The organism is Rhodococcus spongiicola (genome assembly GCF_004011835.1).
Taxonomy (GTDB): domain Bacteria; phylum Actinomycetota; class Actinomycetes; order Mycobacteriales; family Mycobacteriaceae; genus Prescottella; species Prescottella spongiicola.
On sequence record NZ_RKLN01000001.1, the window covers coordinates 804,425 to 862,095 of the forward strand.

A 57,671-nucleotide genomic window follows, 5' to 3' on the forward strand; every position below is an offset into this window, starting at 1 on the left:
TACTTCCCTTCCATCACTTTCCTTCACCGGTGTCCACGACAGACATCAGCAGCGCCGGAAGCTCACGCGCCCATCTCGCAACGGCGTCACCATCGACGGTTGCAGTCGAGAACTCTAAGTAGGCATGGACCGGGCCCGGGCCGACCGGCTCGTAGAAGCTGAGCGTCAGCTCCGCGGACGGCAACCCGACCGGCACCGGAACGAAGCCGTCCAGGACGCCGTCGAGCGCGTCGAAACGCGCCTGCTCGTGGTGTATCAGCATCACCTGCGGGAAGCGGCTTCCCGAACCGGCACCATCGATTTGGGCGACGACGTCGGCGAAACCGACATCCGAGTGATCGAGCGCGTCGAGATTGGAGACGCGGATCCGGGCGAGCAATTCCTCGAAGTCGGGCGTTCCGCTGGTGTCGGTCCGCATCACAACGAGGTTGAAGAAGCAGCCGACCATCGGCCCGAGCACGTCCTCGGATCGGCCCGCAACGAGCGAGCCGATCGGAATGTCGCTGCCCGCACCGTCCCTCGTCAGCAGTGTCGCCAACGCCGCTTGTAGCACCATGAACATGCTTGTCCCGGTGCGGCCGGCCAGCCTGTCGATCCTCTCGTGCAGACCGGCGTCGATCTCGATCGGCACCATCTCGCGGCGTGACTCACGCACCCCCGCCTGAGCGGGCAGAGGGATCCGGGACGGCATGCCCGACAGTCTCTTCCGCCAGTAGTCGAGCTGACGGGCGTGTCGGCTCTCCGGATCGGCCGGATCGCCGAGCAACAGGTGTTGCCACCGCACGTAGTCGGGGTACTCCACCGCGAGCGGGTCCCACTTCGGCTCGATTCCACCCGAACGGAATACATACGCGGACAACAGGTCCCCGAGCAGTGGCACTACCGACCACTCATCCACCGCGAGATGGTGCATCGTCAGCAGCAGCACCTGGCGCCCGGCGTCGTCACTGACCACATGCACCCGCAGCGGTGCCTCTCCGGTGAGATCGATCCGCAACTGCGCCAACTCGTATGCCCGACGGTGCAGATCGTCGTCGCCCACCTCGATCACGTCGATTCCCGGCCGCGGACCGTCGTAGGCGAACACCTCCGAACCGTCCGGAGCGAATACGGTTCGCAGCGTCACATGCCGGTCGACGACATCGTCGAGTGCCCGCGCCAACACGTCCGTGTCGATCGTCTCGCGCAGTTGCAGCGCGAGCGCATGGTCGGCGCGCGCGGACGAACCCGCCCCACGATGCCGCAACCAGTGCAGTCGCTGTGCCGGCGCCAACGGAACGGGCGTCGCGGCGCCGGTCGCGACCAGCACAGGCCGAGCGGGTGTGTTGCGGCGGCGGACGACGTCGGCCAGTTCGGCCACCGTCGGGGCGTCGAAGATGTCCCGAATGGTGATCTCGCACCCGAACAGGGCGCGGACCCGTCCGACGAGCTTCATCGACGCCATGGAGTGCCCTCCGAGGTCGAAGAAGCCGTCGTGGACACCGACCGCCGGCAGATGCAGGATCTCCGAGAAGGCCTCGCAGAGTTGCCGTTCGACCTCGTCGCGCGGGGTGCCGTCGCCGGCCAGGGCCGCCCAGTCAGGCGCGGGCAGCGCCTTGCGGTCGAGCTTGCCGTTCGGGGTGAGCGGCAGTGCACCCGGCAACACCACGACCATGGTGGGCACCATGTAGTCCGGAAGCAATCCCGCGGCATGCGCCCGGACCCCAGCGCCATCCAAAGGGCCATCCACGGCGACAACGGAATCCGCGCCGTCGCCGAACTCGGGTGAGACGTACCCGACGAGGCGGGTGATGCCGGCGTCCCGATCCGCGACTACCGCGGCCTGGCTGACCGCCGGATGGCTCGACAGCGCGGCGATGATCTCGCCGAGTTCGATCCGGAATCCGCGGATCTTCACCTGGTCGTCGACGCGGCCGAGGAAGTCGATGTTCCCGTCCGCCCGCCACCGGGCACGGTCGCCGGTGCGGTACATGCGACCGGGACCGAACGGATTCGCGACGAACCGTCCCGCCGTGAGCGCTGGCCTGCCGAGGTAGCCACGAGCCAGACCGCGCCCGGCGATGTACAGCTCACCCGCGATGCCCGGCGGCACCGGCCGCAGCAGGTCGTCGAGCACGTATGCCTGCTCGTTGGGGTCGGGGATGCCGATCGGTACCGCCTGCGTCCAACCCGGCTGCGCCTGCCACAGGGTGTTGTTGACGGTCGCCTCGGTGAGCCCGTAGGCGGCCAACAGATTCAGCCGCTCGGCCCAGCGCCCGATGAGGTCCGGTGGCACCGTCTCGGTACCCACCAGCACCGTGCAACCTTCCGGCACCAGACATCCCGGAGGCAGCGCCGCCATCAGCGACGGCGGCAGGATCGCGTGCGTGACGCCGCGCTCGTGCATGAAATCGGTCAGCTCCGGTCCGGCGACGCGCGCCTCCTCCGGGATGATCACCAACCTCGACCCGGTGCACAGCGCCATCGACAGTTCGAACACGGCGACGTCGAAGCCGACGGACGCGAACTGCATGACCACCGAACCGGTCGTGAGCCTCATCCGGTCCTCGGCCGTGGCAACCAGGCTCATGATGCCCTCGTGGGGCAGCACCGCACCCTTGGGCCGTCCCGTCGAACCGGACGTGTAGATGACGTAGGCCGCGTGGTCGAGGCCCGCCGGCGGAGTTGGCAGGTCGTCGGGTAGCGGACCTCCGAGTTCTCCCCGCACGTCCGGATCGTCGAGAAGCACCCTGGTCACGTCAGTGGCGACTCGCGCCGACTCGGGCGCCGTCGTGAGCAGGATCTCGGCATCCGGGTCATCGAGCATGTACGTGATGCGATCCGCCGGATGCGTGAGATCGAGCGGCAGGTACGCTGCGCCCAATCGCAGCACACCGAGCACCGCGGCGACCATATCGATTGATCGCGGAACGGCAAGCCCCACAACGCTTTCGGCACCAACTCCCCGTGAGGCGAGCACGCCGGCGATGCGCCGCGACCGCTCGTCGAGCTCGGCGAAAGTGGCCTCCCCGTCCCGGTCCGACACCGCCACCGCCTCGGGGGTGCGCCGCACCCAGAGGTCGAAGGCCTCCGGCAGCGTCAGCTCCTCGACCGGGCGGAAGGTGTCGTTGAACTCGTGCACAACGGCACCGCGTTCACCGTCGAGGAACACGTCGACAGCGGATACGCGGGTCGCGGGATTCGACGCGACCGCGCCGAGGACAGCCGTCTGACGGCGGGCGATGCGCGCGGCGGTGTCGTGGTCGAACAGATCGGCGCTGTACTCGAGCCGCAACTGCACCCGGTCCTCGTCGAGGAATTCGGTCCAATTGAACACGAGATCGAACTTGGCGCTGCGTTCCTCGATCGACACCGGCGCGAGCGCCAGGTCCGGCGACGACACAGGCTCGGCGGTTCGGCTGTGATAGCCGACCATCACCTGGAACAGCGGATTCCGTGCCAGCGTGCGCGCCGGATTGACACGCTCGACGACAGACTCGAACGGCACGTCCGCGTGCGAGAACGCCGCCAGGTCGAGCTCGTTGACCCGCGCCAGCAGCTGCGCGAACGTCGGGTCGCCCGAGACGTCGGTGCGGAGCACGACGGTGTTGACGAAGAAGCCGACCAGATCGTCGAGGCCCTGCTCGGCGCGACCGGCGACCGGCGCCCCCAACGGCAGGTCGTCGCCGGCACCGAGCCGGTGCAGCAGGGCGGCCGACGCGGCGTGCAGCACCATGAACATGCTCGCGCCACGGTCACGGGCGAGGGCTCGCAGTGCAACGGTCGTCTCGGCGGCGAGGTCGAGTTCGATTGCGCCACCGGCGAAGCTGGGCCGGGCGGGCCGCGTGCGGTCGGCCGGCAGCGCCAGTTCCTCGGGTGCGCCGTCGAGAACCTCTGCCCAGTAGTCCAGTTGGCGACTGATCAGCGAGTCCGCGTCGGACGGGTCGCCGAGAAGCGCCCGCTGCCACAACGTGTAGTCCGCATACTGCACCGGCAGCGGCGTCCAATCGGGTGCCTCGCCTTGGATGCGGGCCGTGTAGGCGACCATCAGGTCCCGCAGGAACGGCCGGTCCGACCATTCGTCGGTCGCAACGTGATGCAGAACGAGAGCAAGCACGTACTCGTCGTCACCGACCCGGACCACCGTGGCACGCACGGGGATCTCCGAGGCGAGATCGAACGGTCGGGCGACCGCGTCCGCGACCAGGCGACCGGCCCCCTCGGGCTGGGCGTCGAGAACGGTCACCTCGGGGTGGACGCCCTCGAGGATCACCTGAACCGGATCGCCGTCGTGCTCGTCGAACACCGTGCGCAGCACCTCGTGTCGGCCGACGACGTCACCGAGGGCCTGTGTGAACGCCTCCGCGTCGAGGGGACCGCGCAGGCGCAGCACGATGGGGAAGTTGTAGGCGGAGGACGCCGCTGTGTCCTTCTTGGTGCCCTGCTCGGCGCCCTCCCGGCTGCCCTTCTCGATCTGCTGAATCACCCAAAGCCGCTGTTGAGCAGGCGAGAGCGGCAGACGGTCGGGCCGCTGTCCCGCGACCAGGACCGGGCGGGTCGACTCGGATCGGTCCGCGATGCGTTCCGCTAGTTCGGCCACGGTGGGCGCCTCGAACAGGTCCCGCATCGTCAACTCGGCGGACAAGTCGCCGCGCGCCCGGCTCATGAGCCGGGTGGCGAGCAGCGAGTGGCCGCCGAGGTCGAAGAAGCTGTCGTCGATCCCGAGGCCCGCATCCTCGGGAAGCTCGAGAACCTCACCGAACAGTCGGCACAGAGTGTCCTCGACGAGGTTCCGCGGCGCGCGGGACTCGCCGTCGGCGCGTCCGAGGACGGTGTCCGCGGACGGCAGCGCACGCACGTCGAGTTTCCCATTGACGGTCATCGGCAGCGTCTCGACGGCGACGAAGGCGACCGGAACCATGTAGTCCGGCAGCGCCTTGCGCGCGTGGGCGGCCACCTCCTCGGACGCGGTCGCACGGGATGGCACAAGGTAGGCGACCAGGCGCTTGATGCCGCCCGGGCCGGCGTCGGCGATCACCGCGACCTGCCGCACCGAGTCGTGCTCGGCCAGCACCGATTCGACCTCGCCCAGTTCCACACGATGCCCGCGGATCTTCACCTGGTCGTCGGTGCGCCCGAGGAAGTCGATGTTCCCGTCCGGTCCACGCCGGACGAGATCGCCCGTGCGGTACATGCGAGCGCCGCCGCCGACGATCGGGTCGGCGACGAACCGCTCGGCGGTCAGCCCGAACCGGCCGAGGTAGCCGCGCGCGAGCCCGACACCGGAGATGTACAGCTCGCCCGCGACCCCGTCCGGGACGGGGCGGAGCCAGCCGTCGAGGATGTGCGCGACGGTGTTCCAGATGGGTCGGCCCACCGTGGGTGTCACGCTGTCGCCCGTGCCACCGCCGAGCGTGTTGATCGTGTACTCGGTGGGGCCGTACAGGTTGTAACCGCAGGTTCCGTCGGTCTGGCGCAACGCGTCCCACACCTGGTCGGAGACGGCCTCCCCACCGAGCAGGACCAGCGGAGGCCGGTGCTGTCCCGGCCCGTCGTCGAGCAAGCCCTCCTCGATCAGGTGCCGCGCGTAGGTCGGAGTCACGTTGACGACGTCGATCGCATGCCGGTCGCCGTACTCGACGAGCGCGCGTGCGTCGCGACGCAGCGTCTCGTCGCAGATGTGCACCTCGTGTCCTTCGACGAGCCACAGCAGCTCTTCCCAGGACATGTCGAAGGCGAAGGACACGGTGTGGGCGATGCGCAGCGTGCGCCCGCCCCCGGAACGAACGACGGGTTCGAAGATCTCCTCGCGGTGGTTGAACTGCATGTTGGTCAGGCCGCGGTAAGGCGTCACGACGCCCTTGGGTTTGCCGGTGGACCCCGACGTGTAGATCACGTACGCCGGATGGTCCATGCGGCCCGGGGTTCCGGGTGCGAAGCCGCCGAGTTCGGCGTCGGTGAGGACCGAGTCTTCGGTGGCGCGGAGCCTGTCCCACACCTCCTCGTCGTCGATCAACATCACATCGACCGTTGCCGCACTGAGGGTTTCGGCGACCTCAGTGGTGGTGACCATCGTCACCGGTCGTGCGTCCTCGAGCATCCCGACCAGACGCTCGGAGGGGTGATCGAGTTCGAGCGGGAGATATGCGGCACCGGTCCGCAGCACCGCGAACAGCGTGACGACGGTCTCCACCGACCGCGGCAGTGCCAGAGCGACGATCCGCTCCGGGCCGGCACCGTGCGCGAGCAGCATCCGGGCCAGGCGGTTGATCCTCGCGTCGAGGTCCGCGTAGGTGACGATGTCATCGCCGAACACCAGCGCGGTCGCGTCGGGGATCCGTTGCGCGGTTGCGCCGAAAAGGTCCGCGATCGTCGTCTCCGGCACCGGGTGTGCGGTCTCGGTGAGTCGCGCGTCGAGGCGGTCTCGGTCGGGCGGCGCGAGGGTGCCGGTCCGCCCGACCGGCAGGTCCACGTTGTCGGCGAACTGCTCGAGCAACCGCACGAATCCCGCCAGCAGGCGCTCGGTGTCGGACGCCGCCACCTTGTCGGGATGGAACTCGAACTTCACCTTGGTCTCGGCACCCGGGGTGACGACCACGGTCAGCGGGTAGTGCGTGTGGTCGATGCTGTCTCCGCCGCTGATGTCGTGGGCGGCGTGCAACGCCGACACCTGCCGCTCGTCGACGAAGTTCTGCAGCACGTACAGCACGTCGAACAGTTCGCGGTGCTCGCTCGTCCGCTGAATCGTCGCTAGTCCGAGGTAGTCGTACGGCATCAGTTCGAGCCGCTCGGACTGTGTGCGACGCATGAGATCCGCGACGGACTCGTTGGGCCGCAGCGACATCCGCACCGGCACGGTGTTGAGGAACATGCCGACCACGGAGTCGATGCCCGGCACCTCCGGCGGTCGGCCCGCGACTGTCGCACCGAACACGACGTCGCTGCGGCCGGTCGTGCCGGAAAGCACGAGCGCGAGGGCCGCGCTGAGGATCGCGTTGAGCGTCACGCCGGTACGGGCAGCCTGTGCACGCAGCCGCTCGCCGAGTTCCCGGGAGAGCACCGCGTCGCGGCGGTCGGGAAGCGCCGCAGCCTCGCCGGTGCGCCGAGCCAGCAATGTCGGCTCGTCGATCCCGGACAGCGCCCGTGCCCATGCGGCGCTGGCAGCGTCTCCGTCCCGTTCGGCGAGCCAGGACAGGTAGGAGTCGAATCCGTTCTCGGGCGTGAGGAATCCGGTGTCGTCGCCACCCGCCTCGTAGAGTGCGAGGAGTTGGCTGACGACGAGGCCGTTGGACCAGCCGTCCCACAGCAGGAACTGACGGTTGATCACCAGGCGGTCGCGTTCGTCGGACAGTCGCAGGACCATCGCCCGCCACAGCGGCGGTGCCGTCAGATCGAACGGGGTGAGCCGGTCCTCGAGCATCAGCTGCGCGGCGCGGGCCTCGCGGGCCCCGTCGTCCAGGTCACGCAGGTCGACCTCGATGATCGGCACGTCCAGTCCGGCGCTGACGAACTGCACCGGCGCGGTCAGCCCGGCGCCGACGAACCCGGCGCGCAGCGTCGGGTTGCGGCGTTGCAGCGTGCGGATGGCGGCGCCGAGCCGCTCGAGGTCCAGGTGCCGATCGAAGTCCAGCGAGAACTGGGCGGTGTAGATATCGGCGCCGTCGGCGATCGCGGCCTGGAAGTACAGGCCCTCCTGCAGCGGTGACAGCGGCCAGATGGTCTCCACCCCGGCCGGCGCCGCGGCGGTGACAGCGTCGATCTCGGACTGGGTGAGCGCGGCCAGCGGAACGTCAGACGGGGTGAGCAGTCCCGGACCGGTGTGACCGGACGCGAGCGCCGCGAGTTCCCGCAACGCGGCCGCCCAGCCGTCGCTGATCGCCTCGGCGTCCGACGCGGACAGGTCCGGCTCGGACCACCCGAACACTGCGCCGAGTACCGGGCCGTCGGGGGTGTCCTCGCACAGCGCGTTCACCAGTAGCCGGTATGGCCCGCTCATGTCGGCGTCGGGATCGGTTGCCAGCGAGTCGGTTTCGGGAGCGGTTGTCCACGGACCGACAAGGCCGGCGGGCATCCGGCCGAGGTAGTTGAACAGCACCTGCGCCTGGGCGCCGGCCCGCAGCAACCCGGCGGTGCGGCCGTTGACATAGCGCAGCATGCCGAAACCGATGCCACTATCGGGAGCCTCCCGCAGGCTCTCCTTGACGTCCTTGAGGACGTCGATCGGCGAGCCCCCCTCGGAAGTCCCCCCGGAAATCCCCCCGAACGGAACGGGCGCGCCCGCGGGCACGCTTCCCCGCAACCGGACCGGGGTGATGTTGGTGAACCAGCCGACGGTGCGGGACAGGTCGATGCCCGACACGAGTTCCTCACGACCGTGCCGTTCGAGGTCGATCAGCAGGTCGGCCTCGCGGCCCTGCCCGGCGAACCAGCGGTTGACCGCGATGCGCAGCGCGGCTACCAGCACGTCGGTGACGTCGGCGTGCGCGAGGGCGGGCACGGCCGTGAGCACGGCTTCGGTGTCGGCGACCGACAGCCGCACGCTCCGGCGCGATCCGGTCGCGATCGTGGCGTCCCCCTGCACGGACGGCACCAATTCGGCTCCGGGAGCGGTGACCTCGGTCCAGTGCGCCAGCTCGCGCAGACGGGCGGGCTGCTGCGCCTGAGCTGCGATGAGTTCCGCGTACTCCTTCACAGAGGTGCCCACCGGGTCCAGGGCGGCGGGCTCGCCGGACCGCGCCGCCACCCACGACATCGGCAGGTCCTCGAGCAGCACCCGCCACGACACCCCATCGACGACGAGGTGGTGCGCGACCAGCAGCAGCCGCCCGGGTTCGGCGTCGCCCGCGTCGAACCACACGGCCTCGAGCATCGCGCCCGACTCTGGGTCGAGACGGTCGGCCGCAGCGCTCGACTCGGACTCGATCACCGCTCGCAGCTGCGTGTCGTCGTAGCCGGCGACATCGACTCGGTGCAGCGACGGTGCGACCGTGCCCGGCGCGGCGATCTGCAGCGACCACACTCCCGCCGCATGCCGGGTCAACCGCTGGCGGAGCCCGTCGTGATGGTCGAGAACGGACTGCAATGCGGCCGTGAGGTTCTGGGTGGTGGCGCCGACGGGACTGTGCAGCAGCACGGTCTGGTTGAACCGCTCGGTGCCGCCGCTCCACTCCGAGAGCCGGTGGACGACGGGCAACGGTGCCAGGTCTCCGGTGGAGTCGACCGATTCGCGCACAGCGTCCCGCTGCTCGACAGGCGCGTCGTCGCCGATCAGTCGGGCCAGGGCCCGTGCGGTGCGTTGCTCGAAGATCTGCCGCGGGGTGATCGAGATGTTCTCGCGGCGAGCCAGGTTGACGAGCCGGATCGCAAGAATGCTGTCGCCTCCGAGGGCGAAGAAGTCGTCATCCTCCCCGACGGCGTCGAGACCGAGCACCTCGGCGACCAGTCCCGCGAGGGTCGACACACGAGGGGACGCCGACACACGAGGAGACAAGGCCGAATCCATTGTGCGCGTCGGTGTCGCGACGTTCGGTGCCGGGAGGGCGCGCCGGTCCAGCTTGCCACTCGGGCTCAGCGGGAGAGCGTCGACGACCACGAACGCGGCGGGCACCATGAACCCGGGCAATGTCCGCGCGAGGTGACGGCGAACGGATTCGATATCGAGGCCGGGGTCGGCTACGAGGTACCCGACCAGTTGCTGATGGCCGGGGACGTCCTCCCGGATCACCGCGGCGGCCCGGGTGACGTCGGCGTGCGACGCCAACTGCGCCTCGATCTCGCCCAACTCGACGCGGAAGCCCCGCAGCTTGACTTGATCGTCGGCGCGTCCCAGGAACTCGATCGCGCCGTCCCCGTTCCGGCGCACGAGGTCGCCGGTGCGGTACATGCGGTCGCCGGGCGCGCCGAACGGGTCGGCGACGAACCGGTCGGCGGTCACCGCGGCGCGGCCCAAGTAGCCACGCGCCAGCTGTGGGCCGGCCAGGTACAGCTCACCCACTCCCCCGTCGGCGACGGGCAGCAGGTACGGATCCAGGACGTACAGAGCGGTGTTCGAGACCGGTAGACCGATCGGCACCGCGGTCGCCTCGGCCGGCAGGGCCTGCACCGCCGCGGCGCAGCTGACCTCCACCGAGGCCTCGGTGGGTCCGTACAGGTTGTCGAGGACAGCGCCGGGCAGCACGTCGGAGAACCGGCGTGTCACCGCGAGCGGTAGCGCCTCACCGCTCGAGGCGACCACCCGTAGACCACCGCACGCCCGCGCCTTGGGCTCGGCGAGGAACAATTCGAGCATCGACGGCACGAAGTGCGCGCGGGTGATCCGTGTCTCGGCGATCAACTCCGCCAGGTACTGCGGATCACGGTGGCCGTCGGGCCGTGCCAGAACGAGCGTCGCCCCGGCGAGGAGCGGGCCGAAGAACTCCGGAACCGAGACGTCGAAACTCGACGGAGTCTTCTGCAGCACGCGATCGGTGGCGAGGATCGGTCGGAAGGTCTGCATCCACAGCAGCCGGTTCACCACTCCCGAGTGCGGGACCACGACACCCTTGGGCCGTCCGGTGGAGCCGGACGTGTAGATCACGTACGCCGGATGCTGCGGGCTCAGTGCGACCTTGGGTCGCTCGGCCGGGTACGCGTCGAGGTCGACTTCGTCGACGGCGATCGTCTCCCCTGTATCGCGCGGCAGGTCCGCTACGGCACCCGCCGACGTCAGCACGCACACCGGAGCCGAGTCCTCGAGCATGTACCCCAGTCGCTCGGCCGGGTACCCGGTGTCGAGGGGCACGTAGGCGCCTCCGGCCTTGCCGACCGCGAGCAGTGCCACCATCAAGTCGAGGGAGCGCGGCAACGCGACGGCCACCCTCGACTCGGGACGAACCCCACGCCCGATCAGCAGGTGCGCCAGTCGGTTCGCCCGCTCGTGGACCTGCGCGTAGGACAGCGCCCGGCCCTCGAACTCCACTGCGATCGCGTCGGGGGTCCGCTCAGCCTGCGCCTCGAGCAGTGCGGGGACGGTCGTGTTCGGGAACTCGGTTCGCGGGGTGGGCGAGGGCCGGTCGGCCAACTCGACCGAGGCGACCGGGCGGTCGATCTTCTCCGGGAGCAGAGACAGGACGGCCAGCAGTCCGTCGGCCATCTGCGCCGCGGTCGCGTCGCCGACGCGGGCGGTGTCGTACTTGACCTCGAACCGCAACCGGTCACCGGGCACCGCGATCAGCGTCAACGGGTACGGCGGGTGCTCGTCGAACCGGATTCCGGTGATCTGCACGGCGCCCGACGGATCGGCGATCGACGTGTTGCCGATCGGATAGTTCTCGACCACGACGAGCGTCTCGAACAGTTCCTGCAGACCGGTCAGACGACGCAGTTCACCGAGGCCCACGTACTGGTGGTCGAGCAGCCCCGACTGCTCGGACTGCCAGCGCGAGAGGATCTCCGCCGGGGTCTCCTCGGTGGACAGCCGCAGCCGAGCGGGAACGGTGTTGATGAACAGGCCGACCATCGCCTCGATGCCGGGCAGATCGCCGCCACGGCCGGACACCGTCGACCCGAACAGCACGTCGCGACGTCCGGTCAGCCGGGCCAGCAGCATGCCCCACGCACCGTGGATGAGCGTGCTGGTCGTCAGTCCGCGCTCACGGCCGAGCCGCTCGAGCGCCTCCGTCGCAACCGCCGACAACGCAACCTCGACGCTGCGAACCCCGGTCGGACCGGCGGTCGGCGTCCCGGGCAGGGTGGGCGGCTCGTCCGCTCCGGCGAGCGCGACGCGCCACGCGTCGACCGAGGCGTCGCGGTCCCGGGACCCCAGCCACTCGAGGTAGGCCCGGTACAGGGCCGGGGCGGGAAGGGCGGGTGGCGCGCCGGCCGGGCTGTAAAGCGCCATCAACTCGCGCAGCATCACCGGCACCGACCAGCCGTCCGCGACGACGTGGTGGATCGACTGCATCAGCAGGAACCGCGCCCGATCGATCCGCACCAGGGTGTAGCGGACGAGTGGCGGACGTTCGAAGTCGAAGCCGCGCAGCCGATCAGCGGCGAGTAGACGGTCGACCGCGTCCGACCAGTCGGGGTCGCCGGACAGGTCCAGCACCGTCATGGGAACGTCGGCTCGCGCCGAGACCACCTGCACCACCCGGCCGTCGGACAGCGGGCACAGTCCCGCCCGGAGCGCGTCGTGCCGGTCGACGACGGCCTGCAGCGCACGGTGCAGGGCGATCGCGTCGACCTCGCCGGTCAACTCCACGATCTGCTGGACGACGTATGGGTCGGGTTCCGTCTCGGCGGACCCGTCACGCTCGTCGACGCTGCGCTCGTAGACGCTGTGGAAGTAGATGCCGTCCTGCAGCGGGGTGGTCGGCAGGACCTCGGACAACGTCGGTGTCGACTCGGCGAGGTGGTCGACGTCGGCCTGCGCCATCGGCACCAACGGAAAGTCCGACGGGGTGTGGCCACCGTCCACCGCGGACGCGGCGACCTCGTGCAGGACAGCGTCCCACTGGGCGGCGAACTCGTCGACGTCGGCCTGAGACAGCACTCCCCCGGCCCGTGTGAACGTGGTGTGCAGCGTCGGCCCGTCGGGGCCGTCGGTGGCGATCACGTCGACGGTGAGGGCGTGTCCGATCGGCATCGCCGGATCGCTGCCACCGCCGGTCGCGGTGGGCAGCCAGTCGACACCCACGCCGGACGCGACCCGACCGAGGTAGTTGAACAGCACCGGCGGCGTGGTGCCAGCTCTGAGAGCATCACCCGATCCGCTCAGGAATCGCAGTGCGCCGTAGCCGAATCCGCTGTTCGGGACGCGGCGGAGCTGTTCCTTGACGGACCGAAGCGCGAACGGGACATGATCGGTCTCCATCTGCAGGCGGACCGGGTAGACGGTGGTGAACCAGCCGACCGTGCGCGAGACGTCCAGTGCGGTGCCCGGCCGGCGCACGAGGTGTTCCTCGCGGCCGTGGCCCTCGAGCTCGACCAGGACGTCGGTGCGGTCGCCGCCGCGCCAGCGCCGCAGCGCGAGCGCCAGCGCCGCGACGAGGACATCACCGACACCGGTGTGGTAGGCGGCGGGCACGTCGGCGAGCAGCGGGGCGGCGATCTCCGACGTCGTCTGCGCGGTCGTGGTGTCCGCCTCGGCCCACGTGTCGCGAGTGGGATCGACGGCACGCGAACCGATCTCGAGCGAACCGGGGGCCGTCACCGACCACCAGTAATCGAATTCGTCCTCGAACGCCCCGGCACGGGCTCGCTCCTCCAGCAGCTGCGACCAGCGGCGCAGCGACGTCCCAGCCGGCGGTAGCTCCACACCTGACGCGGCGTCGGTCCCACCGGCGAGAGCTGCGGCGGCGCGCGCGAAGTCCTCGACGATGATCCGCCACGACACCCCGTCGACGACGAGGTGGTGGCCCACGAGCAGTAGCTGCCCGGGCGCAATCTGCCCGGACCCATCCGCCGCGCGGTGGAACAGCACTGCCTGCAACATGATTCCGGACTCGGGGTCGAGCAGATCGACAGCGGCCTCACGCTCGTCGGCGACGAGGGCGTCGACGTCATCCAGGCCTTCGGGGAGTTCGGAAACGTGGACTGTCACCGGCACACTCTCGTCGGGTACCACGAGCGTTCCGGTCTGCCGGTCCCAGCGCGCCCGCAGCGCGTCGTGCCGATCGACGACCGCCTGCAGGGCCGCGGTCGCGGTCTCCTCATCGAATCCGGGCGGGGTCTGCACCAGCACCCACTGGTGAAAGGTGCGCACGTCGGCGCCGGCGCCGCACACGCGGGCGACAACCGGCGTCGCCGCCAACGCACCCGCCGCGACGTCGTCGGTGTCGGCCCCGTCGGCGACCCGCACGTGCAGCGCGGCCGCGAGCGCGCCCGCGGTTCGTAGCTGGAACACGTCGCGAGCGCTGACCGAAAGACCTTCACAGCGGGCCTGGCTCACGAGTTGGATCGCGACGATGCTGTCTCCGCCGAGCGCGAAGAAGTCGTCGGTCACGCCCACCTGCTCCAGCCCGAGTACGCCGGCGATCAGCGCGCACAGCGTCGCCTCGAGGTCGGTGCGCGGTGCGACGTGCTCGGCGGCCGCGGCCAGATCGGGTTCGGGCAGTGCCCGGCGGTCCAGCTTCCCGTTCGGGGTCAGCGGAAACGCATCGAGCACCACGAACGCCGACGGCACCATGTACTCGGGCAGCCTGTCCGCCGCCCAAGCCCGAAGGTTGTCGCCGGTGACCTCATCATCGCCGTTCGTAACGACATACGCCGCCAGATAATTCGACCCAGCCGGTGTCTTGCGGACCAGGACGGCACTGTGTCGCACGTCCGGGTTGGAGGCCAGTGCGGCCTCGACGTCCTCGAGCTCGAGGCGCATTCCGCGGATCTTGACCTGATTGTCGGCGCGGCCGAGGAAGTCGAGGCTGCCGTCCGCGGCCCACCGCGCCAGATCGCCCGTGCGGTACAGCACCGAGCCGTCGTCCGCGAACGGGTTCGCGACGAAACGCGAGGCCGTGAGTCCGGGCGCACCGACGTACCCGCGTCCGAGGAGATAGCCGCCCGCGTACAACTCCCCGCCGATCCCCTCGGGGACCGGGCGCAGCTGGGAGTCGAGCACGTAAAGCTGGGTGTTGGGGTTGGGACGGCCGATCGACGTGGCGATACGAGAGGCATCGTCGCGGTAGATCACGTGCGAGACACCGATGGTCGCCTCGGCGGGCCCGTACCCGTGGTAGAGCGTCGTCGACAGCTGGCGCCGGAATCGGTCGAACAGGTCCGGGGTCAGCACCTCCCCGCCGCACCACACGTGCCGTAGCCCGGACAGCATGTTAGTGCCGCGGGCGAGGTCGAGCAGGACGTCCAGCATCGACGACACCAGGTACACGAACGTCACCCGTTCGCGCGCAATGAGATCGAGCAGATACTGCGGATCGCGTTCGCCGCCCGGTTCGGTGACGACCAGGCGCCCACCCGAGACGAGCGGCAGCAGGATCTCGTTGACAGAGATGTCGAACGACAGCGGCGCCTTGAACAGCGACGCATCGTCGGCACCGAAGCCGAGGACCCGGTCGCGTTGCCACACCAGGCGGGCGCAGATGGCCTCGTGGCGGATCATCGCGCCCTTGGGGCGACCGGTCGAGCCGGATGTGAAGATCACGTACGCGAGGCGACGGCCGTCGAGTTCGGGATCCGACAGGTCGGTGGGCAGGTCCTTGTGCGCCCAGTCGTCGAGATCGACCAGGACGGAATCGGTCCCCGCGTCGACGCCGCCCGGGCCGGTGAGCACCAGGCGGGCGCGGGCGTCGGCGCGGACGCCGTCGCGGCGCTCCTGAGGCCACGACGGATCGAGCGGCACGAACGCGCCGCCAGCGCACAGCACCGCGAGCAGGCCGACGACCATCTCGGCCGACCGCGGCAGTCCCACCGCCACGACCTCCTCGGGCGCCAGCCCCCGCTCGCGCAGGTGGTGCGCCAGCTGTGCGACCCGCTCGGAGAGCTCGCGGTAGGTGAGCCGACGGTCGCCCGCCACGAGTGCCTCGGCGTCGGCATCCCGGCGGACGGCGTCGGCGAAGAGCTGCGGAACGGTGTGTGACGGCTGCGGTTCGGCGGTGTCGTTCCAGTCGACGAGCACGCGCTGCCGCTCGTCGTCGGTCATCGGTTCGAGCGCACCCACAGCGACCATGGGATCTTTCAGGAATTGAGACATGAAGTGCATCAGTCGATCCCGGTGCCGCATCAGCTCATCGCGATTTCCGGCGGGTGCGCGCAGGTCGATGCGGATCGGTTCGCCGTCCTCGCCGCCCTGGATCGAGAAGTCGAGGTCTCGAACCGGCCCCGTGACCGAGCTGCGGACGCGCGTCGGGTAGCCGTCGAGCTCGACCGGATGCTCGAACATCATCGAGTTGATGCCCGGCCCGAAGACGCGACGGTCCGGGTCGATCGCCCGCACCTCGCGGTCGAGATCTCCACCGCGGTAGCGGCCGTGCCGCAACGCCGTGACCAACCGTGCGTCGATCGCGCGGGCGAGCTCCCCGACCGTCGCCGCCGGGTCCACGTGGAACGTCACCGGCAGGATCGTCGACGCCATGCCCGGTGTACGGCGCATCGCGCGCCCGACGCGGGCTGCCATCGGCACCGACACCGTCAGGTCCCGCAGGCCGGTGACGCGGTGCAGGTACGCAACGAGCAGCGCCATCGGCAGGCGGGTGCGCCGGATTCCCGCCTCGGCCGCGAATGCGTACAGCGCGTCGGCGATCGCGGCGTCGATGAGTACCGTCGTGGACTCGGGTGGCCCCGACATCCCTGCCGCGTCGGTACCGCCGGCGCACAGCTGCGGCGGCTCGGGCGCCTCGAGAACCTCGGCGAGCCAGTAGTCGCGGTCGGCGGTGAAACGGGCCGAGTTGCGGTACTCGAGATCGGCGTCGACGAACTTGCGCAGCGACCACTGTCCCGCCTTCGACCCGAGGTCCTGATCCCCGAGGTTCGGATCGCCGTAGCGCGCGACCACATCCGCGACGATCAGCGAGATGCCGAGGCCGTCGACGATGCTGTGGTGATAGCGCTGGTACCAGACCACGTGGTCATCGGCGAGTCGGAACACCGCATGGGCGAACAGCGCGTCGCCGCCGGTGACGTCGACGACGGTAGCCATGTCGCGGTCCATCCAGGCCTGCGCCGCGCCCTCGGGGTCGGCGGCGTCACGGACATCGACCACATCGAGCGGCCACGCATCGCTCGGTGCGGGTACCTGGCGCAGCGTCCGATCGTCGTCCACCCGGAACCTGACGTGCAGTGCCTCGGCAGCCGTGACGGTGCGGCGGATCGCCGCGGCGAGCCGGTGCAGATCGATCGAACCGGTGACCTCGCCGACGAGGGAGAGGTTGTAGACGGTGCTCAGCGGGTCGAGCTGCTGCGCAACGAGGATCTCGGACTGTGCGGCAGTGACGGGCAGATCAACCACGGACTGGTCGAGCAAGGGGGCAGCCGAGTGGTGGTCCGCAGACATACAAATCCGATCGTCCGTCATGGTGCGCCGCAGTCGAGACGGTCGCAGAGAACGGACTTTAGGATAGGCTAACCCACATCATCGAAGCCATCTGCCCGCTGACCTCACTCGACCGGCGAGATCGACCACCCGAGGTCAGCCGCCGAGGAAGTCCAGAATCACCTTGTTCACGGCCTCGGGGCGCTCGAGGTAGCCGTAGTGCCCGACGTCGGAGATCTCCTGGTAGGTCGCGCCCGGAATGGCGTCGGCAACTTCCTTCGAGAGGTAGGCGGGGATCATCCGGTCGTCCGCGAAGCCGACGGCCAGGCACGGCCGGGTGATGCCCCGGTAGGCACTCCGCCGGTCGAAGTCACGGTTCATCGCCAGCTGTGCCCGCAAGCCGGGCGAGGTTTCTCCACCGGAGAACTCGAAGACGTCGAGCCAGTCGCGGGCCGCGTGCTGGTCGGCGAGCGTCGCGGGTGACAGATTCATGACCGCGGTCACCGCCGCGCGGTACTTCGACGGCAGCGTGATGCCTGAGTCCATCAGGTCGCGTTCACCCTCGTTGAGGGTTTGCTGGAATCGGTCCATCCGGGCGTGACCGGCGAGGAACACGGCACTGCGAACGAGTTCGGGTCGCGTGAGCGCCAACTCCTGCGCTATCCGGGCGCCCATCGACGTGCCCACGACGTGCGCGCGACCGCCGAGCAACTCGATCAGACCCGCGGTGTCGGCCACCATGTCCTCGATCGTGATGCCGTCGGCGCTTTCCCCCGACGGAGCGATGCCGCGGTTGTCGAACGTGCACACCTGGTAGCCGGCAGCCACCAGCGAAGGGACCTGGTGCAGATCCCACACGCGGCCTGGGCTGCCCGTCCCCATGATCAGGACGACGAGGTCTCCCTCACCCTTGACCTGGTAGTTCAGGGGAATCCCGTTGACGGTGGCAATGGGCATGTCGGCCTTCCTCGTGCTGCGTTCGCTCCATCGAATAGGGTTGGGTAACCTAATTCATCGTCGTCGCGAGTGGCGGCTTTTCCGGCACAACCCGACCAGGAGGATCGCGTTGAGAGTCGCCACGCTGGGCTACCAAACCTGGGGCCACCGTACCTTGCAGGCGGTCCTCGATTCCGATCATGAGGTGGTCCTGGCCATCACCCATCCGAAGAGCAAGCACGCGTACGAGAAGATGTGGGCGGACTCGGTCGCCGACCTCGCCACCGAGCACGGAGTTCCCGTTCACATCGCGAACCGACCCGACGAAGACTTCAAAGCCGCACTGAAGACCGCCCAGCCGGACATCATCGTCGCCAACAACTGGCGGACGTGGCTGCCGCGTGACGTGTTCGACGCACCGCGCTACGGCACCCTCAACATCCACGACTCGCTGCTGCCGAAGTACACCGGCTTCTCCCCGCTGATCTGGGCGCTCATCAACGGCGAGGAAGAGGTCGGCCTGACCGCGCACCTGATGGACGAGGAACTCGATGCCGGCGACATCGTCCTGCAGCGCAGCACCCCGGTCAGCCCCGAGGACACCGTCACCGACCTGTTCCACCGCACTGTGGACATGATCGGCCCGATCACGCTCGACGCGCTCGCGCTCATCGAATCCGGCCGCACCGACTGGACGCCGCAGGACCGCTCGAAGGCCACGTTCTTCCACAAGCGCTCCGAGGAGGACAGCCGCATCGACTGGACCTGGCCGGCCGACGCCATCGAGCGCCTGGTGCGCGCGCAGTCGGACCCGTACCCGAACGCGTTCACCACGTTCAAAGGCCAGCGGATTCGCGTGCTGCGGTCGTCGGTGTCGAAGGGCAACTACGGCGGCACCCCGGGCCGGGTCTTCATCCACGAGGGAGACGGCATGATCATCGTCGCCGGACCCGACGCCCGTACCGGACAGAACAAGGGCCTCGTCATCGAGCGCGTCCGCCTCGACGACGGCACCGAGATGTCGGGCACCGAGTTCTTCCCACATGGTGGCGGGTATCTGGGGCGCTGAGGCCCTGCTGGAACGACCGCGACACCCGTCAGCGGCAGGTACACCAGAGGGCACACCGAACGGTTCCCCGAATCCCTCGAGTAAACACAGATCACCGGAGCGAAATCACCCTTAAGGGACGGCAAGTAGCGCCGACCGGTGCCGTTCTCATAGAGTCGCAGTCAGAACCGCCTGCGGAGAAGTCCCAGCAAGCCCGGAAGGAACAAGATGGCCGCGAAGACGACCACCGAGAACGACATCGCGGATGAGGACCTCGAGCCCGTAGCCGACGAGACCGCCCGGCAGGCCCAGCGCGTCGTCGCTGCTTACGCCGCCGACGCCGACGAATGCCGGATGCTGCTCTCGATGCTCGGTATCGGTCCGAACCCTAAGAGCGACTGACCCCGACTCTCTAGAACGGCAGCGTCCGAAACACGACACAGCACAAGCAAACACATAACACAGACAAAACAGAAGGAGCGGGAAATCCGGTGACTGCACCCTCGGGATCGACGACGAGTTCCGAGGGTTCCGTATCTCTGGAAAGACCTGCCGAAGCCGACAACGCGGGTCGCACCGGATCCAAGTTCGTCGTCGTCGCGAACCGGCTCCCGGTCGATCTCGAAAAGCTGCCCGACGGCACGACTCGCTGGAAACGCAGCCCCGGCGGACTCGTCACCGCTCTGGAGCCGATCCTGCGAAGCAACCAGGGCGCCTGGGTGGGCTGGCCCGGTGTCGCCGACGTCGATCTCGACCCGATCGTCGAGGAGGGTCTCGACCTCTACCCCGTACGGCTGAGCGCGCAGGAAGTCGCCGACTACTACGAGGGCTTCTCCAACGCCACCCTGTGGCCGCTGTACCACGACGTGATCGTCAAGCCGGAGTACCGGCGCGAATGGTGGAACGCGTACGTCGAGGTCAACCGTCGCTTCGCTGAGGCCACATCCGCGGCGTCGGCCGAGGGCGCCACGGTGTGGATTCAGGACTATCAGCTGCAGCTGGTACCGAAGATGCTGCGGATGCTGCGCCCCGACCTGACCATCGGCTTCTTCCTGCACATCCCGTTCCCCCCGGTCGAGCTCTTCATGCAGATGCCGTGGCGGCGCGAGATCGTCGAGGGGCTGCTCGGGGCCGACCTCATCGGCTTCCATCTCCCAGGTGGCGCACAGAACTTCATGTATCTCGCGCGCCGCCTCGCGGGGCAGCAGACCTCCCGCGGGGCCGTCGGAGTCCGGTCCAAGCTGGGCGTCGTGCAGGTCGGGTTCCGCACAGTCCGCGTCGGCGCGTTCCCCATCTCGATCGACTCGGGCCAGCTCGACGAGATATCGCGACGCAGGTCGATTCGCCACCGCGCCAAGCAAATCCGCAAGGAGCTCGGTGGCCCCAAGTACATAATGTTGGGCGTCGACCGCCTCGACTACACCAAGGGCATCGATGTCCGGCTCGACGCTCTGTACGAACTTCTCGAGGAGGGTCGCATCGACCCCGCCGACACGGTCATGGTTCAGCTCGCGACCCCGAGCCGCGAGCGGGTCGACAGCTACGTGCAGATGCGCGGCTCGATCGAACAGACCGTCAGCCGCATCAACGGAGAGTACGCCCAGGTCGGCCGGCCGGTCGTGCACTACATCCACCGTCCCATCGACCGCGACGAGCTGATCGCGTTCTTCGTCGCCGCCGACCTCATGCTGGTGACGCCGCTGCGTGACGGCATGAACCTGGTCGCCAAGGAGTACGTGGCCTGCCGCAGCGACCTCGGTGGCGCTCTCCTACTGAGCGAATTCACAGGCGCGGCAGCGGAACTCCGCCAGGCTTTCCTGTGCAACCCGCACGACCTCGACGACGTCAAGGACAAGATGGAGGCGGCGCTCCACCAGAAGCGCGAGGACGGCCGACGCCACATGCGTGCCTTGCGCCGCCAGGTCTTGGCGCACGATGTCGACCGCTGGGCCCGATCCTTCCTCGACGCACTCGCGAAGCATGGCGTCGCCGGGTCTGCACTGCTGCCCTCCGACGCCGAGCTCAGCGAATAGCCCTGCCACCGAACAGCCCTGTCGCCGAATAGACCTGCCACCGGACAACACTCTCACCACACGACTGCGACCTGACGACGACGGGCTCCCGCCTTGCGCGGGAGCCCGTCTCGGTTCGGTCGGTTCGCTGAGCAGCTACACCGGCGTCAGCTTGTCTGTCAGCCAACGATCGCCATCCTTGTGCATGTACATGCGCACTCGGCTGCCCGTGGTGGCCGCATCAGGAGAAGCATCGCTCGTCGTGATCTGATTGACGAACAGCAGCACCACCGCTTCCTCCGCGGTTGCGGAGACGATCGAAGCCGCCTGCACTGTGGCCTCGACGGTGATCTTTCCCTCCTTCGCCCCCGGCGCGATGGTCTCTTGCACCAGCTTGTTGTAGTCGTCCTTGAAGTCCCCGGTGAGCCCGTCCGCCGCGGCCGCCAACTGATCGTCCACGTCGTTGTAGTTGTAGGAGAGCATTGCGGTCGCCTGGTTGCTCGCCGCCTGAACCGCGTCGACACGGGCCTGCTCGGTACCTCGATCGGCCCGCTCGATAGCGCGGTCGTCCAGATACCCCTTGAACAGGATCCCGACGCCGACGACGAGCGCGAGAACCACCGCTCCGGCCACTGCCACCAGCACCTTGGTCCGCGTCTTGTCGATCATGGGACGAACTCCACCTGCGATGCCGTCATGACTCCTCCGTCGTCGGTGACCGTCACCCTCATCCGGAAGTCACGTGGTCCGCCCTCGGTGCCGTTGGGGGTGCTGACGTCTGCACGCGCGGCCACGAGAACCTTTGTGGTGTTGCCGTCTTCGCTCTCGATTCCCGTCTCCAGGATCGTCCCGACCGTCGTCACACCCGCCTCCTTCACCACACTGACGAAGGGGTCCACACGACCATCGAACTCGGCCTCGAACGCGCCGCTCGCGCCGGCGAGGATCCTCTCCACGTCTTGCTCGACCGTCTCCGGCTTGATCGTCGTCAAGTTGAGCACCGTCTCGCGAGCGACTTCCATGACGGCGTTTCGGCGCTCGTCGACCACGTTGCGCTCAACGGCAGCCTCAATGGCATTATTCTGCTGGACGAACAGCCAACTGCCGGCACCGACAAGTGCGACGACGAGCGTCACCCCCGCCGCGATTGCGGCGAACAGCCGACCACGCTGTGCACTCCCCGCGGTGGGCGTGGCCTCGTGGTCGCCGGAATCTCCCTCCGCCTCGGGTTGTTCGACCGCAGCGGGTTCGGCGGTGGTGGGCGCCGTCTCGCCGTCCTTTGCCGACGGCTCCTTTGCCGGCGCCTCCTCCTGCGACGACTCCTCTGCCGAAGACTCCGTGTCAGACGTCGCTGCGACTTCGGCACCCTCGTCGATACCGGGAACTCGTGTTTCATCGACAGGCTTCGAGGGAATGGCTCCGTTCGCGGGCCCGGCACTGCGGCTGGCTCGCCGACGTGACGGGCGCTTTTTTCCGTCGAGTGTCAGTCCTGCTGACGTGTCATCATCGTCTGCCACGTCGTGTCCTCTCTCGGTGTTCCATCCGCCAACCCAGGCTGCGAGTACAGCAGACCGTCCGGTCCGGTGTACTTACCGGTCGTCGGGTCGTAGGGGCGGGCCGTGGCCGGCACGGACTCCCCGTCGTAGGAAGCCGGCGCGGTCGTGTAAGAGGGTACAGACGGATCCTGTGGTGGCCCACTGGGCGGGTTGTTGCCCTCCGGAACGTATCCCGTTTCGCTGCGGCACTCCTCCGGAGAGGGTGCCCGCCTACCCGGGACCTCCATGCACGGGTAGTTCCGCGCGCCGCGGACCGTGCTGGGATCGTCCTGGGCCGCCTTGCAGAACAGGTCAGTTGGGGTGGCGGGAACCGTCCGCTCGTTGGCGGCTCGCCACTGGTCCGGAGGGAGGAAGCCGGTGGTGCACGGCGGCGGATCGTTCAATTCGAGGGCGAAGTTCACGATCGCACCGTCGTCGATCGGCCCCTTGAGCGCAGCTGTCACCAGAGCCGACACCAGCGGCGGGTAGATCACCAGCACCTGCTCGATGCTCTTGTGGTAGATCGTGGTGACCTCTCCGACACTCACGAGGTTGGCCAGCAGCAGCGGCAGTGTCGGCTGCAGACCCTGGAACAGCTCGGTGGCCTGCGTGCCCGCGTCCGGGGCCGTCTCCAGGACACCACGGATCTGAGGATCGCTGGCACGCAGCTGATCCGAGAACGTCACGAGATCCCGGGTCCACGAACGGATAGCATCGCTCGTGTCCAGCTGCGTATCGAGGATCCCTTCGGCCTGTTCGATAAGCGTCTTCGTCGCGTCGACGTTGTCGTTCGCCTCCTGGACGAACAAGCGCGCCGAGTCGATCAACCGCTGCAGGTCCGGACCGGCGCCATTGAACGCCCGGAACGACTCGTCGACGACCATGCGCAACTTGGTATTCGAGATGCTCTGGACCAGAACGTCTGCCTGATCAAGCATTTCGCCGACGTCCTGCGGAACGGAGGTGTCTTCGACCGGAATCACGTCACCGTTCGCCAGGAACGGTTCGGAGTCGGTGCGCGGGATCAGATCCACGTACTGCTCACCGACCGCCGACACGCTCTTGACTGTCGCATCGAGATCCGCCGGGATGCGGTAGTCGCTGCTGATGGACAGCGTCGCGTCCACACCGTCCTCGGTGAGCACCACATCTTCGACCTTGCCGACGTTGGTGCCACGGAACGCGACGTTGGCGTTCGAGTACAGCCCCCCGGTCGACGGCAGCTGCACGGTCACGCGGTACTGACCGATCCCCAGCATTGCCGGCACCTGCACGTACTGGGTGGTCATCACCACCAGACCGATCACCGTGAGGATCGAGAAGATCACCAGCTGGACACGGACGAACTTCGAGAGGTTCATGGCGTCGGCGCTCCTCCGGGCGAATCGCTTTCTGCCGAAACAGGTGTCGGCTCAGGCTGGATCAGGTCGGGCCCACTCGGTTCGGGGATGCCGAGCGGATCGTTCGCCTGCCCGGCGACACCCGCGATCGAGCCGAGCGCGCCCTCGAGGCCACCGAGCGTCACGCCGAGACCGGTATCGGCCAGGAAGTTCTCGTCGAGTCGCTGATTGGTCAGGTCGATCATCATGTTCAGGTTCGCGTAGTCGCCCTGGAACACCTGATCGATGGTCTTCATCGTGAATGGGAAGGTGAGCAGCAGCGACAGCACTTCCGTCAGCGCGTCACCGGTACCGGCCAGTTCTCGCAGAATCGGAGACAGCGAGGCGAGGTTGGATTTCAGGTCGTCGCCGCTCTCGTTGATCACTCGCGTGGCGGTGTCACTGAGGTCGCCGAGGGCGATGAGCGCGCCGGTCAGGTTCTGTCGCTGCCCAACGAGCACCTCGAGCGCCGGCGGAACATCGTCCAGAGCCCGGGCCAGGGTATCGGTCTGCTCGTTGACAGTTCCGGCGAGTCGATCGATGCCCTCCATCGCGGAGATGATCTCGGCGCGCTGACTGTCGAGGCTGCCCACGAGTTGGTCGAGCTGCGGGAGCAGATCGCGGATCGAGTCCTCACGTCCGTTCAGGGCCGCGTTGAGCTCACGTGTGACGTCGTTGATCTGGGCGAGGCCTCCACCGTTGATTACCACCGACAGCGACGACAGCGTCTGCTCGGTGGTCGGATACGCGCCCGCCCGATCGAGCGGGATCACATCCCCGTCTCTCAGGGTGCCCTCCGGTGCCACACCGAGCGGCGGCGCCAGTTCGAGATGCTGGGATCCGAGCAGGCTGGTCTGCCCGATCTTCGCGGTCGCGTTCGCCGGCAGATTCACATCCTCGTTCAGCGACACGGTGACGAGCGCGTGCCAGTCCTGCACCTCGATGCCGGTGACCGCACCGACCGCGACATCGTTGACCCGGACCGGCGAATTCTGCGACAAAGTAGTCACATTCGGCATCTGAATCTGAACGCTGTACGACCCTTCCCCGCGGCCTTCGGTGCCGGGCAACGGCACCGAATTCAGCCCGTTCCACTCGCACCCGGTCACGGCCAACGTCAAGGCGATGGCGGACGCCGCCGCCACACGGGTGCGTTTGCGGCGCTCGATCATCGCCCACCTCCGGGATTGAGTAGCGCCCCGAGACCGGCCGGCACCGAGACCGTCGGCAGCGCGGCCAGCGGCCCGGCGAAGGTCGTGGGCGCCGACCGAGCGGACACCTCGCCTGCCAGGCTCGGCGGGCTGAAGGCGATCTGCTCGGGCCGGGCGGCCTGGGAGATCGCGGGATTGGTCAGCAGGCCCGGGTAGTTCGTGGCGACCGAGTTGAGGACCGGACCCAGGTACTGCGCGCACAGCTCGGCTGAGCGATCCGAGTCGTTGGTCTCGAGTCCCGCAATCAGGCCACAAATCATGGTGATGGGGTTCCGCGCATTGCTGGCCGCGAGCACCCCGTTCAGGGAACCCTGCTTGGGACTGTAGAGGTTGTTGAAGTTCGCCAGTGCGTTCGGCGCGATGTGCAGCACCAGCTCGATTTGCGGCCGCTTCTCGGCGAGAATGGACGTAACGTCGGCCAGACGGCCGACCTGCTCGTTCAACGATTCCTCGTTCTCGGTGACGAACCGGTTCACTTCGCCGATCGCGACGTCGAGGTCCTGCAGCGCTCTTCCGAGTTCGCCACTGGTCTCCGCGAGCAGCGACGACACCGACTGGAGTCTTCCTCCGAACTGCACGATCTGCTCTTCGCTGGCCGCCAGTGCCGATACGAACTGCTGCAGGTTGCGAACGGTCCCGAACAAGTCTGTCCGACCGTCCGACAGCGTATTCATCGTGTCGGAGAGCTCACGCAGGGTGTCGCTCATGGCATCGCCGTTGCCGTCGAGGTTGTCACCCACGGTGTCGATGAAGTTGCCGAGCGAACCCTGATCCGCGGCGCCCTGCGGCCCGAGTGCGTTCGACAACCTCGTCAGCTCGGCCTTGATTTCGTCCCACTCCACCGGAACAGCAGTCCGCTCGAGTGGGATCTCGTCGCCGTCGGCCATCGCCGGACCACCCGTGTACACCGGGGTCAGCTGGATGAACCGCGCCGCCACGAGACTGGGCGCAATGATCACAGCCTTCGCGTCGGCCGGAACATCTACGGAGCGGTCGACATTCATGACCACCGTGGCACCGGTCCCGTTCGGATCGATACTCTCGATCGTCCCGACTTTTACCCCGAGTACCCGGACGTCGTCACCGGCGTACAGACCCGTGGTCGAGGGAAAGTGGGCGGTGATCGTGGTCTTCCCGAGACCCGGGAACAGGTAGACCACGCCCGCAACGAGCACGGCGAGGGCAACGGCGGCGGCACCGCCGACGATCAGCCACCGCTTCCTCGGGTTCGTCTGCTTCTTGTCGTCGCTCATCGGTTCGGATCCTGGAGTTGGGTCGTCACCGGCGGGAACTGCTCGAGATCCTGCGGGACGTGTTCGGGCCACACCAACTGGTCGACGAACGTCTGGGTCAGAGCGCCGACACTGAAGTTCGCGACGTAAGCCATGAAGAACGGGCCGCTGCCGACGGCCTCGCCAAGCGAACGCGCATAGGGGCCGAGCCCGTCGAGGGCACGGTTGATGTTGTCCTTGTTGTCCTGCAGGTTGGCAACGACGGCGTTCAGCTTGTCGAGCGTGGGCTTCATCTGCTGCTCGTTGTCCTGCACCAGACCGGTGAGCTGCTGGGAGACGGCGGAGACGTTGGTGATCAGCTCGCTGATCGCGTTACGCCGGCGATCGAGTTCGCCGAGCAACAAGTTGCCGTCGAGGATCAGGGCGTTGATCTGGTCGCTGCGGTCCGCGAGGATCTCCGTCACCCCTTCGGCCCTTGCCAAAAGGTCTTCCAGCGACTCGTCGCGCGAGTTGATGCTCTCCGACAGGCGGGTGACGCCGTCGAGTGCCGCCCGCAACTCCGGCGGTGTGTCGGTCAACGTTTCGGAGATCGCGTCGAGCGAGTCGTTCAGCTGGTTCGTGTCCAAGTCGGACACCGTGGATGTCAGATCCCCTAGGGCGTCGTTGAGCGAGTACGGGGAATTGGTGCGCTCCAGGGGAATCGTGCTCCCCACCCGCATGACGTCGGATCCCTCGGGAGTTACCTGCAACGACTTTCTTCCGAGGATCGTGTTGGTCTTGATGTCGGCGCCGGTGTCGTCGCCGAGTCGGATCCCCTCGTTCATGGAGAAGGTCACCCGCACGGCGCTGCCGTCGAGTTCGACGTCCTCGACCTTGCCGACGTTGACACCGGCGACGGTTACGAAGTCGCCGGGTAGCAGACCACCCGCGTCCTCGAAGAGCGCCTCGTAGCGCACGCCGCCGAACAGGAACGGCAACCGGTCGTACTGCAGGCCGGCCAGGACCAGCGCCGCCGAGACCGCCACGCCGATGACACCGGTCCGCAGGAGATTTCGTTCGCGCATGCTCACTGCATCTCACACCTTCCCGTGGTCTGCTCCGGAGTAGTCGGCAGGTCCACTCGCAACTCCTGCCCGTCGGGTCCGGAGAACTTGAATGCCACCTCGCAGGTGTAGAACTGGAAGAAGCCGCCGTAGGTGCCCGTCCGGATCAACTTCGTGTACGCATCAGGCAATCGTTCGAGCACCCAGTTGATTTCGTCCTCGCCGTTCTGCAGATTCGTCGCGAGGTTGCCCGCCTCGGCGATCGTCGATTGCAGGTCCGGGCGCGCACCCTGGAGCAGCCCTGCCAGATCATTGGTGGACGTGGCAATCCGAGGGATCGCTGCGCCGATCGGATCCCGGTCCTGAGCCAATCCGCTGACCAACTGTTGGAGCTGATCGATCGTGGACGAGAACTGATCGCCCTTGTCGTTGATCGTCTTCAACGTGGCGTTCAGGTTGTCGACGACGTCCCCGATCAGCTCGTCCCGGTCCGCGAGTGCGGAGGTGAACGAGCTGGTGCTGCCGAGCAACGACACCAAGGTGCCACCCTGGCCCTGCAGGACGTGCAGCAGAGAGCCGGTCAGATCGTTGACCTGATCTGCACTCAGCCCGCGGAGCAGTGGTTTGAATCCGCCGAGCAACAGATCGAGGTCCAGCGCCGGCGCCGTCTGCGACTCGGGGATCGTGCCGCCCTTGGCGAGTGTCTCAGCGGACCCGGCTCCCTCCAGGAGCTCGAGATACCGGTCGCCGACGAGGTTCTCGTAGCGGACCGTGGCCCGGACGCTCTGCAGCAAGGGGTATTTCGTATCCACGTTGAAGCTCACGTGCGCGAGGTTGTCGGAGCCCACCTCGACACCGTTGACGGACCCGACAGGGACGCCGGCGATCCGTACCTTGTCGCCGGTCTTCAGACCGGAGGCATCGGTGAACTCTGCGCGGTACCCGACATTGCTACTGAACCGGGCCTGGCTGAACACGATTGCCAGACCGGCGAAGACCACCACCATCACCGTGGCGAAGGTCAGGAACTTCACCGTCGTCGCACGCATCACTACTGCCCCTCCTGTGGCGCAACGCCCCCGTACAGCCACTGGAACAGCTTGGGCACGTTCAGCGAAGCCCCGGTCGACGGCACGTACGGCTCGATCGCCGTATCCGCGACCACGAACGGCGCGTTGCCGTCACGCCTCGGATCGAGGTCCGGCAGACCCCAACAGTTGGGTCCGCCGGTGGCGTTGACCACCGGAAGGTTGTCCGGGTAGGTGTACGGCTCGAATCCGGGGATGAAGCTCGCGCTCATCGCAAAGCCGGGCTGGTTGCCGCCCTCGATCGCCTCGGCAGCGGGGCGAGCGTTGTTGAGCCCGACGATGGTGCAGGAGATGCTCGGCGAGTACCCGGCCAGTAGGGCCGTCGTCGGTTCGAGCAGCGCGAGCGATCGGGTCAGATCCGCCTCGTTGTCGGTGAGCAACAGGTTTCCGGTCCTCGCCAACGCGGCGACGTTCTCCAGCGTCATTCGCAGGTTGTCCCGCTCGTCGGCGAGGGTGCCGCTGGTCACAGTCGCATTGTCGAGAAAGGCCATCAGGTCAGGTGTGACGTCCGCGTAGAGGTTGGCCACGATCGCCGTCTTTTCCAGGTCCGCCTGAAGTTGGGGCAGTACCGGATTGATCGTCTTCAGGTAGGCGTCGGACTCGGAGAGAAGCTGGCCCAGATCGTCGCCGCGACCGTTCAGCGCCGACGAGATCGCTCCGAGTGTCGCGTTGAGCTTCTCCGGTTCGATCTGCTGCAGCAACTCCGACAGGTGCTGGAACAGCGTGTTGAACTCGACCGTCACACTGTCCGCGTCGATCACGGCACCCGGCTGCAACGCAGTTCGCGACGGGTTTTCGGGCGCAACGAAATTGACGTACTTGGCGCCGAACACGGTGGTGGACTTGATCTCGACGCTCGAGTTCGACGGGATGAGATGCATCTGGGACGGATCGATGTCCAACCGCAGCTGCGCCTGGCCGCCGATCTCGTCGATGGCGGCCACACGGCCTACTTCGACGCCGCGCATCTTGACTTTGGCGTCGGGATCCATGACCAGACCCGAACGGGGCGCGGTCACCGTCACCGGCTCACTCTTCGTGAAACCGCCGACGAACATCGTCAACGACAGCGCGACGATCCCCACGAGACCGAACACCATCACGGTCGCGGCGAGTTTCGTCTTCCACCTTGCTTCGGGCATGGTCCCTCCGCTCTAACCCGACAGGTTGAAGTTGCCGGACTGGCCGTAGATCGCCAGCGAGATCAGCAGGGTCACGGTCACGACGGCGATGAGCGACGCACGAACGGCGTTGCCGACGGCCACGCCGACACCCACGGGACCACCGCTCGCGTTGTACCCGTAGTAGGTGTGGATCAGCATGACTGCCAACGCCATGACGATCGCCTGCGCGAACGACCAGAGGATGTCCGTCGGTATCAGGAACGTCGAGAAGTAGTGGTCGTAGACGCCGGGAGACTGGTTGTACAGGAACACCGTCGCGAACCGGCTGGCCACGAAGGACGCAATCACCGCGAGCGAGTACAGCGGGACGATCGCGATCATGCCGGCCATCACGCGGGTCGAGACCAGATACGGAATCGACGGGATCGCCATGCACTCGAGCGCGTCCACTTCTTCCGACACTCTCATGGCACCGAGCTGCGCGGTCGAACCGGCGCCGATCGTGGCGGCAAGGCCGATGCCGGCGATCACCGGTGCCGCGATACGCACGTTGATGAACGCCGCGAAGAAGCCGGTGAGCGCCTCGACGCCGATGTTGCCGAGTGAGCTGTAGCCCTGGACCGCGATGGTGCCGCCGGTGAACAGCGTCAGAAAGCCCACGATGACGACGGTGCCGCCGATGACCGCGAGTGCACCCGTGCCCATGCTGATCTCGGCGACGAGCCGGAGCACTTCCTTCTTGTAGTGGACAAGCGCACGGGGCGCCCAGATCAGGGCACGCCAGTAGAAAAGCGCCTGCTCACCGAGTTGATCAATCGAGCGAGATACGCGTGCGACTCGTCGTCGAGTACGAAGGAATCGCCCTGACGCGACCAAAGCCATTAGTTCACCCCCGCTCACCCGGCCGTCAGCTTGATGCCGATGGCCGTGACGAGCACGTTGACCACGAATAGCGCCATGAAAGAGAAGACGACGGTCTGGTTGACGGCGTCGCCGACGGCCTTGGCACCGCCCTTGACGTTGAGTCCGAGGTACGCGGCCATCAGGCCCGCGATCATTCCGAACAGACCGGCCTTGAGCATCGAGATCATCAACTCACCGAATCCGGTGAGCAGTGTGATGCCGCTGACGAACGCACCGGGGTTCACATCCTGTACGTACACGGAAAACAGGAAGCCGCCGAGGATGCCAATGGTGCAGACCAGGCCGTTGAGCAACAGGGCGACGACGGTGGACGCCAGGACGCGCGGCACGACCAGCCGATGGATCGGGTTGATGCCGAGCACACGCATCGCGTCGATCTCCTCGCGAATGGTGCGCGCGGCGAGATCGGCGCAAATCGCGGTCGCCCCGGCTCCGGCAACGATGAGAACTGTGACGATCGGCCCGACCTGCGTAACGGCTCCGAGCGCGGCACCCGCGCCGCTGAGGTCGGCCGCCCCGATCTCTCGCAGGAGAATGTTGATCGTGAAGCTCACCAGGACCGTGAACGGAATGGCCACGAGCACGGTCGGAACCATCGAGACCCGAGCGACGAACCACGCCTGATCGATGAACTCGCGTCGCTGGAACGGACGCGAAAAGACGGCCCTCAGGGTATCTGCCGACATCGCGAAAAATCCGCCGGCGGCCCGCAGTGGGACCTCGAGGAGGTCGACCACGTTACCTCCTCACCATCCTCGTCACGATTGATCACAATACGTGGCGAAAGCCACACAAAACACCCTCAAAGCACCCGAAACGGGACAAACTCTGTGTGATCCAGCTCATACTAACTAGAACATGTTCACCTGTCAAAACCTTCGGCTAACTAAGCTTCCGGGTAGTCGGCAGGCCTCATCCGCATCGGCCCCGGCCGGCACGTTCCGCGTGCCCCGCGGGCCAGCCGCGCCAGCGCCCCTCGGCCGGACAGCGCCCGACACCCGAACGCAAAAGACCACCTTGAACAGGGAAAACCATGTCCAGTCGAGCTGTGGGCACGCTAGCCACACACAACGACCAGCACGTGGGCGGATGGAATCCGAGGCCGTCCGACTGACCCCGCGGACCGATAGATGCGATCACGGACAACCGCATCCACGGCCCGCGCGAAAAGACAAAACTAGAACCTGTTCTAATCCCCCCAGTACCGTTTCGCGGCGGCACGCCCCGGCCCCATTGCTACCCCGGATCGATCCGAATGGGCTCCGCACCGCCCCCTGGGCCGGGTTTCATCCTGTATGGATCGAGATCCCCGAGGGTCCCCATCACAGGAAGATTGCGGGACCCTTCAGAAGGATACGCCGCCCGATTCGAGCGGCAAGAGTCAGCCGAGGCTTCCCAGCGCTTCCGACGCCGAGAACGTGCGCTCCGGGTCACGGCCGTCGAAGTAGGCCGACATCTCGTCCGCGAGAGTTGTGGGCGTCCACTGAGCCGCGTCTGCATCGAAGCGCTGCTCGACCACGGGGGCCGCCATCAGCGCAACCATCGGGCCGTAGACGACGAAGACCTGGCCGTTGACCTTGTCGGCCGCCGGCGAGGCCAAGTAGGACACCAGGGCGGCGACGTGCTCCGGCGACAGCGGATCGACCTCGCCCTCGGGAGCGTCACCGAACACGGACTCCGTCATCGACGTCCGGGCCCGTGGGCAGATGGCGTTGGAGCGCACGCCGTAGCGGGACAGACCACGCGCCGCCGACAGGGTCAGAGCCGTGATGCCGGCCTTGGCCGCGCCGTAGTTCGGCTGGCCCGCCGGGCCGAGCAGACCCGCCTCGGACGACGTATTGATGAGCCGACCGTAGACGGAGGCACCCTCCGCCTTCGACTTGTCGCGCCAGAACGCGGCAGCATTGCGGGAAAGCAGGAAGTGGCCGCGCAGGTGAACCTTGAGGACGAGGTCCCATTCCTCGTCGGACATGCTGAACAACATGCGGTCGCGGACGATGCCCGCATTGTTGACGACGATGTCCACACCGCCGAGTCCCTGTGCGGCGGCCATGAGCGCGTCCGCGGTGGACCGCTCGCCGACGTCACCGGCAACGAATTCGACCTTGCCTCCGAGGGCACGGATATCCTCGAGCGTCGACTCGACCGCATCGCTGACCGCGAGATCGTTGACCACGACCGCCGCGCCGGACTGCGCCAGGCCGATCGCCTCGGCCCGGCCGAGACCGGATCCCGACCCGGTCACGATCGCGACCTTGCCCTCCAAGCTGACCTCGCGGCTGCTGTCTGCACTCATGTACGTACTCCCGTACCCGTGACGTCGACCGGCCTCACACCGGTCGGGTGGCTGATCGTCGCGGCTGTCGACGACGCGGCCAATGTAGAACGCGTTCTACATTGGCCGCAAGGCGTCTCTAGTGCTCGGTGAGCGCAGCGCGAGGGCACTGCGCAATGGCCGAGCGAACGTCCGCTTCGCGGTCCGCGGGAGGCACGGGCGCTGTGATGATCAACTCCTCGTCGTCATCAAGTTCGAAGATGTCGGGTGCGATTCCGACGCAGACGCCGTTGGCTTCGCAGCGGTCCCTGTCGACCCTGACCTCCATGGCCATTCCTCATTTCACGCTAGTTTGGAAGGGTAGACGGATGCGCGGTGCACCGGGCTGTGATGCAACCACATTCCGCCATTAGACTAGAACCTGTTCCACCGCTGTGCAATGATTCGATCGACCATCCTCGACGCGCCAACCGCACGGTCGGCACGGTGACGGAAAGGCCGCTGTCACAGCCTCGTACAAGATCAGCAGTGTCCGCGATCATTCCAGCAGACAGTGCCGAGTCGGGCGAATCAGCGCCGACGATTGCCCTGGAATGGAGAAGCCACGTGGATATCACCTACACCCCGCAGCAGCAGCAGCTGCGCGAGGAATTGCGAAGCTACTTTGCGAAACTGATGACCCCCGAACGTCGTGAGGCACTCGCCGCGACGACCGGCGAGTACGGCGAGGGCAACGTCTACCGCGAGGTCGTCCAGCAGATGGGTAAGGACGGCTGGCTCACCCTCGGCTGGCCCAACGAGTACGGCGGCCAGGAGCGGTCCGCCATGGAGCAGCTGATCTTCACCGACGAGGCCGCGATCGCCGGCGCACCGGTCCCCTTCCTGACCATCAACTCGGTCGCGCCGACGATCATGCACTTCGGTACCGCCGAGCAGAAGGCCTTCTTCCTCCCGAAGATCTCGGCGGGCGAGCTGCATTTCTCGATCGGCTACTCCGAGCCGGGCGCCGGTACCGATCTCGCGTCGTTGCGCACGTCCGCAGTCAAGGACGGTGACGACTACGTCATCAACGGTCAGAAGATGTGGACCAGCCTCATCCAGTACGCCGACTACGTGTGGCTCGCGTGCCGGACCGACCCGAATGCCAAGAAGCACCGTGGCATCAGCATGATCATCGTGCCGACCACTGCCGAGGGCTTCTCGTACACGCCTGTGCACACGATGGCGGGCCCGGATACCAGCGCGACCTACTACCAGGACGTACGCGTGCCGCAGAGCTCCCTCGTGGGCGAGGAGAACGGCGGCTGGAAGCTCGTGACGAACCAGCTCAACCACGAGCGTGTCGCGCTCACGTCGGCGGGTCCGATCATGACGGCTCTGCAGGAAGTCCGCGAGTGGGCGCAGAACACCAAGCTCGCGGACGGTCGACGGGTGATCGACCAGGAGTGGGTGCAGATCAACCTGGCTCGGGTCCACGCCAAGACCGAGTACCTGAAGCTCATGAACTGGGAGATCGCATCGGCCGAGGACCACGCTCCCGGACCCGAAGCCGCATCGGCCAACAAGGTGTTCGGCACCGAGTTCGCCACCGAGGCCTACCGCCTGCTGATGGAGATCCTGGGCCCGTCGGCAACGGTCCGCCAGAACTCGGCCGGTGTTTTGCTGCGCGGACGACTCGAGCGGATGCACCGCTCCGCGTTGATCCTCACCTTCGGTGGCGGCACCAACGAGATTCAGCGCGACATCATCGCGATGACCGCCCTCGGCCAGCCCGCCTCCAAGCGATAAGTAAGGACCACGACTATGGACTTCTCCCTCACCGAGGCCCAGAACGACCTGGCCGGCCTCACCAACGGCATCGTCTCGGAAATTGTCACGAACGAGCACCTGCGTGAACTCGACTCGGCCGAGGACCGCTTCGACCGCAAGCTGTGGGATGCGCTCGCGACCTCCGGCGTGCTGAGCGCGGCCCTGCCCGAGTCGATCGGCGGCGACGGATTCGGCGTTCTCGAGCAGTGCAGCATCCTGATCGAACTGGGCCGCGGCGTGGCTCCGGTGCCCTACCTGTCGTCGATCGTCATGGCCGCGGGCGCAATCGCCGAGTTCGGCTCGGACGCACAGCGTTCGGAGTGGGCTGCCCTGGCCGCTGCCGGCTCGAAGATTCTCGCCGTCGCACTCGCCGAGGACCTCAACGACAACCCCGCGGCACCCGTCACCCGCGCCGAGAAGACCGCAGACGGGTGGACGCTGCGCGGCACCAAGGTCGTCGTCGACGGTGCGCCGATTGCGGATCTGTTCCTGGTCCCAGCCGCAACCGACAACGGCACCGCGGTGTTCCTGGTGCAGGCCGACGACGCCGGCGTCTCGGTCACCCGCCAGCAGACAACCGATTTCGGATGCGTCGGCATCGTCGAGTTCACCGACGTCCCCCTGGGCAAGGACCGCATCCTCGGCACCATCCAGCGCGGACGTGAGATCGTCGACTGGATCCTCGACCGTGGCGCCGTCGGCTCGAGCGCCTTCCAGTTCGGCGTGCTAGACCAGGCGCTGAAGATGACCGCCGATTACGCTCGTGAGCGCGTGCAGTTCGACCGCCCGATCGGCAGCTTCCAGGCCGTTGCGCAGCGTCTGGCCGACGGATACATCGACGTCAAGGGCGTACGACTGACACTGTGGCAGGCGGCGTTCCGGCTTGCGGAGGGACTTCCTGTCGAAGGCGAGATCGACACGGCGAAGTTCTGGGCCGCCGACGCCGGCCACCGGGTCGCACACACCGTGGTACACGTCCACGGCGGTGTCGGTCTGGATGAAGACCACCCCACCCATCGCTACTTCCTGGCAGCGAAGCGGCAGGAGTTCCTCCTCGGGTCGGCAACCGACCATCTACGCCGCCTGGGTTCAGTTCTGGCTGCGGCTCCCGCGTAAACGTCTCGGGCACAAGCAGTCCCAAAAAGCGGAAACGGCAGAGCAAACGGCGTAACACGCGTCATGATGTGGACATGAAAGCTAATCCCACCGTCGCGGATCTTCTCGAGCCGCTCTGCGATGCCGACACGCACGGAATCCGATTCGAGGATTCGTACATTCCGTGGGCGGAACACGTCCACGGAATGTACGACCGTGCGGCTCTGCTGAACGCCCTGCTCGACCCCGGCCGCCCTCGAAACTTCGGGGTGCTCTTCGACAACATCCCGGAGTTCTCGTCGCTTCTCGGCGCGGCGGCGTTCTCCGGCACTGTCCTGGTCGGTCTCAACACCACTCGCCGGGGTGACGCCCTGGCCCGAGACATTGCCCTGTCCGACTGTCAGGTCGTGTTCACCGAGGCCAGCCAGGCACATCTTCTCGAGGGACTGGATCTCCACGGTGTACGGGTCATCGACGTGGATTCACCCGAGTGGCCCGAACTGCTGGCGCCTTTCGCCGACAGCCCCGTCGTCCCGTCGAAGGCACGTCCCGACGACCTGTTGATGCTGATCTTCACTTCGGGCACCAGCGGAGACCCCAAGGCGGTGCGCTGCACGCACGCGAAGTTCACCGTCCCCGGTATCATGCTGGCCGAGCGATTCGGCCTCTCGACGGACGACGTCGTGTACATGGCGATGCCGATGTTCCACTCCAATGCAATGATGGCGGCGTGGTCCGTGGCAGTCCACGGACAGTGCGGGATCGCACTCCGGCGGAAATTCTCCGCATCCGGATTCCTGCCGGATGTCCGCCGATACGGCGTCACCTACGCCAATTACGTCGGAAAGCCACTGTCGTACATCCTCGCCACTCCCGAGCGGCCGGACGATGCCGACAACACGCTGAAGATCATGTACGGCAACGAGGGTTCGGCGCCGGTGGCCCGGGAGTTCGCCCACCGATTCGGAACGCTCGTGCTCGACGGCTTCGGCTCCACCGAGGGTGGTATCGCAATTTCCGCTCACCCCGATGCACCCTTGGGTGCGCTGGGCCTGCTACCCGACAATGTCGAAATCCTCGATAGCGAGACCGGAATGCCCTGCCCACCAGCTGAGTTCGACGAGTCCGGACGGATTCTGAACGCGGACAAGGCGACCGGCGAGATGGTGAACATGAGCGGCGCCGGCGCCTTCGCGGGGTACTACAAGAATCCCGAGGCCGACGCCGAGCGGCTTCGCGACGGCAAGTACTGGAGCGGTGACCTCGGGTACCGCGACGCCGACGGTTTCGTGTACTTCGCGGGCCGTAGTTCGGGCTGGCTGCGGGTCGACGGCGAGAACCTCGGCACGGCGCCGATCGAGCGCATTCTGCTCCGGTACCCGGGATTCACCCAGGTGTCGGTGTACGGGGTGCCGGACAGCGAGGTGGGTGACCGGGTGATGGCAGCCGTCATCCCGACGGGCGACGTCGCCTCCTTCGACCCGGTGGCCTTCGCCCGGTTCCTCGACGGCCAGCCCGACCTCGGCCCCAAGCAGCGGCCGACCCTGGTGCGGGTGTGCTCACAGTTCCCGCGGACCGCGACGTTCAAGGTCGTCACCCGAACGTTGAGCGCCGAGCGCTGGCACTGCGCCGACCCGGTCTGGCTGCGCGGCCACGGCCAGGACGAGTTCACTCTTCTCACACCGGAACTCGCGCGCATGCTGGAACCGCGGAGCCCCGGCGCGTAGAAGCCAGACAACAGCGCCCCGGAACGATCGCGTTCCGGGGCGCTGCAGCGTTCTACTTGCGTCTCAGTTCTTCAGACCGTCGAGGCGAGAGATCGTGGACTCGAATCCCTCGATCAACTCGGCCATGACCTCGGCGACCGGCCGGATCTTGTTCATCCGTCCGACGATCTGACCGACCGGCATGGCCACGACCTCGGGATCACCGCCGGCGGAGATCCGCTGATGTGCCTCGCTGACCAGAATGTTCTGCAGCGGCATCGGAAGCGGGTCGGGAGCATCGGGCTTGGCCCACGCCTCGGTCCACTTGGTCTTCAGCAGCCGCGCGGGCTTGCCGGAGAAGATCCGGGAACGGACCGTGTCGGAGGACGACGCGGCGAGGAGAGCACGTTGGACCGAGGTCGGTCCGTCGGCTACTGCGCCCAGCCGGTACTCGCTCGTGGTGAGCCAGTAGGAACCCATCCACACGCCGGATGCGCCGAGCGCCAACGCCGCCGCGACCTGTCGGCCGCTGCCGATGCCACCGGCGGCAAGCACTGCGGCGTCCCCGCCGACGGCGTCGACGATCTCGGGGACGAGCACCATCGAGGCGATCTCTCCGGTGTGCCCGCCGGCCTCGTAACCCTGCGCGATGACGATGTCCACGCCGTTCGCGACGTGGCTCCGAGCGTGTTCGACGGCACCGGCGAGCGCTGCGACCGGGACGCCCTTCTCGTGGGCTAGATCGATGACGTCCTTCGGCGGAGAGCCCAGGGCGTTGGCGATCAACGAGATCCGGTGCTTCAGCGCGACGTCGACATGCGAGCGTGCGACCGAGTGCAGCCACCCGAGCACACCCGTGGCGTGCTCGACGTCGTCGGAGAGGGGCGGCACACCGAGGTCGTCGAGAGTGCGGTTGACGAACGCCTTGTGCTCTGCGGGAATGAGCTTGTCGAGATCGACCACCCCACCCTCGGTGGGCACCTTGGCCGGCATCACGATGTCGACACCGTACGGCTTGCCGTCGGTGTTCTCGTCCATCCACGTCAGGGTGGCGTCGAGTTCGTCCGGGTCGTTGAACCGCACGCATCCCAGGACGCCGAGACCACCGGCACGCGAGATCGCGGCAGCGACGTGCTCGGACGGCGTGAAACCGAAGATTGGGTACTGGACCCCGAACTTCTCGGCGAGATCCGTGCGCATCACGCGTCCTTGCCGTTGGTCAGGTGGTCGTCCGCTTCACGAGCCTGGGTCTGCGCGGTGGCCCACTTGTAGTCGGGCTTGCCGGCAGGCGAACGCTTGATCTCGTCGACCAGCCACAGGCTGCGCGGCACCTTGTAGCCGGCGATTTCGTTGCGGGCCGCCTTGACGATGTCGGCCAGGCTCGGACGAGTTCCGGGCCGCGGTGCGACGACCGCGACGACACGGTTGCCCCAGCGCTCGTCGGGCACGCCGACCACGAGCACGTCGAAGACATCCGGGTGAGTCTTGATGGCGCCTTCGACCTCTTCGGGGTAGATCTTCTCGCCGCCGCTGTTGATCGAGACCGATCCGCGTCCGAGCATCGTGACGGTGCCGTCCTCCTCGACCGAGGCGTAGTCGCCGGGGATCGAGTAGCGGGTCCCGTTGTAGAACTTGAACGTTGCCTTGGTCTTCTCCTCGTCCTTGTAGTAGCCGAGGGGAAGGTGACCGCTGCGGGCAAGCATTCCGACCTTGCCCGATCCGGGCTCGATCGGGTTGCCCTCGTCGTCGAGGACGACGGTCGCTGCGTCGATCTTCACCCGCGGACCACCGGTGTGCTCGAAGCCCTTGGTGATGGTGGCGAGACCGCCGAATCCGGTCTCGGACGAGCCGATCGCGTCGGTCAGCAGGCGGTTCGGCAGCAGCTCGAGGAACTGCTCCTTCAGAGCCGGGGAGAACAGCGCTGCGCTGCTGGCGATGACGTAGAGCGACGAGAGATCGTACGGTTCACCGGTCTCCGGGTTGCCCTTGATGAGCGCGTCGATCATCGGGCGGGCCATCGCGTCACCGGTGATGAAGATGAGGTTGACCTTGTGACGGTCGATGGCCTGCCACACCGCATGCCCGTCGAACTCGGGGACCATCACCAGGGTGCCGCCGCCGAAGAGGCTGTGGAACACCGCGGACTGCGAACCGCCGTGGATCATCGGCGGAATCGGGAAGCGGATCATCGCCGGGTTCTCGGCGCCGATCTTCGCAACCTCCCACTCGTCCTTGACGTACTCGCCGGTGACGAAGTTGATGCCGCCGCCGAGCACCCGCCACCAGTCCTCGTGCCGCCACATGACGCCCTTGGGCATGCCGGTGGTGCCGCCGGTGTAGATGATGAAGATGTCGTCGGGGCTGCGGTCACCGAAGTTCCGCTCCGGAGAACCCTGGGACAGTGCGGTCTCGTACTCGACACCGCCGTACGACGAGTAGTCGGCATCCGTGCCGTCCTCGACGACGATCGCCGTCTTGACCAGCGGGGTGTTCGGCAGGACCCCGGCCACCTTGTCCGAGTAACGACGCTCGTGGACGAGCGCCACCATGTCCGAGTTCTCGAAGATGTACTGCAACTCGTTCTCGACGTAGCGGAAGTTGACGTTGACCATGATGGCGCGCGCCTTGAACACCGCGACCATCGCCTCGATCGCCTCGATGGTGTTGCGGCTGTAAATGCCCACCTTGTCGCCCGGCTTGACGCCCTGATCACGCAGGTAGTTGGCCAGCCGGTTGGCGCGCTCCTCCAGCTGCGCGAAGGTGAGCTCGCGCTCCGCATCCACCAGCGCCAGGCGGTCCGGGTTGAGGTCGATCGAGTGCTCTACGAGGTCTGCGATATTAATGGCCACGTCAACAAAGTAGAACGTGTTACTGTCACAGACAAGACCCAATCTGAGACTCAACTCACATACATCCCGGGAGTGCCTAAGTGTCCACCGAAACCACCGAGAAATCCGACGTTTCGGCGAAATCGCCCCACTGCCTGGTCGAGAAGCGTGGCCACGTCCTGATCGTGACCATGAACCGGCCCGAGGCACGCAATGCGCTGTCGGGCGAGATGATGGCGATCATGGCCGAGGCCTGGGACCGGGTCGACTCCGATCCCGACATCCGCGTCGCGATTCTCACTGGTGCCGGTGGCACGTTCTGTGCCGGCATGGACCTCAAGGAGATGAACCGGAACGCCCCCGGCGACAGGTTCGGCGAAGGCGGGATGGACCTGACCAAGCTGCCGGCACTACTCAAGGGCCGCCGCCTCAGCAAGCCGCTCATCGCCGCAGTCGAGGGCGCGGCCATCGCGGGCGGCACCGAGATCCTTCAGGGCACCGACATTCGCGTTGCCGGCGAGGGCGCCCGCTTCGGCGTCTCCGAGGCACGACTGGGCCTCTTCCCGCTCGGTGGCTCCGCGGTCCGCCTCGTCCGGCAGCTCCCCTACACCCTCGCCGCCGAGATCCTGCTCACCGGCCGGACGGTGCCCGCGCCCGAGGCCAAGGAGATCGGGCTCATCAGCCACATCGTCCCCGACGGTCGAGCACTGGACAGGGCTCTCGAGATCGCTGAGCAGATCGCTGCCAACGGCCCGATCGCGGTACAGGCGATCCTGAAGACCATCCGCGACACCGAAGGCATGCACGAAGAGGACGCGTTCAAGCTCGAGGCCGAGATCGGTGCCGCGGTGTTCAAGAGCGACGACGCCAAGGAGGGCCCGCGCTCCTTCGCCGAGAAGCGCGCCCCCAAGTTCACCGGCCGGTAGCCACCCGGTGGCCCGGTCCGCAACCGGGAATCTCGAAAAGGCTCGGCCCGTGGTGGATTCCCACCACGGGCCGCGCCTTTCGTGTGCCGGAGGAGATCAAGCTGTGCCGACCGCCGCAGCGAGCTCGCGCATGTGCTCGACGGAGCGGCACGTCACCAGCAGCATCGTGACCCCGGAGTCCTCCCACTCCTTGACCTGCGTACGCACCTCGTCGAGGTTGCCGATGATCATCGTGTCCGTGACCATCTGGTCGGGCACGATCGCGGCGGCCTCTTCCTTGCGTCCGGACAGGAACAACCGCTGGATTTCCTTGACCTCGTCGCCGTATCCCATCCGGGTGTACACCTGGGCATGGAAGTTCATTTCGGCCGCACCCATGCCGCCGACGTACAGCGCGGTGATCGGCCTGAGCTTGTCGATCTCGGCCTTGCGGTCATCGGTGACGACAACCTGGCACGTCGCGGCCACCTCGAAGTCCTCGCGGGTTCGGCGCGCGCCGGGACGTGCGAATCCCTCGTCGAGCCACTCGTTGTACATCGGTGCCAGTCGCGGCGTGTAGTAGATCGCCAGCCAGCCGTCCGCGATCTCGGCGGTCAGCGCGACGTTCTTGGGGCCCTCGGAGCCCAGCCAGATCGGCAGGTCGGCGCGCAGCGGATGCGTGATCGGCTTGAGCGGCTTGCCGAGGCCCATCGAGTTGGGCCCGGTGTACGGCAGCGGGTAATGCGGGCCGTCGTTGCGAACAGCCGCTTCCCGCGCGAGAACCTGACGCACGATCGAGACGTACTCGCGAGTGCGGGCCAACGGCTTCTTGAACGGCTGCCCGTACCAGCCCTCGACCACCTGCGGCCCGGACACGCCGAGGCCGAGGATCGCCCGTCCACCGGACAGGTGGTCGAGCGTGAGCGCGTGCATCGCACAGTTCGTGGGCGTCCGCGCCGACAGCTGCGCCACCGATGTACCCAAGCGGATGCGCTCGCTGTTCGAGCCCCACCACGCAAGCGGTGTGAAGGCATCGTTACCCCACGACTCGGCCGAGAACACGGAGTCGAAACCAGAGGCGTCCGCCTCGTCCACCAATTCCTGTGCGTTGGCCGGAGGCTGTGCGCCCCAGTACCCAAGTTGCAACCCAAGCTTCATTGCGTGCCTCCGTATCCGCAGTGATCAGGCATGACTCTTGCCACAATAATAAGAACCTGTTCTACTCGATTCTGTGACCCCTGGAAAGAGCGGAGTGGCCGAGCAGCCACTGAGAGCACCACTTAATCTGAAATTCGACTACACCCGATCGGTGGGGCCGACCATCGGAGCGTTCGTTACGGCTCTTCGTGACCGTAAGGTCATCGGTGCCCGCGGATCCGACGGCCGCATCCACGTGCCGCCACCGGAATTCGACCCCTCGACCCACGAACCGATGACCGACTTCGTGGACGTCTCGGACACCGGAACCGTCGTCACCTGGACGTGGATGCCCGAGCCGATCGACGGCCAACCCCTGACGCATCCGTTCGCGTGGGCCCTGATCAAGCTCGACGGTGCCGACACGTCGATCCTGCATGCCGTCGATGCCGGGTCCCCGGAAGCGATGAGCACCGGCATGCGGGTGCGAGTTCGCTGGGCGGACGAGCGCACCGGACACATTCGGGACATCGCCTGCTTCGAGCCGGGTGAGAGTGACGCTGGTAAGAGTGACTCAGCTTCCACCGCAACAGCTTCCGGAGACAACCTGGTAACCGGGATCATCACCCCGGTCGACCTGCACTACACGCACACCGCCTCGTTCGAGGAGAGCTTCTACCTCCGCGGCCTCGCCGCCGGCAAGGTCATCGGTGGACGCACAGGACCGGGCGCCAAGGTCTACGTCCCGCCGCGCAGCGCAAGCCCGACCGACGGCATCCCGACAACGGAGCAGGTCGAAGTCTCCGACAAGGGCATCGTCACGACCTTCTGCATCGTCAACGTCCCCTTCATGGGCCAGCAGATCAAGCCGCCATACGTCGCGGCCTACGTCCTGCTCGACGGCGCCGACATCCCGTTCCTGCACCTGATCCTCGACTGTGACGCCTCCGAAGTCCGCATGGGCATGCGCGTCGAGGCCGTGTGGAAGCCGAAGGACGAGTGGGAGTACTCGCTCAAGAACATCTCGCACTTCCGCCCCACCGGTGAGCCGGATGCGGACTACGACACCTACAAGCACCACCTCTAGGAGCCTCGAGAACCATGACAGACATTGCAGTCGTCGGCTTCGCACAGGCCCCACATGTGCGCGAGACCACCGGCACCACCAACGGTGTCGAGATGTTGGTCCCCTGTTTCCAGGAGTTGTACTCCGATCTCGGAATCACCAAGTCCGACATCGGATTCTGGTGCTCCGGCTCCTCCGACTACCTGGCCGGACGAGCCTTCTCGTTCATCTCCGCGGTCGACGCGGTCGGCCCCGTCCCGCCGATCAACGAGTCGCACGTCGAGATGGACGCCGCCTGGGCGCTGTACGAGGCATGGATCAAGCTGCTGACCGGCGAGGTCGACACCGCCCTCGTGTACGGATTCGGTAAGTCCTCCGCCGGCAACCTCCGCCAGGTCCTGGCCATGCAGATGGACCCCTACATCGTGGCCCCGCTGTGGCCGGACTCGATCTCGGTCGCCGGCCTGCAGGCCCGCCTGGGCCTCGAAGCCGGCAAGTGGACCGCCGCGGACATGGCCGAGATCGCGAAGCGCAGCCGAGCCGCCGCCATGAACAACCCCAATGCACAGATCTCCGGTGAGGTGGACGTCGAGACGTTGCTGGCCTCCGAGTTCGTCGCGGATCCGTTGCGGGCGCACGACTGTGCACCGATCACCGACGGTGCTGCCGCGGTCGTTCTCGCCCGCGGCGACCGCGCCCGCGAACTGTGCGAGCGCCCGGCATGGATCACCGGCTTCGAGCACCGTATCGACTCACCGAACATCGGTGCGCGCGATCTGACCACGTCGCCCTCCACCGCCGCAGCGGCCCGAGCGGCAACCGGCGGTGACGCCGCGAGCATCGATGTCGCCGAACTCCACGCACCGTTCACCCACCAGGAACTGATCCTGCGCGAGGCGATCGGACTCACCGATGCCGCCACGATCAACCCGTCGGGTGGTCCGCTCACCGGCAACCCGATGTTCTCCGGCGGTCTCGAGCGCATCGGCCACGCAGCCCGCAAGATCATGAACGGCGAAGCACAGCGCACCCTCGCTCATGCCACCAGTGGCCCTGTGCTGCAGCAGAACCTGGTCGCAGTCATGGAAGGACGCAACAACTGATGGCGAGTGACATTTCCCGAGGTAAGCAGCCTGCCGCCGTCCTCGGTACCGGGCAGACCCACTACGTCGCCAAGCGCCACGACGTCACGATGGCGGGCCTCGTCCGCGAGGCCGTCGACCGCGCGATGGCCGACGCCCACGTCGGCTGGGACGACATCGACGCCATCGTCGTCGGCAAGGCTCCCGACCTGTTCGAGGGCTCGATGATGCCGGAGCTCGCGATGTCGGATGCTCTGGGCGCCAACGGCAAACCGCTCCTTCGCGTGCACACCGCCGGATCCGTCGGCGGTTCCACGGGCAACGTCGCGGCCAGCCTCGTGCAGGCCGGTGCACACAAGCGCGTGCTCGCAGTGTCGTGGGAGAAGCAGTCCGAGTCGAACGCGATGTGGGCACTGTCCACCCCGGTGCCGTTCACGATGCCGGTCGGAGCCGGTGCCGGTGGCTACTTCGCTCCGCACGTACGTTCCTACATCCGCCGTTCGGGTGCGCCCGAGCACATCGGCGCGATGGTCGTGGTGAAGGACCGCCACAACGGTGCGCTCAACCCCTACTCGCACCTCAAGCAGCCCGACATCACCGTCGAGTCGGTGCAGGCGTCCCAGATGCTGTGGGACCCGATCCGCTACGACGAGACCTGCCCGTCGTCGGACGGCGCCTGCGCGATCGTCATCGGCAACGAAGACGCTGCGCAGGAGGTCCTGTCGGAGGGACGCAAGGTCGCATGGATCCATGCCACCGCGATGCGTACCGAGCCCACGACGTACGCCGGTCGCGACCAGGTCAACCCGCAGGCCGGCCAGATGGCCGCCGCCGCACTGTGGAAGGCCGCCGGTATCACCAACCCGCTGAAGGAGATCGACGCGGCCGAGATCTACGTGCCGTTCTCGTGGTTCGAGCCGATGTGGCTCGAGAACCTCGGCTTCATGCCCGAGGGCCAGGGCTGGAAGCTCACCGAGGCCGGTGAGACCGCGATCGGCGGACAGCTCCCGGTCAACGCTTCGGGTGGCGTGCTCTCGTCCAACCCGATCGGTGCATCCGGCATGATTCGGTACGCCGAGGCCGCCATGCAGGTCATGGAACGCGCCGGGGACCATCAGGTCGATGGCGCACGTAAGGCTCTGGGCCACGCGTACGGTGGTGGCTCGCAGTACTTCGCGATGTGGGTGGTCGGCTCCGACCGTCCTACCCACTGACCGTCCTACCCACTGACCGTCCTACCCACTGACCGTCCTACCCACTGACCGTCCTACCAACTAGGGAGAGGGACCAGCCATGAAGTTCACGGTCGGCATCGCGATGAGCCCGTTGGAGCAGTTGACTGCTCTGGCGCAGACCGCGGAAGAGTGTGGTTTCAGCAACATTGCACTGCCGGACTCGCTGTTCTTCATGGAGACGGCCGCCGCGGACTACCCGTACACCCCCGACGGATCGCGCATGTGGAACGCGGAGACGCCGTGGGTGGACCCGTTGATCGCGGCGGCCGCGATGGGCGCCGCCACGAGCACGATCGGGTTCTACACGAACGTGCTCAAACTCGGCTCCCGTAACCCTCTGCTGCTCGCGCGACAGGTGGGCTCGGTGGCCAACCTGACGGGCAATCGGTTCGGGTTCGGAGTCGGGATCGGCTGGGCCCCCGAGGAGTTCGAGTGGTGCGGTGTCCCGTACAGCAAGCGCGGGGCCCGGGTCGACGAGATGATCGATGTCATCAAACTGGTCCTCGGTGGCGGGATGGTCGAGTTCCACGGCAAGTTCTTCGACTTCGACCGGCTCCAAATGAGCCCCGCCCCGAGTAAGCCGGTCCCGTTCTACGTAGGTGGCCACACCGACGTCGCGCTGCGCCGCGCGGCGCGCGTCGGGGACGGCTGGACGTCGGCGATGATGAAGTTCGACGACCTGGTCGCGACGATGGCGCGGCTGAAGGAACTTCGCACCGAATACGGTCGGGCAGAAGAGCCTTTCGAGATCCAGGCGGTGTGCATCGACCGATTCGGCAAGGATGGGTACGCCCAGATGGCCGAAGCGGGCATCACCGACAGCATCGTCGTGCCGTGGATCTTCGACGGTCTCGGTTTCGACGCTCCGCTCGAGGCCAAGCAGGACTCGCTGCGGAAGTTCGCCGATCTGTACATCACCAGGAGCTGATATGACCGCAGGAACCGAGTCCGCCGCCCCCGAACACCCCGCGCGCGTGGCCGCCCGTGCGTCGCAGTCTGCCGCGAGCGGCAAGCGCAAGCAGGAGTGGCTGGATCTGTTCGCCGAGGACGGCTGGGTGGAGGACCCGGTCGGGCCGTCGGGATTCGACCCGGAAGGCAAGGGACACCACGGCCGCGAGGCCCTCTCGCGGTTCTATGACATGACGATCGCAAACACCGACTCGCTCGAGTTCATCATCAACGACTCGCTGGTGTGCGGCGATGAGAACGTCAACATCGGTACGGTCCGCACGGTCCTCGCCGGCAGCCGGGTCGATGCCGAGGGAGTGTTCATCTATCGCGTCAACGCCGAGGGGAAGCTGCAGTCGCTCCGGGCCTTCTGGGAAGTCGAGCGCGCGATGCAGACGATCACTCAGGTCTGACCACTCAGGTCTGAGGTCTCCGAAACCGAGAGTGGGGCGGTCACCGATCCGGTGACCGCCCCACTCTCGTTGTGTCCGTGACTCGCTCGGTGCGCGCCTGAAGGCTCCAAGACGACAGGCCCCAAGACGAACGGTAGCGCCAGCGAGAGACGAGGGTTCTCGCCGGCGCTACCGCGTCCGTGTGCGCTCGATCTAGTGCTTGACCGGGCAGCCCGAGGTCTTGTAGTCGACCTGGTACTCCTTGAGGCCGTTGAGCCAGCCGGAGCGTAGACGCCGCGGGTCGGCAACCTCAGTGATGTCCGGCAGGTAGTCCGCGATGGCGTTGAAGATCAGGTCGATCTGCATCCGGGCCAGGTTGGCGCCCAGGCAGTAGTGGGCACCGGTGCCACCGAACGTCACGTGCGGGTTGGGGTCACGGGTGATGTCGAACTTGTAGGGATCGTCGAAGACTTCCTCGTCGAAGTTGGCCGAGAGGTAGCTCATGACCACTCGCTGCCCCTTCTTGACCTCGGCGCCGCCGACCTCGGTGTCCTCCAGCGCGGTGCGCTGGAATGAGGCGACCGGGGTAGCCCAGCGGAGGATCTCGTCGGCAGCGGTCTTGGGCCGCTCCTTCTTGAACAGCTCCCACTGCTCGGGGTTGTCCATGAAGGCCTTCATACCGTGCGTGGTGGCGTTGCGCGTGGTCTCGTTGCCGGCGACAGCGAGCACGATCACGAAGAAGCCGAACTCTTCGGGGCTGAGTTCCTCACCGTCGACGTCCGCCTCGATGAGCGTGGTGACGATGTCGTTCGCCGGGTGCTTCTTCTTCTCCTCCGCCAGCTGGTAGGCGTACGCGAGGATCTCCATCGACGAGGCCTGCGGATCGATGTCGAGTTCCGGATCGTCGTAGCCGGTCATCTCGTTGGACCAGTCGAAGAGCTTCTGGCGGTCCTCCTGCGGCACCCCCATCATCTCGGCGATGGTCTGCAGCGGGAGCTCGGCCGCAACCTGCGTGACGAAGTTGCCCTCGCCCTCCTCGGCTGCCCCCTTGACGATCGCCTCGGCACGGGCGGTCAGTTCCTTCTTGAGACCGTTGATGGCGCGCGGGGTGAACCCACGCGAGACGAGCTTGCGCAGCTTGGTGTGCTCGGGCGCATCCTTGTTCAGCAGCACGAAACGCTGCAGTTCGATGTTCTCGCGCCCGATGTCGTCGGCGAAGCGCGGGATCACGGTGTTCTGCCACGTCGAGAAGACATCGCTACGCATCGAGACGTCCTTGACGTCCTCGTGCTTGGTTACGAGCCAGTAGCCACCGTCGTTGAATCCGCCGATGCCGTCGGGTTGATCGACCCAGAACACCGGCTGAGTCTTGCGAACCTCCGCGAGTTCCTCGACAGGGAGTCGGTGTGCATAGATGTCGGGATCCGTAAAATCGAACCCGGAGGGAATATTGGGCTGCGCCACTGCTGTCTCCTACCCTTGCGACCAGACGCGAAGCGATGTGGAACACGTTCTACACGCATTGAATCACAGAGCGTCGATCCGGGGAAGAACTAGCTAACAGTCAACCCGAATAGTCGACCCCCCGGAACCTTGCCCGGTGGAGTGAACCTGTTCTATTTTTCGAGAAAGAGCGAGAAAGAGAACGAAAGGAGCCCGCCGTGGGCACACCAGTAATCGTCGAGGCAGTTCGCACCCCGATCGGAAAGCGCGGTGGCTGGCTGTCCGGGCTGCATGCGGCCGAAATCCTCGGTGCCGCGCAGAAGGGAATCGTGGACCGTGCCGGGATCGATCCGGCGCTCGTCGAGCAGGTGATCGGCGGGTGCGTCACCCAGGCCGGTGCGCAGTCGAACAATGTCACTCGCACGGCGTGGCTCGCGTCCGGTCTGCCGTGGCAGGTCGGTGCCACGACAATCGACTGTCAGTGCGGTTCCGCGCAGCAGGCCAACCACCTGATCGCCGGTCTCATCGCCACCGGTGCGATCGACATCGGTATCGCGTGCGGCGTCGAAGCCATGAGCCAGGTTCCGCTCGGTGCCAACGTCGGTACCGAGGCCGGGCCGCGCCGACCCGCCTCCTGGGACATCGACATGCCCAATCAGTTCGAGGCAGCCGAGCGGATCGCCAAGCGCCGTGGACTCACCCGTGAGGACGTGGAGGTGCTCGGCGTGCGGTCGCAGGCGCGTGCGAAGCAGGCGTGGGAGGAGGGCCGCTTCGACCGCGAAGTCCTGCCGGTCCCCGCACCGGTCATCGGTGAGGACAAGCAGCCCACGTCGGAGATGAACGTCGTCAGCCGCGACCAGGGCCTGCGCGACACCACCGCCGAGTCCCTCGCCAAGCTCAAGCCCGTCCTCGAGGGCGGCGTCCACACCGCCGGCACGTCGTCGCAGATTTCCGACGGTGCCGCCGCCGTCATGCTGATGGACGAGGACCGCGCCCGCGCGCTCGGCCTGAAGCCGCGGGCCCGCATCGTGAGCCAGGCGCTCGTCGGCGCCGAGCCCGAGTTCCACCTCGACGGCCCGGTCCAGGCGACATCACGGGTGCTGGAGAAGGCCGGCATGAAGATCGACGACCTCGATCTGTTCGAGGTGAACGAGGCCTTCGCGTCCGTCCCGCTGTCGTGGGCGCAGGTCCACGGCCCCGACATGGACAAGGTCAATGTCAACGGCGGCGCACTTGCACTCGGACATCCCGTGGGCAGCACCGGTTCTCGCCTCATCACCACCGCGCTGCACGAGCTCGAGCGGCGCGACGGCTCGACCGCGCTGATCTCGATGTGCGCGGGCGGTGCTCTGGCCACAGGCACCATCATCGAGCGAATCTGACGCTTCCGCGTCGGGCCGGCGGCGGGTTGGGGATTCGCAGCGTGGGCGCTCCACGAATCGCGCGCAGCACTCCCCCGCCCGGCGTCCGGAAGCAATAATGGTGACGACGCCCGGCACGCACCGGCGCCGGGCACACCGGTTCTCGAGGAGGAACGTCGCAACATGACAGTGAAGAACCACGACCGTGTGATCGACCGGCGCGAAATCGCTTCGGCGCTACTCAAAGCGTTGGACCGGCGCCATGAGGTCCTGGACACCATCGTCGAGAGCAAGGACCGTGACGCGGCCGTGACCGCCGTGCGCAAACTGCTCGACACCACCGACTTCTGCGCCGACGCGGTGCTGAACCTGCACTTCGACCGGCTCACGATCAAAGAACGCGACCGCATCCGCGCCGAGATCGAAGACCTCGACGCTACCCTCCCGTGGCTGCCGGAGCAGCGACCCTACAGCACAGGGTCGGGGGTTCGCCTCCGCCTGTTCACAAGTTCGGACTCGGACACTCGGCTGTTCGGCAAGCGTTCCGCTGAGCGCCTCGACGATGCCGGCGCCCCATGGAGCGCCGACCGAATCGAGAAAGAGCGGAAGGGCGGCCTGGCACGGATAGCCGATGAGTCGGCCGCCTGGTTCGTCGCGGAGTGCACTACCGGAGAGCAGCCGGACAGCATCGGCATGGTGTTCGGCGAGTTGACCGGCAACGAGGTGGACGTCGCGATCTGGGTAGCCCCGGAGGTACGCAAGCAGGGCTACGGCACGGCGTCGCTCAAGCAGGCACGCAGCGAGCTCGCCGCGTACTTCCCGGGTACGACGTTGATCGTCCGCGCACCCGCGTAAGAGGCCCGAGACATGAGAATGCCCGTGCGCAGAGCAGTCGCGCACGGGCATTCTCGTGTTTTGAGCGCACTAGTGTCTCAGCGCCGCCGTTCGTGACTCAGGCGCCGTAGACCGGAGTGGGGGTCTCGGCCTTCGCCAGCAGGTCGGCGACGACGGGGCCGAGCTCGCTGGGCTCCCAGCGATCGCCCTTGTCCTGGGTGGGGCCGTGGCGCCAGCCCTCGGCGACGGTGATCTTGCCGCCCTCGACTTCGAAGACGCGTCCGGTCACATCCTTCGCCTCCGCCGAACCGAGCCACACGACCAGCGGGGAGATGTTCTCCGGCGCCATCGCGTCGAAACCGTCCTCCGGGGCGGCCATCGCGTCGGCCATCGCACCGCCGGCACCCAGCGTCATGCGGGTGCGAGCCGCGGGCGCGATCGCGTTGACGCGCACGCCGTAGTTCTTCAGCTCTGCGGCAGCCTGGACGGTCATCTCCGCGATGCCTGCCTTCGCAGCGGCGTAGTTGCCCTGGCCGATCGAGCCCATCAGGCCGGCGCCCGAGCTGGTGTTGATGATGCGGGCATCGACCGGGCGTCCCGCCTTGGCCTCGGCACGCCAGTAGGCGGCAGCGTGTCGCAGCGGTGCGAAGTGCCCCTTGAGGTGCACGCGGATCACCGCGTCCCACTCCTCCTCGCTCATTCCGACCAGCATGCGGTCGCGCAGGAAGCCGGCGTTGTTGACGAGAACGTCGAGTCGCCCGAAGTTGTCCAGAGCCGTCTTGATCAGGTTCTGGGCGCCATCCCACGACGCGACGTCGTCGCCGTTGACCACTGCTGTGCCGCCGGCCGCCTCGATCTCGGCGACGACCTGCTCGGCCGGGGTCTCGCCGGTGGCGGAGCCGTCGCCGCCGACACCGATGTCGTTGACGACGACCTTGGCGCCCTCGGCCGCGAAGGCCAGGGCGTGGGCACGACCGATTCCGCGGCCGGCGCCGGTGATGATGACGACTCGACCGTCAAGCAATCCGCTCACTTGTTCTCCTCCGTATTAGCCGCGGCCAGGAAGGCCGGGCGCTCGCCGCCACCGTGGACGGTAAGTGTCGACCCGCTGACGTAAGCCGCCAACGGTGATGCCAGGAACGTCGCACAGTTGCCGATGTCCTCGGGAAGTGCCATCCGACCCAGCGGTACGGTGGCGCCCACCGCCTCGATACCGGCCTCGTCGCCGTAGTGCAAGTGGCTCATCTCGGTCTGCACCAGCCCGACGATGATCGAGTTGACCCGCACCTTGGGGGCCCATTCGACCGACAAGCTTGCCGCGAGGCTGTCGATCCCGGCCTTCGCGGCGCCATAGGCCGCTGTGCCCGGGGAGGGACGGCTGCCGCTGACGCTGGAGATCATTACGATCGATCCACCGTCCTCCTGCTTCTGCATGACCTCGTTGGCGATCTGTGAGATCAGAAGGGGCGCAAGCAGGTTCAGTTCGACGATCTTGGCATGGAACTTCGGGCTCACGTCGGCCGCCATTGCGAACGGCGCACCACCGGCGTTGTTCACGACGGTGTCGAGTCGGCCATGCTTGTCGACGATCCCGTCGATCAATGCCTGCACCTGCTCGGGGTCACGCACGTCGCACTGGACGAACTCAATACTGCGGCCGTCGACCTCGACGGGCTCGGCATCCTCTTCTCGGGGACGGCGTGCGCACGTCACGACGGTCGCCCCGGCGCGCAGGAACGCCCGGCTGATCCCCGCGCCGACTCCTCGCACTCCGCCGGTCACCAGTACGACCTTGCCTTCGAGACCGAGATCCACGTTGTTCCTTCCTGAGCGACACGGGCCATCCGCACCCGCCTGTGATAACTTACCAAGCAATCGCTTGGTTCGGTCAACAGACGTAAGGAACATGCCATGGGCATCACCTCAACCTCGGACGGTGCCGGAATCACCACGGTCACCGTTGACTACCCGCCCGTGAACGCCATCCCCTCCCAGGGCTGGTTCGACTTGGCCGACGCAATCCTCGAGGCAGGAAAGGATCACAACACTCACGTCGTGATCCTGCGCGCAGAAGGACGCGGCTTCAATGCCGGTGTCGACATCAAGGAGATGCAGGCCACCGAGGGCCACGGCGCCCTGATCGACGCCAACCGCGGCTGCGCGGCCGCCTTCGCCGCGGTCTACGACTGCGAGGTCCCCGTCGTGGTCGCCGTCAACGGCTTCTGCGTCGGCGGCGGCATCGGTCTGGTGGGCAACGCCGACGTCATCGTCGCCTCCGACGACGCGGTCTTCGGTCTCCCGGAGGTCGATCGCGGCGCCCTCGGCGCGGCCACCCACCTTGCCCGACTGGTCCCACAACACATGATGCGCACGCTGTACTACACGGCCAAGAACGTCGACGCGCAGACGCTCAAGCACTTCGGGTCGGTCTACGACGTCGTCCCGCGCGAGGAACTCGACGCTGCCGCGCTCGAGATCGCCGGTGCGATCGCCGCGAAGGACACTCGGATCATTCGGCGGGCCAAGGAGGCGATCAACCGGATCGACGTCCAGGACGTGCACACGAGCTACCGCCTGGAGCAGGGCTTCACCTTCGAGCTGAACCTGGCCGGTGTCTCCGACGAGCACCGCGACGAGTTCGTTGCCACCGGCAAACCGCGCGCGAACAAGTAGGGAGTTGGAAAACTATGCGTGACAAGAGGATGTCGCTCGACGAGGTCGTCGGCGAACTGCGCAGTGGCATGACGATCGGCCTCGGCGGATGGGGCTCACGCCGCAAGCCGATGGCGTTCGTGCGCGCGATCCTGCGTTCGGATCTCGAGGACCTGACCGTCGTCACCTACGGCGGACCGGATCTGGGCCTGCTGTGCTCGGCCGGCAAGGTCAAGAAGGCCTACTACGGCTTCGTCTCGCTCGACTCGGCGCCGTTCTACGACCCGTGGTTCGCCAAGGCCCGCACCAGTGGCGAGATCGAGGTCCGCGAGATGGACGAGGGCATGGTCAAGTGCGGCCTCGAGGCCGCGGCCGCCCGCCTGCCCTTCCTCCCGATCCGCGCGGGCCTCGGCTCGGACGTCCCGAACTTCTGGGGCGACGAGCTGAAGACCGTCACCTCGCCGTACCCTGGCCCGTCGGGCGAGGCCGAGACGCTCGTCGCGATGCCGGCACTGAACCTGGACGCGTCGTTCGTGCACCTGAACATCGGTGACGCCCACGGCAACGCGGGCTACCAGGGCGTCGACCCGTACTTCGACGACCTCTACTGCCTGGCCGCCGAGAAGCGCTACGTCTCCGTCGAGAAAGTCGTCGAGACCGAGCAGCTCGTCAAGGAGGTTCCGCTGCAGCAGCTGATCCTCAACCGCATGATGGTCGACGGTGTCGTCGAGGCCCCCAACGGCGCCCACTTCACGCTGGCCGGCGACAGCTACGGCCGGGACGAGAAGTTCCAGCGCCACTATGCGAAGTCGGCGCAGTCGCCCGAATCGTGGCAGGCGTTCGTCGACCGGTTCCTGTCCGAGTCCGAGGACGACTACCAGGCCGCCGTCAAGAAGTTCGCAGAGGAGCAGCAGGCATGACCTCCACGGAAAACACCGACACTGGCACCGTGACGCGGGCCGAGTACTGCGCGATCGCGTGCGCCGAGATCTTCTCCGGTGCCGGCGAGATCATGGCCAGCCCGATGGCGACGCTGCCTCTCATCGGCGCCCGCCTGGCCCGCCTGACCTCCGAGCCGGATCTGCTCATCACCGACGGGGAGGCGCTGATCTTCGCGGACACCCCGCCCGTGGGCAAGAAGGGTCCCATCGAGGGTTGGATGCCGTTCCGCAAGGTGTTCGACGTCGTCGCGTCGGGTCGTCGCCACGTCGTCATGGGCGCCAACCAGATCGACAAGTTCGGCAACCAGAACCTGTCGGCGTTCGGGCCGCTGCAGCACCCGACCCGCCAGATGTTCGGTGTCCGGGGCGCCCCGGGCAACACGATCAACCACGCCACCAGCTACTGGGTGGGCAAGCACAGCGCGCGTGTGTTCTGCGACAAGGTCGACGTCGTCTCGGGCGTCGGCTACGACAAGGTCGACCCGCAGAACCCTGCGTTCAGGTTCCTGCATCTGCACCGCGTCGTCACCAACCTCGGGGTGTTCGACTTCGGCGGCCCCGACCGCACGCTGCGCGCGCTGACCCTGCACCCGGGCGTCACTGCGGAGGACGTCGCATCGAATACGTCGTTCGAGGTGGCCGGACTGGGCTCGGCGGGCACCACCCGCGAGCCCACCGCCGAGGAGCTGCGCATCATCCGTGAGGTTCTCGATCCGAAGAACCTGCGTGACCGTGAGGTGGCGTCGTGACCCAACTACTGAAGACCCCGTTCACCGAGCTCGTGGGTGTCGAGCACCCGATCGTGCAGACCGGCATGGGCTGGGTCTCCGGTCCGCGCTTGACCTCCGCGACGGCGAACGCGGGTGGCCTGGGAATCCTGGCGTCGGCGACGATGACCTACCCGGAGCTCGAGGCTGCGATCGCCAAGACAAAGCAGCTGACGGACAAGCCGTTCGGTGTGAACATGCGCGCCGACGCGTCGGATGCGCAGGAGCGTATCGACCTGCTGATCCGTGAGAAGGTCAAGGTCGCCTCGTTTGCGCTCGCGCCCAAGAAGGACCTCATCGCCAAGCTCAAGGACAACGGGATCGTCGTGATCCCGTCGATCGGTGCCGCGAAGCACGCCGTCAAGGTTGCCTCGTGGGGCGCCGACGCCGTCGTCGTGCAGGGCGGCGAGGGTGGCGGCCACACCGGCGGTGTCGCAACGACTTTGCTGCTACCGTCCGTTCTCGACGCCGTCGACATCCCGGTTGTCGCCGGTGGCGGCTTCTTCGACGGTCGGGGGCTGGCTGCGGCTCTGTCCTACGGTGCCGCCGGGGTGGCGATGGGTACTCGCTTCCTGCTCACCAGCGACTCGGCCGTGCCGGACTCGGTCAAGCAGGAATACCTTCAACGGGGCCTGCAGGACACCACGGTGTCCGTCAAGGTCGACGGCATGCCGCACCGCGTGCTCAACACCGACCTGGTGAACGCCCTCGAGAAGTCCAGCTACGCAAAGGGGCTCGTCGCCGCGGCACGGAACGCCATGAAGTTCAAGTCCATGACGGGCATGAAGTGGAGCACGCTGGTCAAGGACGGCCTGGCGATGAAGCGGTCCAGCGACCGTACGTGGCAACAGATCATCATGGCCGCCAACACCCCGATGCTGCTCAAGGCCGGCCTGGTCGAAGGCAACACGGAAGCCGGCGTCCTCGCCTCCGGTCAGGTGGTCGGCATGATCGACGACCTCCCTAGCTGCAAGGAACTCATCGACCGGATCATGGCCGATGCCGTGGCACGGATCGACGCGCTTGGAGACCTCAGGGCCTGACCGGCCCGTCTCCGCATCGAAGGGACCCCTCGTGCGCTACCCGCGCGCGAGGGGTCCCTTCTGTTCGAGGTTCACACGTGCTCGAGAGCTCTCGGCCGTTTCCGATACGCACCGTGACTCGAGTGCCATCGATGGATCTGGACCGTACGGTTCCGCCGTTGGGTGCTCTTCACTGACCTTATATCTCAGACAGCGACGTCGTGGATACCATGGTCGTGCAACGTGTTCGGTGTGCAGTGGTATCCGTCTGCTGTCTGCGCGGTCATCGCCACCTCCCTGGCTGATTGCACGGCATGCCCGAAATGCCTTTGTTAACGCCTCCTGTCGGTGGATCGATAGCCCCCCATAGGGTTGCCAATTCACCACAGCCCTACCGGGTCTCGGTCCGGTCCACTCTAGGGAGGGATTCCCACAATGGGTTTCATTCAGAAAGCACTAGTCGTTGTCGCTGTCACTCTAGGACTCGTCGCCGGCGGATCTGGTATCGCCCAGGCGAACACCGCGTCGGTCGAGCCCAGCATCCAGGCGGTGTCCGCCATGACGTCGACAGAAACGATCGTCGACACCGTCGCAGACGGCGTCCGCGCCTCGCTCGGCATGGTCGTAGGCTCCGTGATGCTCCCCTTCGTTCTCCCACTTGTTTGGGGGATATGCGCCGTAACCGATGACTACGACGAGTGGGATATGATGGGGTTCTTCTCGTCGTGCACCATGTTCGGCAGTTCCTAGCCCTCCCTTGCTGGCCCGGCACCATCGCGGTGTCGGGCCAGAAGCATCTTCGGGCCCGGTGTTTCTTCGTGTTGGTTCAGGTCCGCCCCACGGTACGCTCTCCAGGCCAATGGGTTACGTTGCCGTGGAAACCGGCATGCCCGAAACGCCTTTGTTAACGCCTCCTGTCGACGGGTCGATAGCCTTCCATAGGGTTGCCAATTCACCACAGCCCTACCGGGTCTCGGTCCGGTCCACTCTAGGGAGGGATTCTCACAGTGAGCTTCATTCGGAAGGCGATGGCCGTCGTCGCTGTCACGTCAGGACTCGTCGCCGGCGGATCCGGCATCGCCCAGGCTGCGTCGGTCGAGCCCAGCGTCCAGGCCGTGTCCGCTATGACGTCGCCAGCACCGATTGCTGACACCGGCGAATTCCAATCACCCGGCTCGCTCGGAAATATCGTAGGCTCCGTCGTGATGCCCGTGTTCTACCCATATTTCTTGATGATGTGCGAGGTGGCTGCCGATACCGACGACCTTTCCCTACAAACGATGAACGAGGCTTGCGCTAGCTTCTTCAGCGTCCTCGGCAGTTCCTAACCGCCCCTTCCTGGCCCGGCACCATCACGGTGTCGGGCCAGAAGCACTTTCGGGCACGCTGTTTCGCGTTGGCTTGGACCGGTCCCACGGCGCGCTCGCCAGGTAAATCGGAATTGGTGCCATGGAAACCATTTTCGCGCAACGTGTTCGATACGACGAGCTATCCCACTTTCCGTCTGCGCGGTCATCGGCACCTCCCTGCCGGATCGCCGACACCGTCGCAGACCAAGACCCCAGCCTGCTCGATATGGTCATAGGCCCCTTGATGCTCCCTGTGGCGCTCGCATCTCTTTCGGTAGCATGCCTGTGCGATCCCGATCCCGAGGACTTCTCGACCCTGTCTGTGCTCGAGGCTCGCTCGTAGTCAAATGGGT

40 protein-coding genes are annotated in these 57,671 nt (G+C 66.8%); 20 read left to right on the top strand and 20 right to left on the bottom strand.

Annotated elements, in window-relative coordinates:
• Positions 1 to 13: 13 nt before the first annotated feature.
• A complete protein-coding gene (locus tag EF834_RS03795) occupies positions 14 to 16,960 on the bottom strand; it encodes a non-ribosomal peptide synthetase (RefSeq protein ID WP_127945855.1) in 16,947 nt (5,648 codons plus the stop codon).
• 135 nt (positions 16,961 to 17,095) lie between these two features.
• Positions 17,096 to 17,896 carry an alpha/beta fold hydrolase gene (locus tag EF834_RS03800; RefSeq protein WP_127945856.1) on the bottom strand — a complete coding sequence of 267 codons (801 nt, stop codon included), beginning with the start codon at positions 17,894 to 17,896 and terminating at the stop codon, positions 17,096 to 17,098.
• A 109-nt stretch (positions 17,897 to 18,005) separates the two neighbouring features.
• Between EF834_RS03800 and EF834_RS03805 the strand changes: the two genes are divergently transcribed.
• The 3 genes from EF834_RS03805 (at position 18,006) to EF834_RS03810 (ending at position 20,956) form a co-directional block, all read left to right on the top strand.
• Positions 18,006 to 18,944 (top strand): methionyl-tRNA formyltransferase, encoded by a 939-nt coding sequence (locus EF834_RS03805; RefSeq protein WP_127945857.1) that lies wholly within the window; start codon positions 18,006 to 18,008, stop codon positions 18,942 to 18,944.
• A gap of 207 nt (positions 18,945 to 19,151) precedes the next feature.
• Entirely contained in the window at positions 19,152 to 19,325 is a 174-nt protein-coding gene (locus EF834_RS18155) for a hypothetical protein (RefSeq protein ID WP_164873425.1), read from the top strand.
• Between the two features lie 137 nt (positions 19,326 to 19,462).
• Positions 19,463 to 20,956, top strand: coding sequence for an alpha,alpha-trehalose-phosphate synthase (UDP-forming) (locus EF834_RS03810; protein WP_127946061.1), 1,494 nt, complete (start codon positions 19,463 to 19,465; stop codon positions 20,954 to 20,956).
• 135 nt (positions 20,957 to 21,091) lie between these two features.
• Here EF834_RS03810 and EF834_RS03815 read toward each other — a convergent pair whose 3' ends face one another.
• The 12 genes from EF834_RS03815 to EF834_RS03870 form a co-directional block, all read right to left on the bottom strand.
• On the bottom strand, positions 21,092 to 21,604 hold the full coding sequence (locus EF834_RS03815) for a h domain protein (protein ID WP_127945858.1): 513 nt from the start codon (positions 21,602 to 21,604) through the stop codon (positions 21,092 to 21,094).
• The gene (locus tag EF834_RS18445; RefSeq protein WP_235870976.1) at positions 21,601 to 22,452 is read right to left on the bottom strand and encodes a hypothetical protein; all 852 of its coding nucleotides are present in this window, start codon (positions 22,450 to 22,452) and stop codon (positions 21,601 to 21,603) included. The genes EF834_RS03815 and EF834_RS18445 overlap by 4 nt, the downstream gene beginning before the upstream one ends.
• Positions 22,419 to 23,831: an MCE family protein gene (locus EF834_RS03825; protein WP_127945859.1), complete on the bottom strand. Its 1,413-nt coding sequence runs from the start codon at positions 23,829 to 23,831 to the stop codon at positions 22,419 to 22,421. Before EF834_RS03825 ends, EF834_RS18445 begins: the two co-directional genes overlap by 34 nt.
• Positions 23,828 to 25,021, bottom strand: coding sequence for an MCE family protein (locus EF834_RS03830; protein ID WP_127945860.1), 1,194 nt, complete (start codon positions 25,019 to 25,021; stop codon positions 23,828 to 23,830). Before EF834_RS03830 ends, EF834_RS03825 begins: the two co-directional genes overlap by 4 nt.
• Complete coding sequence (locus EF834_RS03835; protein ID WP_127945861.1) at positions 25,018 to 26,313, bottom strand: MCE family protein; 1,296 nt, start codon at positions 26,311 to 26,313, stop codon at positions 25,018 to 25,020. Before EF834_RS03835 ends, EF834_RS03830 begins: the two co-directional genes overlap by 4 nt.
• Complete coding sequence (locus tag EF834_RS03840) at positions 26,310 to 27,356, bottom strand: MCE family protein (RefSeq protein WP_127946063.1); 1,047 nt, start codon at positions 27,354 to 27,356, stop codon at positions 26,310 to 26,312. The genes EF834_RS03835 and EF834_RS03840 overlap by 4 nt, the downstream gene beginning before the upstream one ends.
• A 2-nt stretch (positions 27,357 to 27,358) precedes the next feature.
• Positions 27,359 to 28,384 carry an MCE family protein gene (locus tag EF834_RS03845; protein WP_127945862.1) on the bottom strand — a complete coding sequence of 342 codons (1,026 nt, stop codon included), beginning with the start codon at positions 28,382 to 28,384 and terminating at the stop codon, positions 27,359 to 27,361.
• Positions 28,385 to 28,386: 2 nt separating this feature from the next.
• A complete protein-coding gene (locus tag EF834_RS03850) occupies positions 28,387 to 29,565 on the bottom strand; it encodes an MCE family protein (protein WP_127945863.1) in 1,179 nt (392 codons plus the stop codon).
• A 12-nt stretch (positions 29,566 to 29,577) separates the two neighbouring features.
• A complete protein-coding gene (locus EF834_RS03855; RefSeq protein WP_127945864.1) occupies positions 29,578 to 30,429 on the bottom strand; it encodes an MlaE family ABC transporter permease in 852 nt (283 codons plus the stop codon).
• A gap of 14 nt (positions 30,430 to 30,443) precedes the next feature.
• Positions 30,444 to 31,208, bottom strand: coding sequence for an MlaE family ABC transporter permease (locus EF834_RS03860; protein ID WP_127945865.1), 765 nt, complete (start codon positions 31,206 to 31,208; stop codon positions 30,444 to 30,446).
• A gap of 644 nt (positions 31,209 to 31,852) precedes the next feature.
• The gene (locus tag EF834_RS03865) at positions 31,853 to 32,767 is read right to left on the bottom strand and encodes a 3-oxoacyl-ACP reductase (RefSeq protein ID WP_127945866.1); all 915 of its coding nucleotides are present in this window, start codon (positions 32,765 to 32,767) and stop codon (positions 31,853 to 31,855) included.
• 118 nt (positions 32,768 to 32,885) lie between these two features.
• Positions 32,886 to 33,074 carry a ferredoxin gene (locus tag EF834_RS03870; protein ID WP_127945867.1) on the bottom strand — a complete coding sequence of 63 codons (189 nt, stop codon included), beginning with the start codon at positions 33,072 to 33,074 and terminating at the stop codon, positions 32,886 to 32,888.
• Between the two features lie 278 nt (positions 33,075 to 33,352).
• Here EF834_RS03870 and EF834_RS03875 point away from each other — a divergent pair, with 278 nt between their 5' ends.
• The 3 genes from EF834_RS03875 to EF834_RS03885 all read left to right on the top strand — a co-directional run bounded on the left by EF834_RS03875 (position 33,353) and on the right by EF834_RS03885 (position 37,377).
• Complete coding sequence (locus tag EF834_RS03875; RefSeq protein WP_127945868.1) at positions 33,353 to 34,534, top strand: acyl-CoA dehydrogenase family protein; 1,182 nt, start codon at positions 33,353 to 33,355, stop codon at positions 34,532 to 34,534.
• 15 nt (positions 34,535 to 34,549) lie between these two features.
• The gene (locus EF834_RS03880; protein ID WP_127945869.1) at positions 34,550 to 35,671 is read left to right on the top strand and encodes an acyl-CoA dehydrogenase family protein; all 1,122 of its coding nucleotides are present in this window, start codon (positions 34,550 to 34,552) and stop codon (positions 35,669 to 35,671) included.
• A gap of 74 nt (positions 35,672 to 35,745) precedes the next feature.
• Complete coding sequence (locus EF834_RS03885; RefSeq protein ID WP_127945870.1) at positions 35,746 to 37,377, top strand: long-chain-fatty-acid--CoA ligase; 1,632 nt, start codon at positions 35,746 to 35,748, stop codon at positions 37,375 to 37,377.
• A 63-nt stretch (positions 37,378 to 37,440) separates the two neighbouring features.
• Here the strand turns inward: EF834_RS03885 and EF834_RS03890 are convergent, their stop codons facing one another.
• Both EF834_RS03890 and EF834_RS03895 read right to left on the bottom strand, forming a co-directional pair.
• Positions 37,441 to 38,556: an NAD(P)H-dependent flavin oxidoreductase gene (locus EF834_RS03890; RefSeq protein ID WP_127945871.1), complete on the bottom strand. Its 1,116-nt coding sequence runs from the start codon at positions 38,554 to 38,556 to the stop codon at positions 37,441 to 37,443.
• The gene (locus EF834_RS03895) at positions 38,556 to 40,205 is read right to left on the bottom strand and encodes an acyl-CoA synthetase (RefSeq protein WP_127945872.1); all 1,650 of its coding nucleotides are present in this window, start codon (positions 40,203 to 40,205) and stop codon (positions 38,556 to 38,558) included. Before EF834_RS03895 ends, EF834_RS03890 begins: the two co-directional genes overlap by 1 nt.
• Before the next feature lie 80 nt (positions 40,206 to 40,285).
• Between EF834_RS03895 and EF834_RS03900 the strand changes: the two genes are divergently transcribed.
• Complete coding sequence (locus tag EF834_RS03900; protein WP_127945873.1) at positions 40,286 to 41,110, top strand: crotonase/enoyl-CoA hydratase family protein; 825 nt, start codon at positions 40,286 to 40,288, stop codon at positions 41,108 to 41,110.
• 96 nt (positions 41,111 to 41,206) lie between these two features.
• Here EF834_RS03900 and EF834_RS03905 read toward each other — a convergent pair whose 3' ends face one another.
• Positions 41,207 to 42,247, bottom strand: a complete 1,041-nt coding sequence (locus EF834_RS03905; protein WP_127945874.1) for an LLM class F420-dependent oxidoreductase — start codon at positions 42,245 to 42,247, stop codon at positions 41,207 to 41,209.
• 73 nt (positions 42,248 to 42,320) lie between these two features.
• On the opposite strand from EF834_RS03905, the gene EF834_RS03910 reads away from it, so the two are divergent.
• The 5 genes from EF834_RS03910 to EF834_RS03930 all read left to right on the top strand — a co-directional run bounded on the left by EF834_RS03910 (position 42,321) and on the right by EF834_RS03930 (position 46,970).
• Positions 42,321 to 43,313 (top strand): Zn-ribbon domain-containing OB-fold protein, encoded by a 993-nt coding sequence (locus EF834_RS03910; RefSeq protein WP_127945875.1) that lies wholly within the window; start codon positions 42,321 to 42,323, stop codon positions 43,311 to 43,313.
• Between the two features lie 14 nt (positions 43,314 to 43,327).
• The gene (locus tag EF834_RS03915) at positions 43,328 to 44,395 is read left to right on the top strand and encodes a thiolase domain-containing protein (protein ID WP_127945876.1); all 1,068 of its coding nucleotides are present in this window, start codon (positions 43,328 to 43,330) and stop codon (positions 44,393 to 44,395) included.
• Complete coding sequence (locus EF834_RS03920; RefSeq protein ID WP_127945877.1) at positions 44,395 to 45,588, top strand: thiolase domain-containing protein; 1,194 nt, start codon at positions 44,395 to 44,397, stop codon at positions 45,586 to 45,588. Before EF834_RS03915 ends, EF834_RS03920 begins: the two co-directional genes overlap by 1 nt.
• Positions 45,589 to 45,667: 79 nt before the next feature.
• Positions 45,668 to 46,537, top strand: a complete 870-nt coding sequence (locus EF834_RS03925) for a TIGR03619 family F420-dependent LLM class oxidoreductase (RefSeq protein WP_127945878.1) — start codon at positions 45,668 to 45,670, stop codon at positions 46,535 to 46,537.
• Between the two features lies 1 nt (position 46,538).
• Complete coding sequence (locus EF834_RS03930) at positions 46,539 to 46,970, top strand: nuclear transport factor 2 family protein (protein ID WP_127945879.1); 432 nt, start codon at positions 46,539 to 46,541, stop codon at positions 46,968 to 46,970.
• 192 nt (positions 46,971 to 47,162) lie between these two features.
• Here the strand turns inward: EF834_RS03930 and EF834_RS03935 are convergent, their stop codons facing one another.
• Entirely contained in the window at positions 47,163 to 48,413 is a 1,251-nt protein-coding gene (locus EF834_RS03935) for a cytochrome P450 (RefSeq protein WP_127945880.1), read from the bottom strand.
• A 197-nt stretch (positions 48,414 to 48,610) separates the two neighbouring features.
• Between EF834_RS03935 and EF834_RS03940 the strand changes: the two genes are divergently transcribed.
• The gene (locus EF834_RS03940) at positions 48,611 to 49,774 is read left to right on the top strand and encodes a steroid 3-ketoacyl-CoA thiolase (RefSeq protein ID WP_127945881.1); all 1,164 of its coding nucleotides are present in this window, start codon (positions 48,611 to 48,613) and stop codon (positions 49,772 to 49,774) included.
• A gap of 162 nt (positions 49,775 to 49,936) precedes the next feature.
• Entirely contained in the window at positions 49,937 to 50,608 is a 672-nt protein-coding gene (locus EF834_RS03945) for a GNAT family N-acetyltransferase (protein WP_127945882.1), read from the top strand.
• Between the two features lie 97 nt (positions 50,609 to 50,705).
• Here the strand turns inward: EF834_RS03945 and EF834_RS03950 are convergent, their stop codons facing one another.
• Positions 50,706 to 51,620, bottom strand: a complete 915-nt coding sequence (locus EF834_RS03950; RefSeq protein ID WP_127945883.1) for an SDR family oxidoreductase — start codon at positions 51,618 to 51,620, stop codon at positions 50,706 to 50,708.
• Positions 51,617 to 52,402: an SDR family oxidoreductase gene (locus EF834_RS03955; RefSeq protein WP_127945884.1), complete on the bottom strand. Its 786-nt coding sequence runs from the start codon at positions 52,400 to 52,402 to the stop codon at positions 51,617 to 51,619. The genes EF834_RS03950 and EF834_RS03955 overlap by 4 nt, the downstream gene beginning before the upstream one ends.
• Positions 52,403 to 52,498: 96 nt before the next feature.
• On the opposite strand from EF834_RS03955, the gene echA20 reads away from it, so the two are divergent.
• The 6 genes from echA20 (at position 52,499) to EF834_RS03985 (ending at position 57,297) form a co-directional block, all read left to right on the top strand.
• Entirely contained in the window at positions 52,499 to 53,260 is a 762-nt protein-coding gene (gene echA20, locus EF834_RS03960) for a (7aS)-7a-methyl-1,5-dioxo-2,3,5,6,7,7a-hexahydro-1H-indene-carboxyl-CoA hydrolase (RefSeq protein WP_127945885.1), read from the top strand.
• A 14-nt stretch (positions 53,261 to 53,274) separates the two neighbouring features.
• Positions 53,275 to 54,159: a cholesterol ring-cleaving hydrolase subunit IpdA gene (gene ipdA, locus EF834_RS03965; RefSeq protein ID WP_206615167.1), complete on the top strand. Its 885-nt coding sequence runs from the start codon at positions 53,275 to 53,277 to the stop codon at positions 54,157 to 54,159.
• A complete protein-coding gene (gene ipdB, locus EF834_RS03970; protein WP_127945886.1) occupies positions 54,156 to 54,929 on the top strand; it encodes a cholesterol ring-cleaving hydrolase subunit IpdB in 774 nt (257 codons plus the stop codon). The genes ipdA and ipdB overlap by 4 nt, the downstream gene beginning before the upstream one ends.
• Positions 54,926 to 55,990, top strand: a complete 1,065-nt coding sequence (locus EF834_RS03975; RefSeq protein WP_127945887.1) for an NAD(P)H-dependent flavin oxidoreductase — start codon at positions 54,926 to 54,928, stop codon at positions 55,988 to 55,990. The genes ipdB and EF834_RS03975 overlap by 4 nt, the downstream gene beginning before the upstream one ends.
• A 414-nt stretch (positions 55,991 to 56,404) precedes the next feature.
• Complete coding sequence (locus tag EF834_RS03980; protein ID WP_127945888.1) at positions 56,405 to 56,719, top strand: hypothetical protein; 315 nt, start codon at positions 56,405 to 56,407, stop codon at positions 56,717 to 56,719.
• A gap of 257 nt (positions 56,720 to 56,976) precedes the next feature.
• The gene (locus EF834_RS03985) at positions 56,977 to 57,297 is read left to right on the top strand and encodes a hypothetical protein (protein ID WP_127945889.1); all 321 of its coding nucleotides are present in this window, start codon (positions 56,977 to 56,979) and stop codon (positions 57,295 to 57,297) included.
• Positions 57,298 to 57,671 lie beyond the last annotated feature (374 nt).

What these genes read in the sequence shown, in the direction of transcription:
- EF834_RS03795 (WP_127945855.1), bottom strand. Translation starts at nt 16,960, where the DNA reads ATGTCTGCGGACCACCACTCGGCTGCCCCCTTGCTCGACCAGTCCGTG.
- EF834_RS03800 (WP_127945856.1), bottom strand. Translation starts at nt 17,896, where the DNA reads ATGCCCATTGCCACCGTCAACGGGATTCCCCTGAACTACCAGGTCAAG.
- EF834_RS18155 (WP_164873425.1), top strand. Translation starts at nt 19,152, where the DNA reads ATGGCCGCGAAGACGACCACCGAGAACGACATCGCGGATGAGGACCTC.
- EF834_RS03815 (WP_127945858.1), bottom strand. Translation starts at nt 21,604, where the DNA reads ATGATCGACAAGACGCGGACCAAGGTGCTGGTGGCAGTGGCCGGAGCG.
- EF834_RS03825 (WP_127945859.1), bottom strand. Translation starts at nt 23,831, where the DNA reads ATGAACCTCTCGAAGTTCGTCCGTGTCCAGCTGGTGATCTTCTCGATC.
- EF834_RS03830 (WP_127945860.1), bottom strand. Translation starts at nt 25,021, where the DNA reads ATGATCGAGCGCCGCAAACGCACCCGTGTGGCGGCGGCGTCCGCCATC.
- EF834_RS03835 (WP_127945861.1), bottom strand. Translation starts at nt 26,313, where the DNA reads ATGAGCGACGACAAGAAGCAGACGAACCCGAGGAAGCGGTGGCTGATC.
- EF834_RS03840 (WP_127946063.1), bottom strand. Translation starts at nt 27,356, where the DNA reads ATGCGCGAACGAAATCTCCTGCGGACCGGTGTCATCGGCGTGGCGGTC.
- EF834_RS03845 (WP_127945862.1), bottom strand. Translation starts at nt 28,384, where the DNA reads ATGCGTGCGACGACGGTGAAGTTCCTGACCTTCGCCACGGTGATGGTG.
- EF834_RS03850 (WP_127945863.1), bottom strand. Translation starts at nt 29,565, where the DNA reads ATGCCCGAAGCAAGGTGGAAGACGAAACTCGCCGCGACCGTGATGGTG.
- EF834_RS03855 (WP_127945864.1), bottom strand. Translation starts at nt 30,429, where the DNA reads ATGGCTTTGGTCGCGTCAGGGCGATTCCTTCGTACTCGACGACGAGTC.
- EF834_RS03865 (WP_127945866.1), bottom strand. Translation starts at nt 32,767, where the DNA reads ATGAGTGCAGACAGCAGCCGCGAGGTCAGCTTGGAGGGCAAGGTCGCG.
- EF834_RS03870 (WP_127945867.1), bottom strand. Translation starts at nt 33,074, where the DNA reads ATGGAGGTCAGGGTCGACAGGGACCGCTGCGAAGCCAACGGCGTCTGC.
- EF834_RS03880 (WP_127945869.1), top strand. Translation starts at nt 34,550, where the DNA reads ATGGACTTCTCCCTCACCGAGGCCCAGAACGACCTGGCCGGCCTCACC.
- EF834_RS03885 (WP_127945870.1), top strand. Translation starts at nt 35,746, where the DNA reads ATGAAAGCTAATCCCACCGTCGCGGATCTTCTCGAGCCGCTCTGCGAT.
- EF834_RS03890 (WP_127945871.1), bottom strand. Translation starts at nt 38,556, where the DNA reads ATGCGCACGGATCTCGCCGAGAAGTTCGGGGTCCAGTACCCAATCTTC.
- EF834_RS03905 (WP_127945874.1), bottom strand. Translation starts at nt 42,247, where the DNA reads ATGAAGCTTGGGTTGCAACTTGGGTACTGGGGCGCACAGCCTCCGGCC.
- EF834_RS03915 (WP_127945876.1), top strand. Translation starts at nt 43,328, where the DNA reads ATGACAGACATTGCAGTCGTCGGCTTCGCACAGGCCCCACATGTGCGC.
- EF834_RS03920 (WP_127945877.1), top strand. Translation starts at nt 44,395, where the DNA reads ATGGCGAGTGACATTTCCCGAGGTAAGCAGCCTGCCGCCGTCCTCGGT.
- EF834_RS03925 (WP_127945878.1), top strand. Translation starts at nt 45,668, where the DNA reads ATGAAGTTCACGGTCGGCATCGCGATGAGCCCGTTGGAGCAGTTGACT.
- EF834_RS03930 (WP_127945879.1), top strand. Translation starts at nt 46,539, where the DNA reads ATGACCGCAGGAACCGAGTCCGCCGCCCCCGAACACCCCGCGCGCGTG.
- EF834_RS03945 (WP_127945882.1), top strand. Translation starts at nt 49,937, where the DNA reads ATGACAGTGAAGAACCACGACCGTGTGATCGACCGGCGCGAAATCGCT.
- echA20 (WP_127945885.1), top strand. Translation starts at nt 52,499, where the DNA reads ATGGGCATCACCTCAACCTCGGACGGTGCCGGAATCACCACGGTCACC.
- ipdA (WP_206615167.1), top strand. Translation starts at nt 53,275, where the DNA reads ATGCGTGACAAGAGGATGTCGCTCGACGAGGTCGTCGGCGAACTGCGC.
- ipdB (WP_127945886.1), top strand. Translation starts at nt 54,156, where the DNA reads ATGACCTCCACGGAAAACACCGACACTGGCACCGTGACGCGGGCCGAG.
- EF834_RS03980 (WP_127945888.1), top strand. Translation starts at nt 56,405, where the DNA reads ATGGGTTTCATTCAGAAAGCACTAGTCGTTGTCGCTGTCACTCTAGGA.